The organism is Lactococcus garvieae (assembly GCF_016027715.1).
In the GTDB taxonomy this organism is placed as follows: Bacteria; Bacillota; Bacilli; order Lactobacillales; family Streptococcaceae; genus Lactococcus; species Lactococcus garvieae_A.
The window spans coordinates 403700-461370 of the sequence record NZ_CP065691.1 but is presented as its reverse complement, the minus strand read 5'-3'; the positions used below and the strand labels follow the sequence as shown (position 1 = coordinate 461370).

General features: G+C 37.8%; 59 protein-coding genes and 1 pseudogene (2 of these 60 running past the window's edge). 12 read left to right on the top strand and 48 right to left on the bottom strand.

Annotation, left to right across the window (positions count from 1 at the left end):
- Positions 1-490, bottom strand: partial view of a VOC family protein gene (locus I6G50_RS02455; RefSeq protein ID WP_197909052.1) — the start only. The gene continues 683 nt to the left of window position 1, outside the view; the window shows 490 of its 1173 coding nt (coding positions 1-490); the start codon lies at positions 488-490; the stop codon falls past the left edge of the window.
- Positions 491-567: 77 nt separating this feature from the next.
- Positions 568-1179, bottom strand: coding sequence for an alpha/beta hydrolase (locus tag I6G50_RS02450; RefSeq protein WP_197909051.1), 612 nt, complete (start codon positions 1177-1179; stop codon positions 568-570).
- A gap of 269 nt (positions 1180-1448) precedes the next feature.
- Between I6G50_RS02450 and I6G50_RS02445 the strand changes: the two genes are divergently transcribed.
- The gene (locus I6G50_RS02445) at positions 1449-1910 is read left to right on the top strand and encodes a DUF2798 domain-containing protein (protein ID WP_081167534.1); all 462 of its coding nucleotides are present in this window, start codon (positions 1449-1451) and stop codon (positions 1908-1910) included.
- Between the two features lie 236 nt (positions 1911-2146).
- Here I6G50_RS02445 and secG read toward each other — a convergent pair whose 3' ends face one another.
- From secG to I6G50_RS02340, 21 genes are all read right to left on the bottom strand, one after another.
- Positions 2147-2395 (bottom strand): preprotein translocase subunit SecG, encoded by a 249-nt coding sequence (gene secG, locus I6G50_RS02440; RefSeq protein ID WP_003136258.1) that lies wholly within the window; start codon positions 2393-2395, stop codon positions 2147-2149.
- Positions 2396-2577: 182 nt separating this feature from the next.
- Positions 2578-4212 (bottom strand): hypothetical protein, encoded by a 1635-nt coding sequence (locus I6G50_RS02435; protein WP_197909050.1) that lies wholly within the window; start codon positions 4210-4212, stop codon positions 2578-2580.
- Positions 4213-4828: 616 nt separating this feature from the next.
- Positions 4829-5749 carry a thioredoxin-disulfide reductase gene (trxB, locus tag I6G50_RS02430; protein ID WP_003135675.1) on the bottom strand — a complete coding sequence of 307 codons (921 nt, stop codon included), beginning with the start codon at positions 5747-5749 and terminating at the stop codon, positions 4829-4831.
- 70 nt (positions 5750-5819) lie between these two features.
- On the bottom strand, positions 5820-6047 hold the full coding sequence (locus I6G50_RS02425) for a DUF4059 family protein (protein ID WP_042753173.1): 228 nt from the start codon (positions 6045-6047) through the stop codon (positions 5820-5822).
- Complete coding sequence (locus tag I6G50_RS02420) at positions 6040-6801, bottom strand: amino acid ABC transporter ATP-binding protein (protein WP_081168147.1); 762 nt, start codon at positions 6799-6801, stop codon at positions 6040-6042. The genes I6G50_RS02425 and I6G50_RS02420 overlap by 8 nt, the downstream gene beginning before the upstream one ends.
- Positions 6798-7685, bottom strand: a complete 888-nt coding sequence (locus tag I6G50_RS02415; protein WP_003135677.1) for an amino acid ABC transporter permease — start codon at positions 7683-7685, stop codon at positions 6798-6800. The genes I6G50_RS02420 and I6G50_RS02415 overlap by 4 nt, the downstream gene beginning before the upstream one ends.
- A gap of 143 nt (positions 7686-7828) precedes the next feature.
- The gene (locus I6G50_RS02410; protein WP_003135678.1) at positions 7829-8686 is read right to left on the bottom strand and encodes an amino acid ABC transporter substrate-binding protein; all 858 of its coding nucleotides are present in this window, start codon (positions 8684-8686) and stop codon (positions 7829-7831) included.
- Positions 8687-8858: 172 nt separating this feature from the next.
- Positions 8859-9269, bottom strand: coding sequence for a VOC family protein (locus I6G50_RS02405; protein ID WP_081168150.1), 411 nt, complete (start codon positions 9267-9269; stop codon positions 8859-8861).
- Positions 9270-9283: 14 nt separating this feature from the next.
- Positions 9284-10954: a formate--tetrahydrofolate ligase gene (locus tag I6G50_RS02400; RefSeq protein WP_197909049.1), complete on the bottom strand. Its 1671-nt coding sequence runs from the start codon at positions 10952-10954 to the stop codon at positions 9284-9286.
- Positions 10955-11130: 176 nt separating this feature from the next.
- Entirely contained in the window at positions 11131-11829 is a 699-nt protein-coding gene (gene deoD, locus I6G50_RS02395; protein WP_197909048.1) for a purine-nucleoside phosphorylase, read from the bottom strand.
- Positions 11830-11917: 88 nt separating this feature from the next.
- The gene (locus I6G50_RS02390) at positions 11918-12733 is read right to left on the bottom strand and encodes a purine-nucleoside phosphorylase (protein ID WP_003135683.1); all 816 of its coding nucleotides are present in this window, start codon (positions 12731-12733) and stop codon (positions 11918-11920) included.
- 110 nt (positions 12734-12843) lie between these two features.
- A complete protein-coding gene (locus I6G50_RS02385) occupies positions 12844-14079 on the bottom strand; it encodes a phosphopentomutase (RefSeq protein ID WP_197909047.1) in 1236 nt (411 codons plus the stop codon).
- Positions 14080-14160: 81 nt separating this feature from the next.
- Positions 14161-15555, bottom strand: a complete 1395-nt coding sequence (locus I6G50_RS02380) for an MFS transporter (protein ID WP_197909046.1) — start codon at positions 15553-15555, stop codon at positions 14161-14163.
- A 165-nt stretch (positions 15556-15720) separates the two neighbouring features.
- Positions 15721-16479, bottom strand: coding sequence for a MurR/RpiR family transcriptional regulator (locus I6G50_RS02375; protein WP_081168163.1), 759 nt, complete (start codon positions 16477-16479; stop codon positions 15721-15723).
- A gap of 76 nt (positions 16480-16555) precedes the next feature.
- Positions 16556-17137, bottom strand: coding sequence for a hypothetical protein (locus tag I6G50_RS02370; protein ID WP_197909045.1), 582 nt, complete (start codon positions 17135-17137; stop codon positions 16556-16558).
- A 168-nt stretch (positions 17138-17305) separates the two neighbouring features.
- Positions 17306-18022, bottom strand: a complete 717-nt coding sequence (locus I6G50_RS02365; RefSeq protein ID WP_003135688.1) for a DUF4811 domain-containing protein — start codon at positions 18020-18022, stop codon at positions 17306-17308.
- Positions 18022-19548, bottom strand: coding sequence for an MDR family MFS transporter (locus tag I6G50_RS02360; protein ID WP_081168173.1), 1527 nt, complete (start codon positions 19546-19548; stop codon positions 18022-18024). The genes I6G50_RS02365 and I6G50_RS02360 overlap by 1 nt, the downstream gene beginning before the upstream one ends.
- Positions 19545-19994, bottom strand: a complete 450-nt coding sequence (locus I6G50_RS02355) for a MarR family winged helix-turn-helix transcriptional regulator (protein WP_003135690.1) — start codon at positions 19992-19994, stop codon at positions 19545-19547. The genes I6G50_RS02360 and I6G50_RS02355 overlap by 4 nt, the downstream gene beginning before the upstream one ends.
- Before the next feature lie 256 nt (positions 19995-20250).
- A complete protein-coding gene (locus I6G50_RS02350) occupies positions 20251-20676 on the bottom strand; it encodes a DUF1761 domain-containing protein (RefSeq protein WP_197909044.1) in 426 nt (141 codons plus the stop codon).
- 147 nt (positions 20677-20823) lie between these two features.
- A complete protein-coding gene (locus I6G50_RS02345) occupies positions 20824-21177 on the bottom strand; it encodes a YxeA family protein (RefSeq protein WP_003135692.1) in 354 nt (117 codons plus the stop codon).
- A gap of 355 nt (positions 21178-21532) precedes the next feature.
- Positions 21533-21874 carry a YxeA family protein gene (locus I6G50_RS02340; protein ID WP_232252368.1) on the bottom strand — a complete coding sequence of 114 codons (342 nt, stop codon included), beginning with the start codon at positions 21872-21874 and terminating at the stop codon, positions 21533-21535.
- Between the two features lie 264 nt (positions 21875-22138).
- Between I6G50_RS02340 and I6G50_RS02335 the strand changes: the two genes are divergently transcribed.
- The 3 genes from I6G50_RS02335 to I6G50_RS02325 all read left to right on the top strand — a co-directional run bounded on the left by I6G50_RS02335 (position 22139) and on the right by I6G50_RS02325 (position 25202).
- Positions 22139-23590, top strand: coding sequence for a Y-family DNA polymerase (locus I6G50_RS02335; protein WP_197909043.1), 1452 nt, complete (start codon positions 22139-22141; stop codon positions 23588-23590).
- Positions 23580-23771 carry a hypothetical protein gene (locus I6G50_RS02330; RefSeq protein ID WP_003135354.1) on the top strand — a complete coding sequence of 64 codons (192 nt, stop codon included), beginning with the start codon at positions 23580-23582 and terminating at the stop codon, positions 23769-23771. The genes I6G50_RS02335 and I6G50_RS02330 overlap by 11 nt, the downstream gene beginning before the upstream one ends.
- Before the next feature lie 807 nt (positions 23772-24578).
- The gene (locus tag I6G50_RS02325; RefSeq protein ID WP_197909042.1) at positions 24579-25202 is read left to right on the top strand and encodes a potassium channel family protein; all 624 of its coding nucleotides are present in this window, start codon (positions 24579-24581) and stop codon (positions 25200-25202) included.
- 467 nt (positions 25203-25669) lie between these two features.
- On the opposite strand, the gene I6G50_RS02320 is transcribed toward I6G50_RS02325, so the two are convergent.
- Positions 25670-26191: a hypothetical protein gene (locus I6G50_RS02320; RefSeq protein WP_197909041.1), complete on the bottom strand. Its 522-nt coding sequence runs from the start codon at positions 26189-26191 to the stop codon at positions 25670-25672.
- Between the two features lie 951 nt (positions 26192-27142).
- Positions 27143-28414, bottom strand: a complete 1272-nt coding sequence (locus I6G50_RS10475; protein WP_232252367.1) for a CHAP domain-containing protein — start codon at positions 28412-28414, stop codon at positions 27143-27145.
- 516 nt (positions 28415-28930) lie between these two features.
- Between I6G50_RS10475 and I6G50_RS02310 the strand changes: the two genes are divergently transcribed.
- From I6G50_RS02310 to I6G50_RS10580, 3 genes and pseudogenes are all read left to right on the top strand, one after another.
- A complete protein-coding gene (locus tag I6G50_RS02310; RefSeq protein WP_197909040.1) occupies positions 28931-29188 on the top strand; it encodes a hypothetical protein in 258 nt (85 codons plus the stop codon).
- A 167-nt stretch (positions 29189-29355) separates the two neighbouring features.
- A complete protein-coding gene (locus tag I6G50_RS02305) occupies positions 29356-29580 on the top strand; it encodes a hypothetical protein (protein WP_197909039.1) in 225 nt (74 codons plus the stop codon).
- Positions 29581-29781: 201 nt separating this feature from the next.
- A pseudogene (locus tag I6G50_RS10580) lies at positions 29782-29850 on the top strand (hypothetical protein); the annotation flags it as partial.
- 483 nt (positions 29851-30333) lie between these two features.
- Here the strand turns inward: I6G50_RS10580 and gyrB are convergent.
- From gyrB to I6G50_RS02280, 4 genes are all read right to left on the bottom strand, one after another.
- The gene (gene gyrB, locus I6G50_RS02295) at positions 30334-32292 is read right to left on the bottom strand and encodes a DNA topoisomerase (ATP-hydrolyzing) subunit B (protein WP_197909038.1); all 1959 of its coding nucleotides are present in this window, start codon (positions 32290-32292) and stop codon (positions 30334-30336) included.
- Between the two features lie 152 nt (positions 32293-32444).
- On the bottom strand, positions 32445-33179 hold the full coding sequence (locus I6G50_RS02290) for a YwaF family protein (RefSeq protein WP_197909037.1): 735 nt from the start codon (positions 33177-33179) through the stop codon (positions 32445-32447).
- Between the two features lie 11 nt (positions 33180-33190).
- Positions 33191-33790 (bottom strand): HAD family hydrolase, encoded by a 600-nt coding sequence (locus I6G50_RS02285; RefSeq protein WP_197909036.1) that lies wholly within the window; start codon positions 33788-33790, stop codon positions 33191-33193.
- Between the two features lie 54 nt (positions 33791-33844).
- Positions 33845-34828, bottom strand: coding sequence for a dimethylarginine dimethylaminohydrolase family protein (locus I6G50_RS02280; RefSeq protein WP_197909035.1), 984 nt, complete (start codon positions 34826-34828; stop codon positions 33845-33847).
- Between the two features lie 406 nt (positions 34829-35234).
- Here I6G50_RS02280 and I6G50_RS02275 point away from each other — a divergent pair, with 406 nt between their 5' ends.
- Positions 35235-35927, top strand: a complete 693-nt coding sequence (locus I6G50_RS02275; protein WP_003135698.1) for a YitT family protein — start codon at positions 35235-35237, stop codon at positions 35925-35927.
- 112 nt (positions 35928-36039) lie between these two features.
- A complete protein-coding gene (locus tag I6G50_RS02270; RefSeq protein WP_003135699.1) occupies positions 36040-36675 on the top strand; it encodes a glycoside hydrolase family 73 protein in 636 nt (211 codons plus the stop codon).
- A gap of 107 nt (positions 36676-36782) precedes the next feature.
- Here I6G50_RS02270 and I6G50_RS02265 read toward each other — a convergent pair whose 3' ends face one another.
- The 4 genes from I6G50_RS02265 to I6G50_RS02250 form a co-directional block, all read right to left on the bottom strand.
- Positions 36783-37676, bottom strand: coding sequence for a DNA/RNA non-specific endonuclease (locus I6G50_RS02265; RefSeq protein WP_197909034.1), 894 nt, complete (start codon positions 37674-37676; stop codon positions 36783-36785).
- A 117-nt stretch (positions 37677-37793) separates the two neighbouring features.
- Positions 37794-38606: a glycoside hydrolase family 25 protein gene (locus tag I6G50_RS02260; RefSeq protein ID WP_197909033.1), complete on the bottom strand. Its 813-nt coding sequence runs from the start codon at positions 38604-38606 to the stop codon at positions 37794-37796.
- Positions 38607-38676: 70 nt separating this feature from the next.
- Positions 38677-39801 carry a radical SAM family heme chaperone HemW gene (gene hemW / locus I6G50_RS02255; protein ID WP_197909032.1) on the bottom strand — a complete coding sequence of 375 codons (1125 nt, stop codon included), beginning with the start codon at positions 39799-39801 and terminating at the stop codon, positions 38677-38679.
- A 40-nt stretch (positions 39802-39841) separates the two neighbouring features.
- Positions 39842-40435: a hypothetical protein gene (locus I6G50_RS02250; RefSeq protein WP_197909031.1), complete on the bottom strand. Its 594-nt coding sequence runs from the start codon at positions 40433-40435 to the stop codon at positions 39842-39844.
- Positions 40436-40593: 158 nt separating this feature from the next.
- Here I6G50_RS02250 and I6G50_RS02245 point away from each other — a divergent pair, with 158 nt between their 5' ends.
- Positions 40594-42189 (top strand): bifunctional aspartate transaminase/aspartate 4-decarboxylase, encoded by a 1596-nt coding sequence (locus I6G50_RS02245; RefSeq protein WP_003135705.1) that lies wholly within the window; start codon positions 40594-40596, stop codon positions 42187-42189.
- Between the two features lie 51 nt (positions 42190-42240).
- Here the strand turns inward: I6G50_RS02245 and I6G50_RS02240 are convergent, their stop codons facing one another.
- The 12 genes from I6G50_RS02240 to pcrA form a co-directional block, all read right to left on the bottom strand.
- A complete protein-coding gene (locus I6G50_RS02240; protein WP_003135707.1) occupies positions 42241-43524 on the bottom strand; it encodes a glycosyltransferase family 2 protein in 1284 nt (427 codons plus the stop codon).
- Entirely contained in the window at positions 43517-44038 is a 522-nt protein-coding gene (locus I6G50_RS02235; RefSeq protein ID WP_197909030.1) for a hypothetical protein, read from the bottom strand. Before I6G50_RS02235 ends, I6G50_RS02240 begins: the two co-directional genes overlap by 8 nt.
- 11 nt (positions 44039-44049) lie before the next feature.
- Positions 44050-44715, bottom strand: a complete 666-nt coding sequence (locus I6G50_RS02230) for a hypothetical protein (protein WP_197909029.1) — start codon at positions 44713-44715, stop codon at positions 44050-44052.
- 106 nt (positions 44716-44821) lie between these two features.
- Entirely contained in the window at positions 44822-45580 is a 759-nt protein-coding gene (gene tpiA / locus I6G50_RS02225) for a triose-phosphate isomerase (RefSeq protein ID WP_081168227.1), read from the bottom strand.
- A gap of 163 nt (positions 45581-45743) precedes the next feature.
- A complete protein-coding gene (locus I6G50_RS02220; protein WP_197909028.1) occupies positions 45744-46649 on the bottom strand; it encodes a bifunctional riboflavin kinase/FAD synthetase in 906 nt (301 codons plus the stop codon).
- 1 nt (position 46650) lies between these two features.
- Positions 46651-47556, bottom strand: a complete 906-nt coding sequence (gene truB / locus I6G50_RS02215) for a tRNA pseudouridine(55) synthase TruB (RefSeq protein ID WP_197909027.1) — start codon at positions 47554-47556, stop codon at positions 46651-46653.
- 142 nt (positions 47557-47698) lie between these two features.
- Positions 47699-48151 (bottom strand): VOC family protein, encoded by a 453-nt coding sequence (locus I6G50_RS02210; protein WP_197909026.1) that lies wholly within the window; start codon positions 48149-48151, stop codon positions 47699-47701.
- A 174-nt stretch (positions 48152-48325) separates the two neighbouring features.
- The gene (locus I6G50_RS02205) at positions 48326-48775 is read right to left on the bottom strand and encodes a hypothetical protein (protein WP_197909025.1); all 450 of its coding nucleotides are present in this window, start codon (positions 48773-48775) and stop codon (positions 48326-48328) included.
- Between the two features lie 59 nt (positions 48776-48834).
- Complete coding sequence (locus tag I6G50_RS02200) at positions 48835-50097, bottom strand: MFS transporter (RefSeq protein WP_197909024.1); 1263 nt, start codon at positions 50095-50097, stop codon at positions 48835-48837.
- Positions 50098-50186: 89 nt separating this feature from the next.
- Positions 50187-50768, bottom strand: a complete 582-nt coding sequence (locus I6G50_RS02195) for a GNAT family N-acetyltransferase (protein ID WP_197909023.1) — start codon at positions 50766-50768, stop codon at positions 50187-50189.
- A gap of 180 nt (positions 50769-50948) precedes the next feature.
- Positions 50949-51515, bottom strand: coding sequence for a DNA-3-methyladenine glycosylase I (locus I6G50_RS02190; protein WP_081168247.1), 567 nt, complete (start codon positions 51513-51515; stop codon positions 50949-50951).
- Between the two features lies 1 nt (position 51516).
- Positions 51517-53811, bottom strand: a complete 2295-nt coding sequence (gene pcrA, locus I6G50_RS02185; protein WP_197909022.1) for a DNA helicase PcrA — start codon at positions 53809-53811, stop codon at positions 51517-51519.
- Positions 53812-54008: 197 nt separating this feature from the next.
- On the opposite strand from pcrA, the gene I6G50_RS02180 reads away from it, so the two are divergent.
- Both I6G50_RS02180 and I6G50_RS02175 read left to right on the top strand, forming a co-directional pair.
- On the top strand, positions 54009-54875 hold the full coding sequence (locus I6G50_RS02180) for an ABC transporter ATP-binding protein (RefSeq protein WP_197909400.1): 867 nt from the start codon (positions 54009-54011) through the stop codon (positions 54873-54875).
- A 12-nt stretch (positions 54876-54887) separates the two neighbouring features.
- Positions 54888-55655, top strand: coding sequence for a hypothetical protein (locus tag I6G50_RS02175; RefSeq protein WP_003135725.1), 768 nt, complete (start codon positions 54888-54890; stop codon positions 55653-55655).
- A gap of 47 nt (positions 55656-55702) precedes the next feature.
- Here the strand turns inward: I6G50_RS02175 and I6G50_RS02170 are convergent, their stop codons facing one another.
- The 3 genes in view from I6G50_RS02170 to gyrA are tightly spaced (at most 12 nt apart) and all read right to left on the bottom strand, a layout consistent with a single transcriptional unit that may run on beyond the window.
- Complete coding sequence (locus tag I6G50_RS02170; RefSeq protein WP_197909021.1) at positions 55703-56434, bottom strand: class A sortase; 732 nt, start codon at positions 56432-56434, stop codon at positions 55703-55705.
- A gap of 12 nt (positions 56435-56446) precedes the next feature.
- Positions 56447-57517 (bottom strand): FAD:protein FMN transferase, encoded by a 1071-nt coding sequence (locus I6G50_RS02165; protein WP_003135728.1) that lies wholly within the window; start codon positions 57515-57517, stop codon positions 56447-56449.
- 1 nt (position 57518) lies between these two features.
- A protein-coding gene (gene gyrA, locus I6G50_RS02160; RefSeq protein WP_081168259.1) for a DNA gyrase subunit A crosses the window boundary here: on the bottom strand, positions 57519-57671 show its 3' portion. The gene runs 2322 nt beyond the window's last position; the window shows 153 of its 2475 coding nt (coding positions 2323-2475); the start codon falls outside the window, past its right edge — the gene reads right to left on this strand; its stop codon occupies positions 57519-57521.

Sequence of the window (57671 nt, the reverse complement as noted above, 5' to 3'; positions counted from 1 at the left end):
CAATAATGCCATGTTCAGGCGCAACATTAGAGAGAACCCATGAACGGTCAAGTGCTTCATCCCCAGTATTTTCTTGATCAGAAATCAACTGATATTTTTGACCATCAAAATCTTCAAACTCCAAAGTCTTCTTGCCAAATTTTACATTAACCTCACCATGTTTGACATGTGCTTTTTCAAAACGTTCAGCCCAATAGGCGAGTGACTCATCAGAAGGCACTCGGAATGACGCACGTTCGATATTATTTGCTCCATGCATGCCTTTTGGAATATCTTTAAAGTCAAAGAAAGTCATATTTGGACTCTTCCCATCTTCCCCTGTGAAGTAAAGGTGATAAGTCTCATAATCATCTTGATTGACTGTTAATTTAGCCAAGCGAAGACCTAAGATATTCGTAAAGAAGTCATAATTCTTTTGAGCACTTGATGTGATTGCTGTAACGTGGTGGACACCGCCAAGGATGTTTTGTTTTTCGATTTCTGTATTCATTGGGTTTTCCTCTTTTTTCATTTTATCTATTATTTTTTTTATTGGAAAGACATATTCTTGGAAACTTATCTTTTTCTTCATACTGCTAACCATTTTTTTGCTGCCAAAAGTTCTTCATTGCTTAACTGGTGGCCAAAGTTGGCTTTAAAAATTTCAAGCTCACATTCGGTTTTTTCTAAGTCGGAAGAAAGCTCTTTAAGATTTTGGCGACTCACAAGAGGGTCATTGTCCGCATGTGTCAGAAAGACTTTACTGTCATCAGCAAGAGCAGGCTCATCTACTTCGGTCAGTTGCATGGCATGGAAAGCCAAAACTTTGTCAAACTGAATCAGACCCTTGAGCTGCATATAGAGCGCGACATTGGCACCGTTAGAATAACCTATCACAATAAGCTTTGAAAGATCGAGATGATGTTGTGCACCTAAGCGTTGAACTTCTTGCACTAACCACTGTGACTCTTTTTCCAAAGACTCCAAATCAAAGTTTTCTTTTGTAAAACCTTGTCCTTTGAGCCTAAAATAGCGATTTACCCCTTGCTCACTCACTCGCCCACGTATAGACAAAATAGGATGATGAGGAAATAAATCTTCTGCAAGTGGAACCAACTGATGTTCATCGCCACCTGTACTGTGCAAAACTAACACGGGAGCAAGACTTTCGTCTCCTGCCTTAAAAATATAGTTTGTCATTTTGTCTCCTTATTCTTTTGCTCACTATTCCGAGATAGCCCACATCAACATCGTTTTACTTGAACATTCAATTCAGTCATTTTATCCACTGCTTTCTCTCTTTTTCGTTTACGTTTGTAAACTATAATTGTATTATATAGTTTACAAACGTAAACGTCAAGTAAAAAACTTTATTTTTAAAAAAAATTTTTGAAACGCAATGTTTTCACTTACGAAGGCCCCCACTTTTATGGTATTATATAGTGCACTTAAAAGATTGGAGAAATAAGATGCCTAAAAATTTTAAAGAAGAACTTGTCTTTACAGGTTTAATCGCCGGAATGATGGTCTTTGTCATGACCATGTATAATGTTTTTAAAGCCGACGGAATAAATACCGAAAGTTGGCTCAACGTTGCCAAAGGCTTTCCTTTTGCCTTGCTGGTAGCTGTTTTGCTTGACTTGATTATCGTTGGCCCTGTGGCCAAAAAAATTGTTTTTTCTTACATCAAAAAAAATAACTTGCAGCCTTCACCCGCTCAAATCGGAATTTTTATTTCCATAGCCATGATTCTTGGTATGGTCACATTCATGTCTTTATTTGGTATCCTCATGGAAGGATTACCTGAAACGAATGGTTTGTTGATGCTTTATGGAAAAACATGGTTATTGAACATCCTGTTTGCCCTCCCACTACAACTCCTCTTGGTTGGACCAAGTTCACGGTTTATTTTTGCAAAGATTTATAATTAATTGTGGGTTATTCCTTTAACTAAAAAATCTCCTCAGAATACTGGGGAGATTTTTTTAGTGTTGATAGATTGAAAGCAAAAACTCTCCAAAGCTGAAGAGTAAATTGAAATTGTGTAGGTAAATTATATCAAAAAATTTTAAGCAGCTGTCAAAATTTGCCTATAATATTTCAAGCAAGAAAAAATGATAACTCACACAGGAGCTATCACTTTATAATAAGCTTTGCTATTTTTAATTTACTTTGTTGATAAAACAACTAAAATAAAGCCAAGAACTAACCAAATTCCGATAGTTATAGCTGTAAATCTTTGCATTACTGCTTCAAAACCACGGGCTTTACGTCGTTCAAAAAGTTCACCCGAACCACCTGAAAACGCGTCAGCTGCACCATCTTGTTTTGAAGGCTGCATCAAAATCGAAATAACTAAAATTGCAGAAATAACCAACATAGCGACGAGTAAAACGTCATAAATTACTTTATCCATATATATTTTTCTTCCTTAATCAGAATTACACTACTGCAATTATAACACAATTATTACTAGAATACGAATGTCATACCACAAAAAAGGAAGGATAGGACGAGTAGCTTTCAAATAAAGATAAAAGTGAGAGTTTTTCAGCAGGTGATCTATTTGGCTTCTTCTTTCTTTATTAGATTGTATTTTTAGTTTGTGGGTTGGTTGATGATGAGGGCGGGGCGGGCACCCCCATTGGAAGAGCTAAGGGACTTGCCATTACCGCCACCCAGCAGACCAACACCGCCGCTACCGTGCACGAGCCAAGCACTACTTGGGGTACTAGGGGTACGAAGCCACCACCAGCCTAGAGGTTGGGAGGCACGTTGTGTAGGATTTGAAAAAGCTAAGCCTTCTCCAGATAAACGGGTCACATCCGCAAGTGAAAGGGCAAAGGCGCGTGCGGTTCCGCTTGGGTCAACTTGAGTGATGTCATCCGCAACAGCGCCTGTTAAGTTATTGGGAATCCATCTCTCACCACCCGTAAAATTCACCGCACTATCTATAACTTCTCCTGTTGTAAAGCTATTGGCGACAGGCTGGACCATGGCTTGAACGGTGCCATCAAGAGTGCTATACCAAGCGGTAAGTTCCGCTTCTTGGTCATTCCAAGAGACATTACGGATGGCATTATTACGGATAATCATGTGGTTGCCATTGCCCATGTCTTCCAGATAACGGTACTGTTCCCCTGACATAGTAAAGACACGTCCCGGATGCATGGCCCCAAAGTTAAAATCGGAAGGTGGAGAATCAATATCTGGGCGTGGGTTGCCACTGTCAATCATCGAGTTATTTCGGATACCTGTGAGGAAGTCGGCTAAGCGTGAATCGCCATCAGGTAGGAAGTCGTCACTGTTGTCGGGACTGACCAGTCCACTCTCCACATGAATCCCATAGTAGTAAGAGCCATTGAAGACTGTATCTTCGATAGCCGCCGTCATCTCTGCCGCATCCAGCAGGTAAGAAGTCGCTTCACCAGGTTCTAGGAGTGAGGCCCAGTAAGCCCAGCCTGTTTGGTAATCCACCACCCAGAAGTCACCGATTTGTTGATTAGGTTGGAGTTGCGCCCACTGCTCGATGGTCATTGGGGCACGTTGCTGGTGGAGGTTTTGGGCCGCATCATTGGTGATGGCTTCGCCCGGCCAAGTGAGCGCACTGTTGTCAAAGCTGTCTGTTTCCGACCAATAATCGTCGGTTCCATCTCCGGGATGCGTCGCGCCATCAGTGGTCGCATCTGTTGCACCCCCTCCTGCGATGTAGTCCCGGGCATGGCCTGCGGCTGCTGTCATCTGATCCATGTTGTCATGGTTGAAGGTTGGCATGTACCATGGGGCATCTCGGCCTTCACGGCTCCAGCCAAAAGTCAGGCGGGCATAGCGGTCAAAAGCATTGGACGGGTCGGTGTTGAGTCGGTCATTGATATTGGTGGCATTAGGCATCCATGTGGTCCAGGAGTCCAAGTTGTTACGCTCTGTTCCCGCTACAAGCTGAGTCCAGCTGTCTTGACCTGTTTGGCGGGTTTCTAAAAACTCCGACAAGCGGATACGGGCCATGATGGGACGTTCGCCGTAGTTTTCGACAAAGACATCTTTGTTTTCGGTGTCACGGTTATAGTAGTCGTGGACACGGCCACCCACGTTAATCTCGATTTGGTTTTCTCGGTCATTGATGGCCCGCTGGTTAAAGGCGGTAAAAGCATAAGTGCCTCCGATGAGGAGCAATAAGAGGGAGAGGAGGACGTAGTTACGTAATCTCCGGTTTTTTTTCTTTTCTGGTGTCATAGTGATACCCTTTCTTTACAGTTATAGTTTTTCTATTTAACTCAATCTTTCGTGCTAACGCCTTATGGCGGGGCACGAAAAAAGCGCTCCAGAGGTCCCGAGCGTTTGGGTGCAAGTAAAAAGAGGCGGGTGTCTACCGCTTGTGCTGTGCTGTGCTGTGCTGTGCTGTGCTGTGCTGTGCTGTGCTGTGCTGTGCTGTGCTGTGCTGTGCTGTGCTGTGCTGTGCTGTGCTGTGCTGGCCGATTATAAGTCATCACGTTCACCCCGTCAAGTCTTTTAAAATAAACTAAAAATCTCTCTCATAATATTTTAACATTTATCTTTTTGATGACGAAATGATTTCTATATATTTCTGTTTTATATTGTACACATTACTTTTTGTTTTACTCAAACTACAGCAAAACCTTCTCTTTTTCTATAGATAGGTTTTAAAACAAAATAAAAACCCCTACTAAGTGAACATAGGAGTTGTTCCTATCTCCCTCTTAGTAGGAGTTTTTTATTTTAAAAATCTTTATACGTTATCTTTCCTGTGTATCTTTTCGAAAAAAAGTTGACACAAGCTCTGAGTATAATCCCTTTTCAGTTCGACTTAGAAGGGGCTCTTTCTCATCGGTTAGCCTTCCACGTACTTATAAGCCTCTTGTGCAGCTTGAGCTCCATCACCGACAGCTGTAGTGATTTGACGGAAATCTTTTTGGCGAACATCACCAACGGCAAAGATACCAGGAACAGTTGTCTTCATGCTGGCATCTGTAATGATCCAGCCTTCTTCATCGGTAATGCCTAAGTCACGTGCAAATTCAGATACTGCATCCAAACCAACATAGATAAAGAGACCACCAAATTCAGCTTCCGTTACTTCACCTGTTTTCACATTTTTGTAACGTACTGATCCGATTTTACGCTCGTCACCTTTGATTTCTTCAAGAACAGAATCCCAAATAAACTTGATTTTTTCGTTTGAAAAAGCACGTTCTTGAATGATTTTTTGGGCACGAAGTTCGTCACGACGGTGCATGATTGTTACTGTTTTACCAAAACGTGTCAAGAAGATTGCTTCTTCAACGGCGGAATCGCCCCCACCCACAACTAAGATATCTTGGTCTCGGAAGAAAGCACCGTCACAAACCGCACAGTATGACACACCACGCGCACCGTACTCTTCCTCACCAGGAACACCTAACTTACGGTGATTAGCTCCTGTAGCGATAATAATTGTTTTTGTTTCGAAAGCTTCTTCTTCAGTATTGATTGTTTTTGTGTCACCATTATCAACAATAGATGTTACAAAACCATAAGCATTTTCAACACCAAGCTCAGCCAAAGGTTCATACATTTTCATCGAAAGTTCTGGGCCCATGATTTGTCCATAACCTGGGTAATTTTCAATTTCTGCTGTATTATTCATTTGACCACCTGGAACACCACGTTCCAAGAGGAGTGTTTTCATCTCGCTTCTAGCGCTGTACATAGCCGCGGTCATTCCCGCAGGGCCTGCACCGATAACTACTACATCATATATTTGTTCTGTCATAATTCACCTCTTTAAGTATAGAACCATTATAGATTCTCTTTAGAATATTTGCCATTATTTTGATTGCACATCATCTTATCCTTAATATGATTAAGAAGCCAACAACTGCAAAGCTCAAAATAGGAATAGTCAAAATATCCACTAAGATAATGTCAAACAGACGGTTACGCCAAACATTCCGTGGCTTATGACGGTTCCGTGCCCAATAGATAAAACCATATAAAAGACTAAGCCCTCCTACTAGGAGAAAAGAAACTAATAAACCTTTAAGATAAAATTGCAAAACTAAATTAATCATTCGTACTTCCTATATCGATAGTTTTCACGTGGCGAGACAAAAATTCACTCGTACGTGGATTTTTTGGATGATGAAATACTTCTTCTGGACTACCTTCCTCAATAATTTTCCCTTTTTCAAGGAAAAGTACCTTGGTTGCTACATTATAGACAAAATCCATCTCATGACTGACAAGAACCATTGTTTGTTTGTTCTTCGCTGCATTCACAATCGTGTCTTGTACCTCACCCACGAGTTCAGGGTCCAAAGCAGATGTCGGTTCATCAAGCAAGAGCAAGGTGGGTTGCATAGCCATGGCTCTAGCAATTCCCACGCGCTGTTTTTGTCCACCTGATAAAAACTTAGGATAGTAATCCATACGATCTCCTAAGCCTACTTTGATCAAGTTTTCTTCCGCAAGCTTTTGAGCCTCAGCTTTCGGCATTTTTTTGACTTGAATTAAGCCTTCCATAACGTTTTGGAGCGCTGTCCGTCGTTCAAAAAGATTGAACTGCTGAAAGACCATTCCTGTTTTGCGACGAAGCTCAAGAATCTCTTGTTTACTGATTTTTTCAAAATCTACTTTAAAGTCGTCTATTTCTAACCGGCCACTGTCTGCTTCTTCCAAGTAATTAATCGAGCGGAGGAAGGTTGATTTACCCGCGCCTGATGCACCGATAAGTGCAATAACGTCGCCTTCATTGATTTCGAGATTAAGATTATCAAGGACAACATTTCCAGCGAAAGCTTTGCTTAAATTTGAAATTTTTATCATTTGTTAGTCACCCCGTTATCAAAAGGATTGCGCCCAAGGGAAATTTTGCGAGCGGCTTTAGGCATTTTGATTTCTAAATTACTTTCAATTTTGCGAATCAAGATTTCCAGAACAATACAGATAGGCCAGTATACTAAGGCTAAGGCCAAATAAGTTTCAAAGAGACGGAAAGTTGAGCCTCCGATAATTTGCGCTTGAGCTGTCATCTCAACCACTCCAGCAACAAAAGCAAGTGATGTGGATTTGAGCAAACCAATCAATGCATTACCTAAAGGTGCTGTAGCGACAGATGCAGCTTCGGGCAAGGTTACACGCCAGAAAACTTGAACATTTGTCATTCCTAAAGAACGAGCGGCTTCGATCTGTCCCTTATCTACTGACTGAATGGCTGAACGAATGGTTTCTGAATTATATGCCCCTTCATTGAGTGCAAAAGCAACGATAACAAAAAGCATCGCTGGCACCGAGTTCACGGTATAATTTGTACCATAGTTCATATTGATTGCTTTAAGAATCAAGGGAATACCTGTATAAGTCAGATAAAGCTGTACCAAGATAGGCGTTCCACGTGTGAACGAGACGAACAAGGCACGCAATTGATCCAAAATAGGAATTTTATTTATTCGTACCAGAGCCAACAAGAGACCAAGTATAAGACCAAAAAACATGGCGATTACCGTCATTTGCAAAGATATTGGGATCATCTTGATGATGGGCACGAAAGCTGCAGTGAAGTCCTTCCAACTAAAAATCTTAGTGAAAAACATTGTCCAAAAATCATTAAAACTATACTGCCCTTCCATTATTAAAAACGGAAGCATAGGCAAGATAATCAACAGGAGCAAAACTCCTAAGCCTAAAATTATTTTTTTATTTTTATTCATTTTATATCTCTTCATCAAAGAAAGCTGTCTGAATCCCTCACTCGTGCCACAAATAGTTTGTGTGTGAGAAACTCAGGGACAGCTTTTACACTACTCCTACTATTATACAAGAAACTAATGTTTTTTTCTTGTATGTGAAATATTTATTTAAACTTGCTTGCTTCAGGTACAAAGTCTCCATCGAAGAATTTTTCTGAAAGTTTTTTCAGTGTGCCATCTTTTTCAAGTTCGGCAAGTACTTTGTTGACTTTTGTTTGGAGCTCTTTACCAGCATCATCCTTGGCAAAGAGGAAGTATTCATAACCATCATGCTCAGGATCACCCGTTGAAGTATCGATGTCTTGAATCTTTAAGCTGTCAAAACCTTGATCTTTAATACTTGACTGCAAAGAAATTTTATCATAAAGCATAAAATCAATTTTTCCAGATTCGATTTGGTTAAAGCGGGTATTGATCGAAGTACTGTCGGCAGAGTAACTAATATTTATCTTTTTATCTGGATGAGCTTTGTTCCAGTCGTTGATAATTTTTGTATAGTTTGATGCTGGGTTACCAATCGTGCTTTTACCTGCAAGATCTTCGAGAGTTTTATAATCGCCTTCTTTTGTCAATACAGCATTGTTTGATTTAGAAATTGGTGATGAAAAGTTATATTTCTCTGCACGTTCTTTCGACCAACCGAAATCATTGGCTCCCATCTGGTAGCGCCCACTGTCAAGTCCTGGAACGATTCCAGAGAAGTCAACCGCTTGATAAGTCACTTTATACTCTGGCAACTTGTCAAAAACAGCCCGTGCCACTTCAATATCATAACCTGTCAAGTTCCCTTGACTGTCCGAATATGTAAATGGTTTTGTTGCACCATCTGTAGCTACAACAATTTCCGTTTGGTTTGTTTTTGCTTTTTCTTTACTTGATGAACCACCATTACTGCAAGCAGCTAAAGCTCCTGCGGCGATAAGCGAAACGAGCGCGAGCGAAAGCTTCAGTGACTTTTTCATAGTAATGTTCTCCTTAATTTTTTGATAACTAAAGTTTACCACGGTCAATATAGGTTTGTCATATCATTTGTTTATCAAGGGGTTAAAATTTTTTTATACCGGAATTTTGTTTATTTAATATCACCTTTTTCTATCAAAAAAAGTCGTTCTTAAGTAAGAACAACTTTTACTTTTACTCCCAGACTGGCTGCCACGTAATCCCAAATTTATCTGTAATCCAAGCACATTTCCGAATATTGCCTACTGCTTCTGGCCCCATCATTACTGTGCCTTCCACCGATAGAGCAGCAAAGATTTGGTCAAATTCAGTTTCAGAATCACATTCAAGATAGAGAGAGCTGGACCAGTTTGGCATTGGGGCAGCGTATTCTTTTTGCATATCTAAGAAAAAGACTTCTGCTCCCTTGACGGACAAGCACCCGTATAAAACAAGCTCTTCTTCTACTGCGGCAAAATCTGGACTGTCTCGGTAAAAATCCATCCGTGTAACTTTTGTATCTGGTAAAACTTCGGCATAAAAAGTCATGGCTTCCTTCGCTTTACCATTCAGAGTAATAAAAGGCGTAACTTTCGATTTAACCATCTTCTCTCCTTTGCTTAAAATAGACCTGTAATCTTACCTGCTTCATCAATATCCATGATCAGGGCTGCTGGTTTTTTTGGCAACCCTGGCATTGTCATGACGTCACCAAGTAGGGCGACGATAAAACCTGCACCAATCTTAGGTACTAACTCACGTACAGTGACTTCAAAACCTTCTGGCGCTGCAAGTAACTTCGGATCATCAGAAAATGAGTATTGTGTTTTGGCCATACAAACAGGTAATTTATCCCAACCATTTGCCTCAATTTCTTTTAATTGACGTGTCGCTTTTGCTGAAAAATTGACTGAGCTTCCACCATAAATTTCTGTCACAACAGTTTCTATCTTTTCCTTTACAGAGGCTTCTAAATCATAAAGGTAGTGGAATTCCTCGGTTTCTTGCGTAAACATTTCTGTTAGTTTTTCCGCTAAGTCAATACCGCCTGCTCCACCTTTTTCAAAGACTTGAGTCAAGCTTACTGCCACACCTTCGGCTTCTGTAAGTTTTGTGAGTTCGGCTATCTCAGCCTCTGTATCGCTTGCAAATTGGTTAATAGCAACGATGATTGGCACTCCATAGCTTGACATGTTTTTGATGTGGCGTTTCAGATTCGCAAAGCCTTGAGTTACAGCGGCTACATTTTCGTGTGTCAGATCTGTTTTAGCCACGCCACCGTGCATTTTCAAGGCACGAAGCGTCGCGACAATAACAATAGCATCGGGCGTTTTCCCAAGCTGACGCGTTTTGATATCGAGGAATTTTTCTCCCCCAAGATCAGCCCCAAAGCCGGCTTCGGTAATTGTGACATCTGCTAACTGTAAAGCGGTTTTTGTCGCCAAAACAGAGTTACAGCCATGCGCAATATTAGCAAAAGGGCCTCCATGTACAAGAACGGGCGTTCCTTCCATAGTTTGTGCTAGGTTTGGCTTAAGAGCATCTTTGAGCAATACTGTAATCGCACCCTCAATTTCCAAATCTCCCACGGTCACAGGTTGGCGATCATAAGTATAGGCTACAACAATGCGTGACAGGCGTTCTTTCAAGTCTGTTAATGAAGTAGCCAAGCAAAGGACAGCCATAATCTCACTGGCTACAGTAATATCGAAACCATCTTCACGTGGAATACCATTCACGACACTTCCCAAACCAGCCACAATATGACGCAGCTCACGGTCGTTCATGTCTAAAACACGTTTCCAAACTACACGACGGCTATCAATATTAAGGGCATTTCCTTGGAAAATATGATTGTCTAAAAGAGCTGCAATGGCATTATTGGCCGTTGTCATGGCATGAATATCACCCGTAAAATGAAGGTTGATATCTTCCATCGGAAGAACTTGGGCATAACCTCCGCCGGTCGCGCCACCTTTAATTCCCATCACAGGGCCTAATGACGGCTCGCGCAAAGCAACCATAACTTTCTGATTTAAACGAGAAAAAGCATCTGCTAAACCAACTGTAACTGTAGATTTTCCTTCCCCAGCTGGTGTTGGATTAATCGATGTAACCAGTACAAGTTTTCCCTCTTTGTTGCTTTCAAATTTGTTTAAGCTATCAAGTGGAACTTTGGCTTTGTATTTTCCATAAAGTTCGATATCATCAATACTTAATCCGATCTTTTCAGCGACTTCTGTTATTGGCAGCATGGTACATTCTTGTGCGATTTCGATATCTGTTTTCATTTTTTAGTAGCTCCCTTATTCTTCATAACTTTCCTTTTATTTTAGCAAAAACATTTGGAAATTTCTTCAATAAAAACAAATTTTAGTGCTTTTACTTGTTAAATGTTCGGCTTTATCTTTGGAGTCATTAGTAAAAAAACTTCTACTTGATGTGAAGTAGAAGCTTTGCTTTAACCTCAAATAATAAGCGTTTCTAAGCCCACTTTCATCATGTCAGTAAAGGTATTTTGACGTTCTTCCGCACTTGTTGACTCTCCTGTCACCAAACTATCGGAGACGGTCATAAGTCCCAAAGTCTGAACATTGTGTTTAGCGCCCAAATAATAAAGTGCCGCTGCCTCCATCTCCACAGCTTTAACACCGAGTTTACCAATAGCAAGTGTATCAATATCACTATAGAAAAGATCTGTAGAAAGTACATTTCCTACATGAGTGGGCAGACCCAAATTTTTAGCAATGTGGAAGGCTTTATCTAATAAGTCAAAATCAGCAATTTGTGGAAAGTCAAACTGCGGCCAGTCATTTCTTATGATGTTTGAGGTTGTAGCTGCGGCCTGTGCTATAACTAAATCTCTGACATGAACTTCTTCATTCAAGGCGCCAGCCGTGCCTACACGTATCAATTTTTTTACACCATATTCCGTGATTAATTCATTTGCATAGATTGAGATAGAAGGCATCCCCATGCCTGTTCCCATCACGGAGATACGGTGTCCTTTATAGACACCTGTATAGCCCAACATACCACGAATGCTGTTGAATTGTTGGGCATCTTTAAGAAAGTTTTCTGCAATAAACTTAGCGCGAAGTGGATCCCCTGGGAGAAGAATTTTATCGGCAATCTGCCCTTCTTTTGCTTCAATATGAACTGACATAATGGCTCCTTATTATTTGGTTTATTTTCATGATCCGCTTTTTCATTTCATTAAAAAAGAAAACGCTCACACGTTTTCTTTTATTTTATCACATTTTTACTAAAACATTCTTAACAAGTGTTTTAAAAGTTTCTTTTACACGTTCTGTTGTTTCTACAACTTCTGCGTGGTTAAGCTCGCTTTGCATACCCGCTGCTAAGTTAGTAATACATGAAATACCAAGAACACGCATACCTGAGTGTACGGCAACAATAACTTCTGGCACTGTGGACATACCTACAGCTGAAGCCCCCATCGTCCGCGCCATATGGATTTCTGCAGGCGTTTCATAGGTAGGACCTGTGAAGCCCATATAAACACCTTCTTGAACTTTTTCAGACATTTCTGCTGCTGTTTCTTTAGCAAGTTCTTGATAAGCTTTATCGTAAGCTTGTGACATATCGGGGAAACGAGGTCCAATTTCATCATTATTGGTTCCGATTAAAGGATTTGTTCCCGTGAAGTTGATGTGGTCTGTGATAATCATCAAGTCACCAGGTGCAAAGTTTTCATTTACTCCACCTGCAGCGTTAGTAACAATAATTGATGGCGTACCAAGAGCTGAGAAAACTCGGACAGGATAAGTCACTACATCCATTGTATTTCCTTCATAGAAGTGGAAACGTCCTTGCATGGCAATAACTTTTTTACCAGACAAATCACCATATACAAGCTGCCCAGCATGCCCCACAACTGTGGAAACAGGGAAGTGAGGGATTGTTTCATATTTAATCGTTACAGGGTTCTTAATTTCTCCTGCCAACTCTCCCAAACCAGAGCCTAATATCAGTGCCACATCAATAGCACCAACACCTTGCGCTTTGAGATAATCCGTCGTTTCCGCTAACATCATTTTCAAATCCATTTTTTTGTTCCTTTAATATTTATTTTTCCAGCGTTTCCCAGCCCTTCAGCTGTATAGGGTAAAAGTTTTAGTCCCTATTCTTTTTAATTTTTTAACGCCCTTATTTCTGTTTAAACGAGACTTTCTAAGAATGACTCCCCAATCTCAGCTTTGTCAACATTGAAGTTCTCTGCAATTGTCGCTGAAATATCAGAAAAGTGGCCTAGAGGTAAAACTTTTGGTTCTTTAAGTGATTTAGAGAAAATCACAAGTGGGATATATTCACGTGTGTGGTCTGTTCCCACATAACTTGGGTCATTACCATGGTCTGCGGTAATCATAAGCAAATCATCGTCTTTCATTGCCGCAAGAATTTCTGGTAAACGTCCGTCAAAATCTTCAATTGCTTGGCCGTAACCTTCAACATCACGACGGTGGCCATATTTGGCATCAAAGTCGACTAAGTTTGTAAAGCTAAAACCTTCTACGAATTCTTCTTTACGCATCGCTTTGAGAAGACGATCTACACCGTCCATGTCGTTTTTGTTATGTCCCATATCATATTTTACACCCACTGTATTGAAAATATCAGAAATCTTTCCGACAGAATAAGTATCAACACCAGCATTATAGAGTTTTTCCATAACTGTTTCGTCAAATGGACTTAGAGCATAATCACGACGGCCATCCGTACGTGTAAAGTCTCCTGGAATACCGATATAAGGACGAGCAATAATACGACCAATCATGATACCTGAACCTTCAAGTGTAATTGAACGTACGTATTCACAAATTTTGTAAAGCTCTTCACGAGAAATAATATCTTCATGTGCTGCGATTTGTAAAACAGGGTCAGCTGAAGTATAAATAATCAGCTCTCCAGTTTCCATTTGGCGTGACCCAAAATCATCGATTACCGCTGTACCCGAGTATGGTTTGTTCGCTTCACGAATGATTTTTCGTCCTGAAAATTCTTCAATTTTTTGTAGTAAATCTTCGGGATATCCTTCAGGGTAGGTTGGGAAAGGCGTTTGAATATTAAGACCCATGATTTCCCAGTGGCCAGTCATTGTGTCTTTACCTTTAGAAACTTCTTGAAGCTTTGTTACGTAGGCTTGAGGCGCGTCAACAGCAGGAATTGTTTTTAGGGGTGTTTCACGCGGAATATTTCCCCAGCCCATAGCTTGAAGGTTCGGAACATTCAAACCACGAATCTCTGAGATATGACCAATCGTATCTGAGTTAACATCATTTACTGCCTCATGTGTTTCCACATCATGGTTAAAAAACTTGTCTGCATCAGGTGCAGCACCAATACCAACTGAATCCATAACAACAAGATGGATGCGATTAAATTTCTTAGACATATATTTTCTCCTTACTTAATGTACTCTATATAATCTTATTATAAACTATTTAGCCGTGAATAGGTTTCCAGAGGGAAAATTTTAGTGCGAAAAATTTTTCTCGTTCGGAAGTTGACGCTTAATCAGCAAGGAAAAAACTGCTAAGGCTGCTAAAGCGACAAAAGAAATCATGAGTAACACTTCGCTATAATGACCTTTTACAGTAGATCCAAAAATATGGAGATTTAAACCATCAATAAAACGTGCAGAGTAGGTAAAACCTATCGACATGGCAATATTGATACAAAGATTATAAAAACCAATAGCCGTTCCCTTGTTTTCCTCAGGCATTTTTTCCAGGCTCGTATGCATAAGTGGTGCATACATCATCGCAAAGGCACATGAACTCAAAATCAACAAGCCAGTGAAAACAAGGACTGATGCTCCCATAAATAAAGCAGCCAGAAGGATAGTAGCAACTATCGTTACCATTGCTACAATAACTGCCCAAAAAGAATTAAGCTTAGAGGCGATGGCTCCAGATAAACTACCGACTAATGCTGCAGCAAGACAGGCGGGAATAAACATCAAGGAAACTGTGTCCAACTGCATATGATAAACGTCGGTTAAGAGAAATGAAAATGTGTTCAAGGTAAAGGCAGCTTGGGTTGAGTAAATCAATAAGGCTGCGATCAAAGTAAAAACAAATAGCTTATTTTTGAAAAAATCAATAGTGATAAAGGCGTTTTTCTTTTTTGAAATATACATTAAGAAAACAAAAGTCGCTAAGATAAAACCAATCAACACTGCCCAAGAGAAATTCGTTAAATAAACCATAGCAGTAACAGCAACCGCCGCCACAAGCATAATCCCAACCACATCAATATATTGCTTTTTACCCGTTTCTTTAGGCAAATATTTCAAAAGAAAGGGAATAACTAAAAGAGAAAGTAGTGGCACAAGGAAGAGGGTTTGCCAAGCCAGATGTGTGGTGATAAAACCACCTGTCAATGTTCCAATAACTGTGGCAATCTGGAAGCTTGATGTGGAAAAACCATAATATTTTTTCTGCTTATCGGGTGCAACATAGCGTGCAACAAATATAAGATAGAGAGTTTCCGTCGCTCCCAAGCCTGCAGCTTGAATAATACGCGCAAATACTACCAACCAATAATTATTATGTACCAAATAACCTAAAAAAGAACCTGCTGAGATTAAGATAATACCAAAAATAAGAAGTGTACGAATACTAATACTGTCAGATAAGGAAGCATAAACAACTGCACCCATACCGATTACTAAACCAGCCAAGGTAACTTGCCAAGCTACTGTACTGGCAGAAACCTGAAAATACTCAACCAGTTTTGGTGAAATGATTTTAAAAGAGTTATCAATGACGAGAGAAAAAATCATTAATAAAAGAATAACAGGAACAGCTTTACCTACTTGTACTTCTTTAGCCGCAGTTTGCTGTTTCGTAGAAAGTTGTGCTTCCACAGGGAAACCTCCGATATAATATATTTTGCGTTTATGAAAACGTTATCTTTAAAGAATAATGTTATTATAGCGTATTTGTTTATGAAAATGTATTCGCTTTCTTATGAACTCGTAGAAAAACTTTACAGAAAAAAGACAAGTCCTATTAGACTTGTCTTTTTCATTTTATCGAATTGTGCCTTTGGTTCTGTAGATTGTAAACATGTCTACCATGATTCGGCAAATAACTTCCAAGGGAAGGATACTGCCTGCATCACCGTATAATTCTTCTTTTTCAAGCTTACTCTGATAAGCTAAAAGATAATAGTCACTCAGCTGGGCTAACTGACTGCGGTAATTGCTGGTAAGTACTACAATCTTAGCTCCATTTTTTTTCGCTTTTTTTGCTGCTGAAATAATGATTTTCTCCTCACCTGTCGAAGAAACGATAAGCATCATGTCTTCTTCTGTGAGCTTTTCCGCATACATTTCCATATCATCATAGTAACGACTGATGGCATTTTTGCCTAAAGTTTGGAAACGATGAATCATATCATCAGCTACAGCTTCACTGGCCCCTCTTGCTACAGTCATAATCATATTGGTTTCAACCAAGGCTTTAGAAATAGCTTCTAGGTCAGCTGGATTAAGCAGACCGATAGTTCGTGAGACTTCAATCAGATTCTTAAAAACATACTGATTGGCTTCCTCAGACAAGCCCATGATTTTGTTTTCTTCTGTATTTGTCCCATTATTACTGCGTTTCAAAGAAGTTTTAAAATCAGCAAAGCCGTCAAATCCTCTTTTTTTAAGCGTTCTTACAATCGTTGCTGTACTGACATGTGCTTCTGCTGCAATTTGAGTAATTGACATCAGTTGGACTTTGGATTTGTTTTCTTCCAAAAATTCCCATGTGTACATTTCCGCATCTGATAATTTTTCCATAATTACCTTATTATATCATATCCATAGAACAAGCATATATAAAAAACGCTCATTTTGAGCGCTTTTACTGCTTTAATTATTCTGCCAAAGATTTTAATTTTGCATTTTTAAAGACATCTATAGAATAAATTTTATTGAGAACTTTGCATAAACCAAAGGCAAGGTTGAAATCAACAAAGCTATGAACAATCCCACCAAAGAATACGAGCATCAGTAGGTTATTTAGAGCTTGTGGTTCAAGATCCGCAAAGCCGATACGGTAGAAGGCTAGCACAACGAGTGCTTCTAATCCGGCATGGAAAACTCCTAAGATTAGGTTAAATACTTGCAGTCTAACTTTTTGATCAACGAGAGCCGGATTCTTTTTCAAGAACCAAGCACCAATAGTCATGACCACGATGTGGGTCGCTGCACGCATCCAAATAAGTGGAACAGGGACACTCATAAAGAAACCAAGTGTAGTTCCAACAGCTACAAGAGCTGCTAAATAAGGGCTAAAAAACATTGCTGCCATAACTGGCACATGTGAAGCAAGAGTAAATGAGGCTGGGCCAATAACAATTTTTGCTGGCATAATCAAGGGAATCAAAATTCCTAAAGCCGTGAGTAAGGCACCAATCACCAAGTTCCTGATTCTTTGTCTACTATCAGAGTTCACTTTTATAAAACCAACCTTTCTATGTTCACTATTTTACAATATTTCTCAGCGTATGACATTACATTTTCATTACATTTTTGCTTATGTTTTGTATAAAAATAGAATTCTACAACTTTTCCTCATTTAAATACAAAAAAAGACTGAATAAATTCAGACTCTTTTGTTTTTTTATTCTTTAATGTTAAGAGCTTCTTTTATTTGACTGACTTGCAGTTTCGTAAACTCTTCAGGGTTATTCTTTTGCATTTCCAGCATCGCTTTTGCTTGTTCTGGATTAGCTTTTAATGCTGCTTCTTGCTTTGCTTGCATAGCGGGCACTTCTTTTTGAAGTTGTTTCGCTTGCTCTTGTGTCAAAACCAACCAAGTATCTTTGGGAACATAAGCGCGTGCATGCTCAGAAACAAGTTTACCTTCTTCATCACCAATCCCAAAAAGGAATTTCATGAAGTTGTCTTTGAACTTCCATCTTACAGTAGTCGTTACAAGTTTAGCATTTGATTCATCTGTGAGCTTATAGTCTGCTGTCTTTTTCAGCGTTTCTACTATATGCTTTTGATCCGGTTGAAAGTGAGCAGTGGGTGCTTTATCTTCTTTGTTTGTACGATAAACCAGTACATAATTATTTGTATTCTTGCCGACTTCCGCTTTTAAAAGTACTCCAAAAGCCGCACTTGTATCACCAGCTGTGTAGATTTGTTTTGTTTCTGTTGTTGTTACTTTTTCCATACCCCAGTTCTCTTTGATATGCATCGTCAAAGATAGAACGGAAGCTGTAAGTAGAATCAAAGACAGACCACCCACAACACCTCGCAAAATTCCTTTGTTAATATACATAAAGCCAAAGAAAGTTAAAAGGGTAAATATCGCAATAAGTATGATAATCATTATTTATTACCTCCTACTTCTTTTTGTCCTTTTTTAACATGTCCTTGAAGGAAAAATGAAAGGGCAAGTCCGATAATAGCAAAGGCCAAACCGATTGCAAAGGAAGCGTGGTAACCTTTTAGCATTGCATCAAGCATATCTCCAGCATAGGCCAAAGGATTAGTATCTTTCAAACCTGCAGCAGGTTGTGAATTTGTAATAATATTTTGTGTAACAGAACTCAAGAGTGCCACTACAACCGCTGAGGCTACTTGGCGTGCTGTACTGTTAGCAGCTGTTCCGTGCGCAGATTGTTCACGAGGCAGTGCATTCATGGCCGACGCAGTCAAAGGCATCATAACCATGGCAATCCCAAACATACGTAATCCATAAAGGACTGTGATGAAGTGCTCAGGTGTCGTTGTTGTTAAGAACATAAACGGAATAGTACCAATCGCTAAGATTGTAAAACCGACACGTGCCAAACGTTTAGCACCTACTTTATCATAAGCAGCACCTGCAAGTGGACTCACAATCCCCATCATCAAGGCACCAGGTAAAAGTGTCAAACCAGAGCTAAGCGGAGAGAGTCCGTGTACTTGTTGCATATACAAAGGAAGCATCATCTCAACACCCATCATGGCCATCATAGAAAGAGCCATAACTACTGTTGTCAAAGCAAACTGTTTGTTCTTGAAGACGGAAACATTCAAGAATGGTATGTCCATATGCAGTTGACGACGAACAAAGATTGCAATTATTGCAACCCCCGCGACAATCGGTAAAATAACGGTTTGTAGATCACCCCAACCATCGCTGGCAACATTCGTGAATCCCCAAAGGAAGAGACCAAAACCTACAATAGATTCCACCAATGAAAGAAAATCCAGTTTCATGTGGCGGTTTGGAACAATATCACGCATAAAGATAAGCATGAGTACCCAACAGATTGCAATCACAACCATAGGAATTAAGAAAATTGTACGCCATGATTGTTCTAGAGTAAGTCCTAAAATAACATGATCTTTATCTAAAATCCATCCCGCATAGGTTGGACCTATAGCTGGTGCTAAACCAATGACAAGCCCCATGGCTCCCATGACTGCTCCCATTTGTTTTGGTGAAAACATGTTTACCATCACAACTTGCATCAAGGGCATTGAAATCCCAACAGCAATAGCCTGCATAATACGTGCGCCTAAGAAAACAGTCCAGCTTGATGTTGGAGCAGAATAAGCCACAAGCATCCCTGCAAGCAAGATTGCATAGGAAATCAAATACAACCATCGTGTGGGGAATTTTGTTGTCAAATAAGCAGATACGGGAATCATGATACCATTGGCTAACAAGAACCAAGTGGTCGCTTGTTGCCCCGTAGCTAAAGAGATATTAAAATCATTCATCAATGTGGGCATTGCTGTACCCAGTGAGGTTTGCATGAGCATCCCTCCAAAAGTAGCAATCAAAATAAGTGCAAGAACAACTCCTCGATTAAATGGTTTACCATGAATATCGAGTGGCCGAGCTTTTGTTAATTCTTCAGTCATACTTTTTTATTTTCCTCCTCAAATATTTCTATTGCTAAATCAAAAAATAGTTGAACGTTTTCGACAAAACTTTTGGTGCGTTCTTCGCCCATCCGTTCCAAGATTTTCACAATGCGGCTGATGGCTTCTTTTCTTGCCTGTTCCGCTTCATCGCGTCCTTTAGACGTAATTGCCACCAAAATTTTACGACGATCCGTACGAGAAATCTCACGAGTAACAAGCCCTTTTTCCTCAAGATTATTGAGGATGGTTGCCACACGTGCAGTACTCATATTGGTTTGCTTCGCAATATCGCTAGGTAAAATTGGTGAGCCAGTATTTTTATATAAACCCACTAAAACTAGTTTTTCCCCATGAGCATATTTACTAAAACGGCTCATCACTTCAGTTTTACTACGACTTTTCACACAAGATAAAAAAGCCTCCGCTGCTTGATTGTAATCCATCTTTCTCATTCCTAACACTATTAATTATCTAACACTGTTAGTATTATATTCTCTTTATTATAAATTGTCAATAATTTACTATGGAAGAGGGAAGCTTGTTCTCACACTTTGTCTCTGTTTTTATCCTTTTCTTCTTTCTTGAAAAATTTTCATATAAAAAGAGACCTACACGATGTGGTCATCTTTAAGAGTTCATTTGATCCTTCCTTAGGAGTAAGGAAAAGCTTTTTATATTTTTCTCATCTCTGTATTTGGCTTATCCGAGAAGTCCAATCACTAGACCAATCGCTAAAAGGCCTAATCCACCATTTACAAGATGTAACCCAACGAGTTTCCGTGATTGTCCTGAATATACTGCCATTACAAAAGTAGCTACTCCGTATACTCCTATCCAAAGTAAGAATGCAACTTGAAGTGCAGTCATCATCCAACTGTCGTTATCAAGTTGAGCAAACCAATAAACTACCTGGTAAGCCGCTGAAGAGAGCAATATGCCACCCAAAATTGTGCCACCAAAAGTAAATATCATCTCGCCTGTGGTCATTTTTGTCCCAGACATTTTTTCATCCATACCTGATTCTTTTGCCCAAAACCTTCCCCAAGCATGAATAGGATTATAGAGTAAACTTTCAACTAAGACCCAGGCTACCGTTCCAAGTAAGGTAGCTAATAAATTAAACATTTGTTCTCCTTATATTTTAATAAACCAGAATACTTTCAAAAACAAATATTCTCGATCGATTAACCTAATAGTTAGGTATGAATATTATAACAAAAAATCCCTCACTTAAAGTAAGGAATACAATGATAGTAACCAGCGAGCTTATTTTTACTCCAACTGCTCCAAGGGTTGTCTTGGGATTTCGTCTCTGCTGCGTTCTACCCAGCTGGTAACTTTTTTCTTTTTATTAGAAAATGCTTCTAAATAGGTGTTCGGGATTAATTTGTAAAAAGTTTTCAACTCTAACTCTTGACTCTCCCCCTTTTCGTTATAACCTTTCAACAAGTAAGTATATTGAGTCGTTTTTCTCCCTTTATGCTTGACTTCTTTCTCGGTAGGTTCGCAATCTTCACTGATGAAGACATAATAATTAGCTCCTTGATAGTTTGAAATATACCAAGAATAACCACTCCCACCAATAAACAAAATCACCGCAGCAAACACCAGAAGCACTTTTTTCATATTTTCAACCCTTCACACTTATTTTAAAATAGTAAGTAATATTATAACATGAATATACTCCTTTATTTACTAAAGTGAAATATTTTTTATAAAAAAATCCATAAAAGAAGATTTGTATGGAAGAAAGTGAGGAAATTTATCTTCTTCAGGACGCATATAGCGATAAAAAAGTAAAAATATAACAAATGTATTCTAAAGGGGACCCCATTCGACTCGTTTGGAAATGAGAGAAATAGCTACGTGCGAATCCATGTACGATTAAATGGCTTAGGTGAGAGTTTTCTCGATATTGGCAAAATGGTACGTATACGATTTTTAAAAATAAAAAAACCGATTAATTGATCGTGTGGTTTTTTTATTTTTCTTCAATTTTACCAAGAGCTTTTTCAGGAATATCTTTTTTATAAACTTCTTCCCAATTCATCACACCTTTTTTCTTATTATTCAATACTTTCAAATAAGCATCATGTCTCAAGTTACGTGAATCACTCAATTTAATTTTTTGAGATTGTCCTCCTTTATCATATCCATTTAATGAATAGTTATATCTTTTGATATTTCTTCCATCATCTGATTTTACTTTTTCTAACTTTCCATCTTCTTGAATTTTCACATAAACTATTTTGCCACCGTATTCAGAACTATACCATGTATAAGCCCCACCAACTATTACAAGTAGAGCAGCTAACCCCAACAATATTTTTTCATTTTCCGATTTCCTATTTTTAATTTATAAAGATAATTATACTCTCTTTTTGAGCACTTTAACTTACACTTTTGTAATAATAAAACTCCCCTAACCATTATAGCTAGGGATAATATTATTTTTCTCCATGTAAAAGAATATTAGTATTTAAAAAACTAAAACAATTAAATTTTATTGAATAATCCAATTTTTATTCTTGTTTTTAAGCTTATTTTGATATATAATATTGATTAATTCAATATTTAGGGGTTTAACATGCTTATCGATTATACTTATGAACCTCGGAGGGCTATTTTCTTTGAAGACGTAAAATCAAATTACGCTTCTATTGAATGTGTTCAACGAGGGTTACATCCATTAACCACTTCTTTATGTGTGATGAGCCGCTCTGATCATTCTTATGGTCTTATATTAGCATCGAGTCCCAAGTTTAAAGAGGTCTTTGGTAAGTCAAACGTGAGCCGAGCGGCCGATTTACCATTTTTAATTGAATCTCGAAAGTTTAACTATAGACGATGGTACGCGAAGCACACAGATATCCATGGACAGCATACTGAACCTTCAGTTGAGTATATAGCATTTATAGAGAGCTGGGCAAAACGAACACATATTGTTCCCCCGCAAATGGCTCTCTATATAGAAAAAAATCTCTATATGCAGACAATATTGTCAGGCTATACTTCATATGAAGAAATACATTCTTATTCTATAGATGAATCCTTCTTAGATGTTACAGAATCTCTTAACTTCTTCTATCCAAATATAAAAGATAAATATATACAAATGGACTGCCTTGCCCAAAAACTGCAACGCGAGGTTTTAGAACGTATGGGCTTATATGTCACTATAGGTATGGGGGATAATCCACTTCTTGCTAAACTTGCGATGGATAACTACGCAAAGCACAGTAAAAACATGAGAGCACTTATTCGTTATGAAGATGTTCCAGAAAAAGTTTGGACTTTACCTAAAATGACTGACTTTTGGGGGATTGGAAGACGTACAGAAAAGAATTTAAATAAGCTGGGAATCTATTCCATTAAAGAACTAGCTAATGCGGACCCAGACCTCATCAAAAGAGAGTTGGGTATTGTTGGATTGCAACAATTCTTTCATGCAAATGGCGTTGATGAAACCAACGTGCGAGAGAAGCATACTAAGAAATCCGAAAGCTATAGTAATAGCCAAATACTCCCCAGAGACTACGAAATGCAAGAAGAAATAGAACTTGTTATTAAAGAAATGGCTGAACATCTTGCCATTAGACTTAGAAAAGGAAGAAAGCTTGCAGGAGGTTTGGCATTATTTGTGAGTCCTTCCTATAAAACTCATATTTCAGCCATTAAAACTTCATGTAAAATTGATCCCACACAGAATACTTCAGAAATTCAAGGTGAGTTTTTACGCTTATTTAGAGAAAGATACCAAGGCGGGGCAATTAGAGAAATTGGGGTGAGTGGCTTTAACTTATCCAATGAATCAATAAAGCAACTCAACCTTTTTGAAACCATGCTTTCTGATGCGCCTAAAATATTACAAATCAAAAAACAGGAAGCCTTGCAAGATGCGGTCGATGCTATTCGTGAAAAATTTGATTTTACATCTATACAAAAAGCAAGCGCCCTCTCCTCGGGTTCAAGAGTATTAGAAAGAAACAAAATGATTGGGGGCCATGCGGCCGCAGGAGGTATAAAAAATGACAGTTGATCGTTCTTATAGTCCATATGAATCTATTCGTACATATTATGATAGAGGTATGATGAAGTGGGGAGCATTTGCGACAGGAGAGTTAACAGAGGCACAAAAACACTTTGCAGAAGAACAAATGATTGAAGATTCAATAGATAGAAGGTACCGTGAGTCTTATGATGAGGAATGGGAAGAGTAAAAAGGACTTGATATTCTTTTTTGCATAGTATATTTTTCTAACCAGGCTGATATTATAACTCCTTCATCAACGGTAACTTTTTTCAAAGTTGTAACTTTTCCGTCATTCATTTGAAATATTCTTTTCCCCACCGGCTGCCGGTGGCTTTTCTTTTTTTACATACGACACCGTCAAAACCACTATTATAGGCAGAGAGTGCTTGCATATCTACAAGGTTCTCAATATTTTATTCGTAGGAGATGAAATTTCCATACGCTATACTTGCAACCCTACCTTTATGACCTGTGGGATAATCAAATCTTTATCTGAGTAATTGCTCCATATTCCCACTCATGCAAAAGTTAATGTTTTGATTGAAATATCTGATTCTCCATGCTACATATTAACAACTGTTCGCCTTTTTTCAAGTGAAATTTTTATCATTTTTTGCTTCTCACAAGTAATTGTGAAATTTTTCATACGTTATCATTGACGCACTATATAAAATTACGTACAATGAAAGCATAGTTAAAGAGCCCAGAAAACACTTTCTAAAAGCTGCTTAGCGGTGGTGCTCATTTAGTATTTATTTAGGTTTTCTTTAAATATTTGTTGAATTTTTCACCGTGTGATGTTATTGAGCACATAAATTCCTATCCATTTCTTGATACAGATACTTCACCATACGATAATTACGACAAGGCAGTAGAATTTTCCATGATAATTTTAAAATTAAATGAGGAATGCAAACACTCCGTAAAAAGAGCATTAAGGCTCGTGCCACTGGAAATACAAAAAGACAACTTTTTCTTTTTGGAGGTTATTTAAATGATTAGAAAATTACACAAACTCTACAATAATGATTTTTACACTTTATTTATCGTCTTAATTGCTGTTGTTTCACTTTTTGCTCCCATTTCAAATAGGTTAGATCTTTTAATAAATGGTTTGTTCGTTGTGGATTTAATCATTTCTACCTTAATCTTCACAAAGTCATCATCACAAAAAAATATTCCAAACTATTTAAAGCACCATGCAGCTGATATTTTATCATGTATTCCAATCCAATTTTTAAGTATTTTTAAAACTTTTAGATTATTGCGTTTGGTAAGAGTTTCACGTTTGTTCAAATTAACACGTACAATGAAAGTCTCTAATGATATATCATTTTCAAATTTATTTAAAATAGAAACTTTTAAAGAATTATTAGTTTATTTTTCTATTTATCTTCTAGCAAATGTGTATATTTTTAGAGAAATTGAGCATGTTTCTGATTTGGATGCTATCTACTGGGTTATTGTTACTATTACCACAGTAGGGTACGGTGACATATCACCGAGCCATCCTTTAACTAAGATAATGGCTATCTTTCTTATAATGTTAGGAGTAGCTACCACAAGTTACATCAATGGCGCTATCATATCGACAATAATAAAACAGCACCTAAAATAAAAAGTACACTCATGTGTGGCAAGCCAAAACGGATTTAAATTAAATGTGGGTAGAAGAACTAGATACTGGTAAATATAAAATTATTGAGCAATACACAGAACCATATACTGTGAAATCTAAAAACACCTAAGAAGTAAACAAAACCCTTGCAAACACAAGGGTTTTTTATTTATTAATCGTCAATAGTTTAATGTTCCTTTTATATAGTAGATTATCATGGAAAAAACTATCTTACTTTTTATAAGTCAGTGCTTTAGCTTCTTTATCAAATATAAAAATGGATAAAAAAATACAGTTTTCTATAAATTTGTCCCTTCTTTGCTCCCTAAAATAAAAATCCCCATCGAAGAGGGGATTTTCCTATAAAAATAGATTTTATTGTAGCATAGTACTATTCTATCTAGTTGATATAACACAACAGTTAAAACAAAACCACTACTACATCAGCCCCAAAAATTTTTGGAAGTTTACCCCTCTGCTATAACTATTTTTAAAGCCTTTTCAATAATCTCCGTTTCCTTAGGGTTTTCAATTTGTAAACGAGTTGCTTCTCCTACTGCTGCACTATCAGCCGTTTGTACAGACTGTTTTATCTTAGGATCATTAATAGAATTTATATAAGCCTTCTGTTTTTCTTTAGCATTCCGAATTAATGTTTTATAATGCTTTAGTTTATTTACTTTTTCTTTGCTTGGTGTATCTTCTGTGGTTGACTTCTGCTCACTGTTACTAGAGTTTTGTTTATTTGATTCATCTTCTTTTAAACTATTATCATTTATAATAGTACTACTAGAGGATGAGGATTTTGCTTCAGGAGTGCTACTTTCTTTACTAAGCTCCGATGAAGTAACTTTATTAGAATTTACTTCTTTACTTGCTTCCGAAGTTTTTGATCCAGACTTTAACTCATTTTCTTGTTTGTTTGACGAACAAGCTACAAGTGAAAATAAAGCTAAAGCCATTATTGATAATAGTGTTATTTTTTTCATAAATTACTCCCCTCTTATTTTATTACAAAATCAAATAAATTGAAACTGGTAATTGTTCCTCACATTCAAATTTTTTAATAACAAAAAAATACCACACTGGCAAGGTGTGGCTAGATAGATAAATGTGATCTGAAATATTTTTGCCACATTAAATATAGCATAGGTCGCTAGACCTCTTGTTAACTTTTGTTAACTAGAAAATTCCTATAAAAGTAAAGACTTTTCTACTTGACATTTTTTAAAGAAAAAGGCAAAACAGTTGCCTAAGGGCTATGATGTTAAATGATTACCTTTTTACGAAAAAAAAGATAACAATAGTGAAGCCATGACCACCGATAACTCTTTGATTTTAGTTTAGAAAATTGCTGTGTAAGAAACGCTGGACGAATAATTAGATAAACAGAGCCTTTTATGCAATATTTACGGACGTTTAGGTTTAATTGATAGAATAAAAAACACCCCTCACCATATTGATTAGAAGTGTTTTACTTTTATTTCTTCAAATAATCCATACTGATGTAGCGTTTGTCACTACTGTAAGATTTATATGTTCCCCAGCTTCTTCCTTCATTTGCAAATACCTCTTAAATAATTACGCTTTGCCCCAGGCTGTAAGAAGCAACCACTTTACCCGTCTTGGTTGATGGATAATCACGTACATTAAGTGCCGATGCAGTAACTTTATAAGTGCCTGCATCTTCTCCACTGGGAGACGATGTGCTGGCATCAGGAATACGTAAGATTGCATAAGGTGTCAGATAAGCACGAGTGCGGCATTCTACACCTTTGGCACTGGCTGTTTGAACTGAGCTGTCATAGTTTTGCTCATAGGTACAAAAAAAGCCGTCTTTTATGACAACTTTTTAGCATTAAGTACTCCCTGTAAGTACCTGATATAACTAATCAAGGAATCGAACCTTGACTACGAGACCAGCTTTAGTTACTTATTATTTATTTAATGATTTTATCTTGAGGAAACTCCGCATACAGCTCGGTGCTGTACATCTGATCTACTGGAAGATTAAACTTACAAAAATCATTTTGGTAGTTTTTAAGAAAACGTTGGCTTCTAATCCATTTACATTGTACGCCATTTGATACGTACCAGTTTTTTGTGTCAATTGTCATAATTAAATACATTTCAATTTCTCCTTTATTTGGTGTTGGTTTAGTTGAGGATAATTCCCCCCCCATTTGTTTAATTACGTCGATACATCCTTGTATCGGATTTCCATAATCCTGGACTCCATTTACACTTCCAGATAAGCCAGCAGGATACCAAATTGCCCACGCTGCTGCTGCCGTGGATTGAGCATATCCTACTCCAATAGTACCCAAAGGCCAACTGTTAAAATCAGATTGTCCCTTGTTTCTCACACTTTGCGGAACCATTCCTACTGTTCCTCCGCCAGGATCATCCCAAGCAATACCATGTGATTTATTATTACAGCTATTTATAATATCTTTTGCTGTTAATGAAGCATCTGTGAGATAGTCTCCTCTTACAACTGTGTGGTTTAACCATCCCCAGCTAGAATTATACCCTTCCTGAATTTCATAAGCCGCAAACCAGGCATAACTCATCCCCGCGGAAGAAACAGTATTTAAAACTGCTTTAATTTTTCCTTTATCATTGCCGCACCAAACTCCGAAGCGATTAGTACGCGGATCATTATAGATAAAATTTACAACTTGATCTATACTTAATCCAAAATTAGCATTGACTTTGGAAGTTAGAAAGGCATTTAGGTCATCAGTTCCTCCTGATGAATTGCCTTTTTTACGAACAATACCATCAAATCCACTATAGACAGACCATGAATTTTGACCTGGCATTTTTTGAACTACTTTTATGTCTGCATAGTTTTGTTCAAATGTTGTAATATTATTGTTGTAAGTATTAGCTACAATACCCGTATGACCTGTTGATTTCCCTGTTGTGGCGGGAGAAAGGAAGAATATATCTCCTTCCATCACTTGAGAAAACGAAGGGTTGTCAATTTTTTCAAAACCTATCGCACCCCAATTTGTCGTCGTGTATACGTTCCATGCAGTATCAGCAACTGTCCCAGGTGGCAACTCCCCTCCTCCTGACTCCCCTGCCCATTGGTATTTACCGCCAGTCATACGAAGCATGTAGTCACTAGTCAATGCACCACATTCTCCACTACCAACCGTGTGTCCTACTAAGGGATCATAAATTTTTTCAACTTCTGTTGTCATATCTCCTTCTTTCTCATAGGTTATTTATGTTTCCTTATACTCGCAAGTGTTCTCGTCAGCACACTTACATTTCCTAAATAAATATACAGCTGTGATTCCATTAGGAATGACTTCAAGTTGGAATCGAACCAACGACTTTTTATCATCTTACCAATTTTGAAGTCATTAGATAATAGATAGATATTCGTTTATTATCATAATTTCATTATACCCTCCAATTTTTAATTGGTTTAGGCATAAAAAAAGCTTAATCAATTTGATTAAACTTCTTAATATTTATGAAACAATTTCAGTACTTTTTATTCGGCGGAACATGTTATTTGTGTTTTACCGAGTTGTCCATATTACCATTATCGCATCAAAATCTAAGCTAAAAATTAAAAAAATTGTAAGTCGTACAAACATTTTAACTGAAATTTATTTTGGGAAAAAACCGTTTCCATGATAAACTATGAGGGTAAATGAGTACTTTATGTAAAGACATTATTTTTCTCATTTATAAACAAGGAGAAATTTATGAAAACAACTGTAAGAAAGCGTATGGAAATATCTGATTTTCTAATTTTAGGATTAATTACAACTTCACTTATTATACAACTTAATACTGTATCTGCTGATGCAGTTACTTTAGATGACAAAGATACAAAAATTGATTTTGGCGGTGGTGGTCAAGTAAGAGTTCCACTCAGTATTTATGTCAAAGATATAGAGATTAATATTGGTGAAGCCTTTACCCCCTATGACATGATTATTGATGTAGTTGTTTCAATGTAGATCCTAGTAATCCAAATTTTGATCCTAATAATCCTGGATTTATACCTAACCCTACTGCAATAGAAGGGGTAGATTATACTCTTATTACTGATGGTTCCTTTGATATAATCCAAGAAGGTAGTTATGAGATTACATTTTTATTAACTACACTTTTTCCTGATGGCACAGTGAGTAATACCCCATATATTGCAAAGGCCACTCTTCACGTTCTACTTGCATTAATAACTCCTGAAGATCCAATCGATGCCCCAGGTAATGAAGATACGCCAGAAACTCCGGATGAAGAACCAGCTCCTCTTCCTAACCCAGATAATGGGAACGAAGACAAAGTGGAAACACCAGTTCAAGAACCAGATAATACTCCAGCTCCTGAAGTTGAGGTGAAGCCATAACAAAAACCAAATCCGGTCCTCCCCCCTTCAGTTCCTAATGAAAAAATGAGGATGCTAATACTCCGATAGAATTAAACAACAATTCAAAAAAATCTCCTCTTTCAGATGAAACAAAAAATATACCTACTAATAACTTACTAACTACACCTATAGGAAGATGAAACTAGTACAACCGAAAAGCTTCCAGAAACTGGGGAAGCAGATGCTCCACTTTTAAGTATTTCAGGCCTTATTATATTGTTTATTGGTTTATGGAAGATTAAGAGATAATATATAAAACCCTCTATTATTAAAATACGAGGGTTTCATAGTTTACCAAATAATATAGGGAAAAATCCTTTCTTTCAATTCATCTATCCTTCTAAAGTATAGTAGAGCGGTCTGCGCAAAGCTCTGTTGCTACTCCCAACCAAGTTCATCTTCTGAAAGCTACCGTTAGGGATTCAATCTTTTAATCGTATACTCAAAAAGGCAGAAAAAAAAATAATATAAATAAGTCACTCTCTAGCCCTATATTTCGTCACTCTCACGTTACACTTCTTGGAGAGTTAAATCTCCCCCTCTGAAATCTATAATGGAACGTGTAGGACATTCTAATACTAATACAATATTCAAGATTTACAATCATGTCACGAAAAAAACTCATGCAGAAGTTATTGAAGTTCTTAATAATATTTGATTCCTTGCCCCCTTTTCTCTAACATAAGAAAAAAGACACAACAAAACCCTTGCAAACACAAGGGTTTTATTTTATTAAACGTCAATAGTTGAATACTGTGCATTCGCTTCAATAAACTCACGGCGTGGTTCTACACGATCACCCATCAGCATATCAAAAATTTTATCTGCTTCTGCTGCATCTTCTACAGAAACACGCGCCATCAAGCGGGCCTCAGGATCCATAGTGGTCTCCCAAAGTTGATGATCATCCATTTCTCCTAAACCTTTGTAACGCTGTACAGTTGGTTTGGCACGGCCTTGTGACCATTTTTCAAGAGCAAGTTTAAGTTCACGCTCTTGGTTTTCGCCTGGTTGGATGTACTCTTTTGTTTCTGATCCAACTTTAATCCCATAAATTGGTGGTTGTGCAATGTACACATAGCCTGCTTCAACAACGGGACGCATATAGCGGTAGAAGAGTGTCAGCAAGAGGGTACGAATGTGCGCACCGTCGACATCGGCATCGGTCATGATAACAAGCTTGTGGTAGCGCGCTTTCGATAAATCATAATCCGCACCGAAACCTGTACCCATCGCTGTAAACAATGAACGAATTTCTTCATTTGCTAAGATTTTATCCATTGTGGCTTTCTCGACATTCAAGATTTTACCACGAATTGGTAAGATGGCTTGGAATTCACGGTTACGCCCTGATTTAGCAGAACCACCAGCTGAATCCCCTTCGACGATGAAGAGTTCAGTTTGCTTCGGATCATTAGATGAACAGTCCGCCAGTTTGCCCGGTAAGTTAGAAATCTCTAAGCCTGATTTTTTACGTGTGACCTCACGCGCACGCTTCGCAGCGATACGCGCTTTGCTAGCTAGAATACCTTTTTCTACGATTTTCTTAGCTACCTGAGGATTTTCGAGCATAAAGGTTTGCAAAGCCTCAGAGAAAAGTTTGTTGACGATACCTGTCACTTCACTATTTCCCAGTTTTGTTTTTGTTTGACCTTCAAATTGTGGGTTCGGGTGTTTAACTGAAATTACTGCAGTCAATCCCTCACGCACATCATCCCCTGTGAGATTTTCTTCATTATCTTTAAGAAGTTTCTGTGCTTTCGCATAGTTATTAATAGCACGGGTTAGGGCTGTACGGAAGCCTTGTTCGTGCGTTCCACCTTCATGTGTATTAATATTATTTGCAAAAGACATGATAGTGGAGTGGTAAGTACCTGTATATTGCATAGCAACTTCTACAGTAATACCATCTAACTCCCCTTCAGTATAGATAGGTGTGTCAAAAATGACCTCTTTGTTTTCATTGATAAATGAAACATAAGATTGAATCCCACCTTCATAGTGGAACATGGCATGATTTTCTTCTTGCCCTTCACGTTTGTCAGTGATAGAGATACGTAGTCCACGATTCAAAAAGGCCAACTCACGCACACGTGTGACTAATTTTTCATAGTCAAAAACTTGTGTTTCAGTGAAAATCGTTGGATCTGGCGTAAAGTGCACCATTGTTCCACGGATATCTGATTCACCAATGATTGCTAAATCTTCTCCGACAACACCACGATGATATTCTTGATAATATTTTTGACCATCTTTATGGACTGTTACATCCAACTGTGTTGACAAGGCGTTAACAACTGAAGATCCGACACCATGCAGTCCCCCAGAAACTTTGTATCCGCCTCCGCCGAATTTTCCTCCAGCATGAAGTATAGTAAAGACAGTTTCCACGGCTGGACGTCCTGTTTTTTCTTGAATATCAACAGGAATACCACGCCCATCATCAATAACTGTAATGGAGTTATCAGGCTCAATAAAAACTTCAATATGGCTCGCAAAACCAGCAAGAGCTTCGTCGATTGAGTTATCAACAATCTCCCACACGAGGTGATGTAATCCTTCTTTTGAAGTTGAACCGATATACATCCCTGGACGCATACGGACAGCTTCCAGTCCTTCTAAAACTTGAATCTGACTGGCATCATATTCTTCTACCAATTTTTCAATTTGTTCCTTATTTTCTTCGTTCAAAATAATCTCATTTCTTTGAAATACTTACTTATAATTATAGCACAATCTACCTTTTTTTACTATATAGTGAGATATATAAAAGTTTATATAATTGTAGGATAATAAGTAAAAAAAGCAACCATAAGTTACTTTTTGTTTTCTGTTATTTTCACTCAATTCATTCGCATTCTCGGGGTTTTACGGCCCACCCATGGCAGATAAATAATTGTCCAAAAGATCAACACAATCAAAATCATACCCAAAATGTAGTAAGATCCAAATAGATTATACAATGGTTCAAGGGGACTTCCGGGAACAGGTGTTCTCAAGAAGAAAAAGTTTTGATTCCATATTTGGTTAAGGAAGGCAGAGATCGGTACGACAATCAGTAGAAAGGCTGCTGAACGCCAAAGTTCTCGCCAGTTTGGAATAAAATCACCAGCGATTAATCGCATTAAGACATAAGATACTAGTAGACAATGAATCATGAAGCTTTGCCAAACAAAAACGTTAACAAAACTATTCGTTACCCAGTTTGGAGTTAAAAGTGCAAATAATGCCCCAGGTAAAGTTAAGCTGTACAATACTTCTCTGCTGCTTTTATTTGAGTGGACCGCATCATAGAAAACTATAAAAATTCCGAGACCACAGAGTTGAAAGGGAAGGTCAGCATATTCAAATTGGTTTGTCACCACTAAGATAATGTCTCTGATAATTTCAAGCAACACAGTAAAGGTAGCAACAGACAATCGGAGTACTTTTCGCTTCTTCTCATCTCCTCTGACATAAAGACGAATCAATACAAAGCTAATAAGAGCTAGCACGGCCAAGGCAAAAAGATGATGGGCACTAAATAGGCCAAATCCTGGTCCTATTGCTTTTTCATTAGAAATAAGAAAGGTATTCATTATAGTTCAAATTACTCCATAAGATCTGATAATTTTTTGATGTTTTGTGTCGCGTTCGGGTATTCTTGATGGCTGTCAAAGAAAATTGTATGGACTCCAGCAGCTCTTCCCGCTTCAATATCTAAAGGTCGGTCACCAATCATAACTGTTTTTTGGGGATTTAAGTTATATTTTTGTAATAGATAATTGATTGAATCGGGAGCAGGCTTGCGTGGAAATCCATTATCTGCTGTGACTACTTCCGTAAAATACTGGTCAATATGTGCTGTCCGTAATATATCAAGCACTTGCTTGTCTCGATGAGAAATCATAAAGTTTTTACGCCCTTGATGCTTGATATTTTTTAAAAGGGGCTCAGCCCCCTCGAAGAGTATCGGCTTTTCTAATAGCTCTGCTTCTAGTTTTTTATAAGTAGACAAAAATTGGGGGATATGGCCAGCATATTGTTCCACCGCATGTGCTGTTGACACTTTAAGTGCAGCATAAACATCGTCGTGTAAGACTACCTTTTCTTCCTCTTGCCAAAGAGCGGCAGCAAAAGCATGGCTGGAACTTTCATAATTGTTCAGTAAAGTTCCACCCAAATCCCAGATGTAGTTTTCGTAGTTCATTTGATAATTATATCACAGCTTAAGGCTGTCTTTCTGTTTTAAACTTAAGGATTGTTATTTTCTAAGTAAGGGTTGGGTACTGCATCTGAAGGAACCGCCCAAGCTTCGAGATATCTTGAAGTCAAGATATTCTGTTTTGATCCCTCTAGCCTCGAGCGCTCCTCCAATACTCTTAAATTCTTTATCTAAGATATAAACTTCCTCATTTATTGGCAGTCCATTAATTGCTAGTTTTGCAATATCTTCAAAAGGAACATCTATCCTGTCCCATGCTTTAAGAGCTTCTGGTAAACCAGTGAGCAAGGCTTCCTCACAGACAATCATGAGGCCCTCTCTCACCAAGCTAAGGGCACAATCTAAGTGGAGCACATCTGGATGGAGCTTCACCTCTACAACCTCGTAATCCCAGTGTGCCAGATAAGCCTTAAGCCACAAATAACCATTGTGATTACTAGCTTTTCCTGAATTACCAACAAATACAGTTTTATTTAGAATTAAGATATCGCCACCTTCAAGAAAAGGTCCATTTTCATCATTTTCTCCTAAAGAAGTATCTGCAACAGGAAGAGAAACATACAAGGCCTCACTATTATATCCTTGTGTGGTGAGTAATTCCCTTACGGGTAAAACCTCATGTCTACGATGAAAGAAACGCATAGATCCTTCAATAAGAGAATCACCAATCGTAAAGAAAGGATCACGCACAAAAAAGTTTGAAGCACCATAAATTTTGCCATTTTCTTTTTCATAGTCCGTCAAAAGTCGAGGTCGTGAAACCTCTACACCATATTTTTCCAAGAGGGCTTGAAGATTACGACGCTCTTCTTCCCATTGTTTCTGTCTCTCAGGGAAAACTTCTGCATAATTTTTACCGCTTGTATCTTGATTGTTAAACATGTCCAATACATCATCCTCTAAAAACGAGCCGTCATCATTGGTATGTTCTTCATTGGGCAAAATAAATTCTGATTGAGCTAAAACAACACGTTTTAAAGGTGCAAATTCACTCTCAACATATACCATTTCTTTATTATTCATCTTCCCTCCTCTAGCAGCATTTTCTATTTTTGGTTAATTCTTACATTATATCACTTTTGGTTTATTAAAAAAGCCTTCACAGGAGTGAAAGCTTTGGAAGTTACAAAAAAGAGTATGATTTGGAATAAGTTTATTATACAAACCACTTCTTAAGTTAGACTAAAATAGAAAAGACTATGGAATAATTTCTTCATTATTTTATAGAATTGTCTGAATTTGTAGTTATTTACTATAAAATCGTAGCTATTTTCTCATATTACAAGGTCTGCTTAAGTTTTAAATGTAATAATATTAGTTACAACACTAAAACATAAGGAACTTGTATCGAATCATAACAAAGATATGAAATTATTTTATTCAAAGATTCACAGGAACCTTAATAATGACGATCTGTTAAGGAGAATATATGACACTTTTAGGCGTAAAAATTGATAAGCATTTTATGCGTGATTTAATGATATTACTTATCGGAGTGGGGCTTTATGTCCTCTCTGTTCAACTTTTTGTAATTCCAAACCGTTTGGCCAGTAATGGCGTAGCTGGATTTTCAGTATTGATGGATTTTGTTTTTGGCGTGAATCCTGCCTTAACTTTCTTTCTTGTTAACGTTCCACTCTTTGCTTTTGGACGTAAGTATCTCTCTTCACGAGAACTCTTGCTGAGCATCCCAGGTGCTGCAGCTATGAGCGTTTGGATGATTATTTTCGAAAGCATCGGAATCTCTGGCATACAATTTTCAAATATTATCTTTGCTGGTATTTTTGATGGTATCTTATCTGGTACAGCTGCTGGCTTAGTTATTATATCCGAAGGAACTTTTGGAGGGACTTTGCTTCTAGGACGTATCTTAGAAGAAAAATGGAGTTTCAAAGTTGATAAGGTCTTGTTTGGCGGAGATGTTATCGTACTTTCCCTCTCACTTCTGACCTACCTTACGCTTCCGAACTTTGCGGTGACGCTTCTGTCTTGTTACCTCTTCAGCAAGGTGACATTGATTGTAGGAAGAGCTGACTATCGTCAAAAACTTCTTCAACGTCTTTCTACACTTCGTGTTCCTCAGTTTGGGGCGCAAATTATCAAAGAAAGAAACAGAAAATAAATAATAAAAAACTTCAGTTACTGGGAGTTTTTTTATTATTTCAAACTTTGATAGATTACAAATCCTTTGCATCTTTGCCCACAGATTATTACTTTTTTGTTATACTAGTTGCATGACATATGTTAAAAATCGCCGAAAAACTTCTATGATTCGTAATATCTTTCGTTTCATTGTGCAACTTTTGATTCTTTTATTTGTTGCAGCGAATCTCTTGAATTTCAGAAGTATCCATACCAGTGATAATCGTAATGCTACCGAACTTGCTACCCAAGTGGAAACTATTACAGAATACAACTTTATTCGAACAATAGCCCCTTATGCTCAAGAATCACAAAGAAAATATAATGTTCTTTCTTCATTGACACTCGCTCAAGCAGCTTTGGAAAGTAATTTTGGCCAAAGTGGTTTAGCAGCTAAGTATTATAATATTTTTGGAATAAAAGCTTACGGAGATGTTCCAACCGTTACTCTCGAAACAAAAGAATTTGAAAATAATAAGTGGATTACAATTCAAGCAAAATTCCGTGTATATGACAGCTGGAAAGAGTCTGTAGAAGGACATGCTTATCTTTTTACTAAAGGAACGACTTGGAATCCTAAACAATACGCCAGCGTCCTTGCTGCCCAAAATTACAAAGAGGCTGCTCAAGCTGTCCAAACCTCAGGTTATGCTACTGATCCAGCTTATACTGAAAAGCTTATCCAGATGATAGAAAGTTATGGCTTAGACCAGTACGACAAAATATAACACACTTAACAATAAAAACAAAAAACGTAGAGAGAAAGCTTATCCCTCTGCGTTTTTTGTTTCCCATTTGCATAATAAAAAAAGGAAAGTTCTTCCTCTTTTATAATTTATTGCATCATAGTGCCCTTGCCCGTAGCATAATTAATTTGTATTCCAGGCTGTACATTAGGAATAAAAACATTAAATTCTAAGCTGCCATCCTTTGATTTAGCTTCCATATGTGTGCCAGAAGGTACTAAATCATCATCTTCATACAGGGGTTCGACACGATAACGCACTGTTTTATTCTTATCAAGTGCTTTACGTACCAGTCCTTCATAGTAGTTTTGACCCGTGTTCTCATCATTTCCATTGCTTGATTGATTGGCCCAAGCTGTTTGGGTACTGATATTTTGAGGATTTGCTTCAGAAGCATCAAAGCCTTTAATATTTCCAGCCAAAGCATAGCCGATTGAATGCCCACGATTATAGAGAGTACTGTATGAGCCTTCTGGAATCATCAACTGCTGCCAACCTACGGGATTAATTTTTGCTGAATTTGATTTTCCATTTGAACCTGTCGTTTCCGAACGATTTTTATACTGACGGCTGCTCTTATTGAGCAGAGCATTTGCTACTCTCGGACGACCTAAGCTGTCTTGCTGGGCCAGTTGTACATAAGGAGCGCTGTTAACCTTTGCATTAAGATCAGTTTTATTATCGTTTACGATAAATGCCCCTGTACCATTATAAGTAATAGATTCTTTTAAATTCTTTTTAATTGACGGAGTCAAAACAGATTGAGCTAAAGACTGTGTTGGAACTTTGTCTTTAATACTCCCAAAGTCAACTTTGCTAAAGCTTTTAAGTTGCTGACTTTGTGCAGGTGTGTTCTGAGAATAAGAACCTGTAACTGTAGATAAAATCTCGGGATTTGCTTTAAGTATTCCTAATCCAAGGACCACGATTGTACCAAGGATACCAGCACTGGCTTTGATTCTTGTTTGTTTTTTCTTTGGCATTTCTTCTCCTGCTCTTGTCTTATTTCTTATGTATCATTATTTGCGCTTTGTACCTCAAAAATTTCATAAAGAAAAGAGACTCTCGTCTGCATTTTCTTCCACGGTATATTTTATTCTTTATTGAGGATTTCTAAAAATTTTATCGTATTGCTCTTGGGTGCGAATCATATTTAAATCCAAGTGTCCTCCGTAACTAGTAAGTTGGCCACGGTCTGTAAACTGATGCATATCATAGGGAAGCGTCGTTTTAGGGGAAGTATCCCACATCCCAGTGTTTCTGCCATAATCCGCCATCCAAATGGAAGTAAAGTTGCTCGTATCAATTTGATGGTCATTCAAAAACCAATCCTGAGCATATATACCTATATTTTTTACACCCAAGCTTTCAAGCTCTGTTCGAAAAGCCTCTACACCTTTACTCATATCGTCCATGCTCACTTCTTCAATGTCCAGCCAATAATAAGTTGGTTTAAAAGTATGTGCTCGCTCATAAAAAGAACGCGCTTGTTCTTTCATTTCCTCAACACTTTTACCATTAACATACGCATACACAGCTACAGGCACACCACGTTTTTTTAGTTCTGTAATGTGTGTTTTAAACTGACGGTCTTCGCCACTCTTGAGGGCTGCTGCATTGTCTTTGCTTGATTTTCCTGTCTGGACACGGACAATCGCTCCGATAATTTCTTGACTCATCATGTTATAGTCAATATCTTCAGGTCGCTGCCAAGCTGATATGTCTACCGCAAACTTATTTAAATCCACAGCATTATTTTCTAATGATTTATTTACAACTACTGTTTCTTGTTTTTCTTCCTTTGTTTCTGCCATGTTTGGCACTTGGTAACGCAGACTTCCAAAAACAAAAACCAAAGCAGTAAAAATTCCAGCCACAATAACTGTTGCTAGCGGGGTAAGTTTCTTTCTCATATTACTTTTTCCAATTTTCATTCACACTATTGTAACATAGATTTCATGGATATCTTTCTGAAATGCACACTTAATTTAGTAAAAAGCGTTCAAATACTTCATTTCCTAATTCAAAACCTTTTTCAGTCATCTGAATACGTCCGTCAGCTTCAAATAAGAGTTGTTGTTTTGCCAAATCTGGAATCACTCTTCCATAGACTTCTTCTAAGCTTTGACCAAATTTTTTCTGAAATCTCTCTATGGAAACTCCTGATTTCTTACGCAAACCAAGGAACATTTCTTCTTCAATCATTTCTTTTCGTGTCAATACTTCTTCATTTATACGTTTATTTTTTTCACGCAAATAGTGGTGAACAGGGCCATGATTTTTATAACGAATCCCATCTAAATAGCCCGACGCTCCTGCTCCAATACCATAGTATTCCGCATTATCCCAGTAAGTCAAGTTATGTTTGCTCTCGTAACCTTTTTTCCCAAAATTAGAAACTTCATAATGAATATAGCCATGAGAGGTAAGAGTGTCAATAATATACTCATACATATCTGCATTGCGATCATCAGAGGGCAAACGTAAACGTCCCCGGCGTTGACGATTCATAAACACCGTATGATCTTCTAAAATCAAGCTATACAAGGCAACGTGAGGAAGATTCAAGTCCAATAGTTTTTTTACGTCACTCTCAACCATCTCCATTGTCTGGTTAGGCAAGCCATAAATCAAATCAATAGTAATATTCTCAAAACCAGCTTTTCTCAAGCGTTCTATGGATGTGTAAACTTGAGCTTCTGTATGTGTTCGCCCAATTCTTTTTAATAATTTATCATCAAAAGATTGCACACCCAGCGAAATACGACTAACGGGTGAATTCGCTAAAACGGCAATAACCTCGTCTGTCAAATCCGAGGGATTAGCCTCTACCGTAAATTCTTCAAGTTTATCTAAATCAAGATTTTTAGTAAGATGGGTCAATAACTTTTCAAGCTGGTCAGCCGGTAAAACACTGGGTGTACCTCCACCAATGTAAAGTGTTTTTAAAGAACGAATCTGATAACTGTCATATTCTTTGAGCAACTCATCAATGTAAGCTTCAACAGGCTGTCCTGTCATCAACACTTTAGCAAAATCACAGTAATAACAAATATGGGAGCAAAAGGGGATATGTATATAGGCTGCTTCTGGTTTATTTTTATTCACTCTTTTTCCTCTTTACTGTCTAATTTATTATTTTTTTATACTAAGTTCTAGTGATTTTACTTATTGTTTTTTTATTTCGTATGGCTAATATTATTGTCATTACGATATTAAGCAAGACAAGGTAAACGGGAAAAGCCAAGTGCGCAAAATTCCAAGTGTTTATTGCTATAAAAGCAACTCCCGTTGTAAATATACCCGCAGCAAATGGCCTTATACTCTCTGTTTCTGGATATCTCCATGCCTTGATGAGTGTTGGCAAAGCAGCTAAGGCGTCGCTTACTATCGCTAAAAAGATAGCTAAGTCAGGATTTTTTGTGATATACCAAATTAATAAAGTCGTCAAAGAAAGTAAAGCACATGAGACATCAAACCTTGTAATTCTCCAGAAAGATTTTTTATTGATAAATGAAGCTCCAAACACCAGTAATGGTGTAAAACCTGCCATAAAAACGGGGATTTGTCCATAACTGAAGCCTGAGGAGGAAAGTGTAGCAAAAAAGGCAATCATGGGCGCGAGTCCCCAAAGGAACCACGTCACTTTATTAGGCAGCACCCACCCTTTAATCGTTGCTTTCACATAGCCTAAAGCAAAGTATAGGGTTACTGCAGCACTGAAAATTAACACGTACTCCATTTACTTCTTCTTTCTTCTCGTTTTAAAAACTCACATCATTCTATTGTAACAAAAAACAAGCGTAAATTTTATCATTTGATACTCTTCTAGTCAATTTGTTTTTCTTTAATATGATATAATAAATAGCAAAAGTTCAATAAATTTAATTGGGGGAAGACATGGAAAAAGAAGTCACCATTAATGATTATACCGGTTTAGGGGCATTTGAAGTTAGTTTTGAAATGCTAAAACTAGCAGAAAAAAATAAAAAAGATAATATCTTTTTAAATGCTGGTCGTGGAAATCCTAACTGGATTAACACAAAAGCACGTTTGGCTTTCAATCGTTTGATTGAATTCGGGATCAAAGACTCTCTCCGTACGATCGAAAAAGCCGACATGGCTGGTTATACAACTTTAAAAGGTATCGGACAAAGGTTTGAAGCTTTCTTAGAGCCTGATGACGACGAAATTGATAAATTTTTGATCGATGTCATGGACTATGTCGAAATTGATTTAAAACTTAATATTGATGATGTTATCAAAGAGTTTATCGACGGTGCTATTGGTAATAACTATCCGGTGCCTAGCCGTTGCTTGAAAAATACAGAAATTGTTTTGAACCGCTTTATGGAAAAAATACTCTATAACGGGGTTCACCTTGAAGATAAAACACAAATTTTCCCTACAGAAGGTGGCACAGCTGCTATCGTCTATATCTTTAACTCACTTAAACGTAACAAGCTAGTGGTTCCCGGTGATAAGATTGCTATTAATACACCAATTTTCACACCTTACTTGCAGCTTCCAGGATTAAGTGAATTCAATCTTGTGGAAACATTGATAAGTTCAGACGAAAGTGATAGCTGGAGTATTCCTGAAACAGAAATTGAAAAATTATCTGATCCTGATATCAAAGCTTTCTTTCTTGTTAACCCATCAAATCCCGGTTCTAAAGCCTTCAGCCAAGAAACACTCCAAGCTTTGAAACGTGCTGTTGAAAAAAATCCAGATCTGATTATCATTACAGATGATGTCTATGGCACGTTCGTTCAAGACTTCCAAACTGTTTATAGTGTGGTACCATACAACACTATTCTGGTTTACTCTTTCTCAAAACTTTTCGGAGCAACTGGATGGCGTTTAGGACTCATTGCTATGCAGGAAGAAAATGTCTTTGATCGTCTCATTTCTGAGCTTGATCCTGAAGATATTGAAAAACTCGATAAACGTTATGATATCGTCACTCATATTACCAAAGAGTTGCCTTTTATTGAACGGATCGTAGCTGATTCTCGCTCAGTGGGCCTTTATCATACTGCGGGCCTTTCTACACCCCAACAAATCATGGAGGTTCTCTTTGCCTTCACCCACTTGATTCATCGTAAAGAGGCTGATCCATATTTTGAAGCTTGCGATGCACTGATCGATGAGCGATATCAAGACTTGCTTAAAGCAATGAAGTTGGAGCCAGATAACTCTAAAGAAAATGCTAAGTATTATACTCTTGTTGATATTTATCATTTAGCGGAAATTCGTTTTGGTCGTAAATTCCGTGTTTATTTGGAGGAAAACTTTGACTACTTAGAGTTCTTGCTTAATCTGGCCGATAAAAACGGTGTTGTGCTCATGGACGGTACAGGATTTGGTGCCTCTAGTGGTACACTTCGGATTTCGCAGGCGAACTTACCGACTGAGGATTATTACTTGATTGGTAAACAGATTATTAACCTTCTTAAGGAATACTATTCTGATTACTTGAAAAAACGAGGCTAATATTTCTTTCTAGAATAAATAAAAAACGCTTAACCTTGAGGCTAAGCGTTTTTACTCTTTCATTTTAGTACGTGTCGGACTGACCCAGGTCCCTTCACCCTGTAAGCCAAGGACGGCTTTGATAGCTGGAACAAATGTGGTGATAATCGTCAGGGTATTTACCTGCCAATACCATAGCATATAAATGGGCGCAAAGAAAAGATATTTGAGTTTCTTTGCATGATTATCCATGATGAGCGCTGCAAAAAGTTGCCACGATCCTACAATTGCCATGAAAGAATAAAAGACAAAAATCATATCTACATAATGCAAGAGGGCTAAATGCTGCTGGGTAAGCGTCAGCCAAAAAAAGCGGAAAAGCATATAAAAGAGGCCGAAGAAATAGAGGAAACTCCATAGGATAGAACCAGTCTGATCAATCATCATTATAACCTGACTTATATGTCTTATCGGATGTTTGAAAACCTTCCTAAAGTTCGTAAAGTAAACCTCAATCCCGCCTTTTGCCCAACGTTTTCGCTGCTTATAAAGCATCTCTAACGTACTGGGTACATTCATATAAAACATAATATCAGGATCAAAAAGTGCTTGCCAACCATTAAGTTGATGGTCCCAAGCAATAGATATATCCTCTGTTGCTCTATCTTGACGGAAAAGGCCCGCATCATAGATAGCAGCTTTGCGGTACATGGTATTGGCCCCAGAATAAGCATACATTGCGCCTAGAAATCCCAACTGGCTGCGTTTGATAATCCCTACAATTGATGAAAATTCAACCGTTTGTGACTTTTCCAGTAGAAATGAGCGATTTTGCACATCCATATTGGCCGTCACAGCAGCACAGTTTTGATAGGCAGGATCCATAAAATAGCTCATGTATTTCATCAAAGCATCAGGCTCAGGAACAGTATCTGCATCATTTGAAAGCACAAATTCCCCTTTACAAAATGAGATTCCGATATTAAAGGCGTGAGCTTTTCCTTTATTTTTCTCAACATGGAGTACGCGGAGATTAGGATAGCGGAAAGCCAGTGAAGCCAAAATTTCCGAAGTCATATCATAAGAGCCATCGTCGCAAACTAATACTTCATAGTTCTCATAATTCATATCATTCATCAAATATTCAACTGTTTCTTCAATCATCACTTCTTCATTATGCGCTGGAATCATGATTGAAATCATAGGCTGATCTTGTACGGCAATAGGCTCGAACTTACGGTTACGTCCTCTATAAAAATAACGATAATAAACACCGCCTACCGTCCACCCTACTGCTCCAATCAACGGATAGCAAACAAGGAGCCAAAAGAAGATTTGCAAAAAATTTTCATTCATAAGGATAACCTCCGCTATTAAAAAGTTGGTGAGCGAATCCTGTATCCATATTCTTTTCTGGAATAACCGAATAATAATCTATATTTTCACGAAATTCGCGTGAACCAAATCGCTCAGTATAAGCAGCTTCCAAAAGGGCACATCGTGCTGCAGCTCGTTCAACATCATAGGTCTTTTTTTCAGGATAGACTTTTTTTAAATTATGGTTATTACGCATCAAAAATAAACCGCCAATAAAGATAAATACAAGAAGAGAAAGCACAATCATAATCGAGAGGTCTCGCGCTAAAGGCACTCCATCGGTCCAATCCCAACGGTAAACATTTTTCCATATTTGGTACTCGGAAACAGAATTAATCAAAGTTAATAAAGGCAGGATAATCATTACCCAAAATACTAGAGTAACTAAGGTTTGACGTAATTTAAGTAAAAAATTTCCTCTACCAAAAAATTTATCTTGAACAAAATCACTGGTCACATCTACTTGGGGGTCTTTTTCATTGTCTTTTTTCATAACTTAACCTCTCACTCCAAAATTTCTGCCAAGAAATTAAGATAGCGCTTTTGACGTTCTCTTTCAATCATTGGTGTTTCATTTTCTTTAAAGAGGACATGGGCGCTGTCTTTATTTTGAATGTCTTCTTCCAGCTTATTAAGTGTGTCTGCTAACTGCATTTTGGGATTGCTTTCTTGGTAACGAATTAAGAAAGTTACCGAACGTACAGACAAAAATTTATCAGGAATCCGTGAATCCATAAGTAAGTTGGATTCTAAAATACCTTTTAGTTCCAAACCAATCTCATTTTTTTGATCGTTCATCGCTTTATATAATCTTCGCTTCACTCGTTTTGCGCCAAATTTAATCCATCCCTGCCTCCAGCAGTGCATCACAAAGAGATAAGTATACACAGCAAAAGAGGAGCATAATAGCAATATGCTGATAAGTACAATATAAGGGTTATCTAGGACTTCTCCAAGAGTATTGACAGCTAATAAGTCTGTCATTTCAATAATCACAAATAATGCAAAAAATAGGGCTGATAAAACAAGAGAAATCAGCATTGAGGTCCTCGAAGCTTCCTCTGTTAACTTTTTTCTTGCTTCACGTTTTAAATCATCTCGCTTCCGAATGTTGTCCTGAAGTTGTTCTAAGATGTCTAAAGTTGCATATAAATATTCTTTGTCTGTCATTTTTACAACCACCTTTACATTATTGTAACATTTTTGTCGTGTAAGTAAAAATGAATTTCGTTAATATAAAAAAAAGAAACCCGTAGGTTTCTTTTCAAATAAAATCTTATTTGTACATTTCAAGCAATCCGAGGAATGAATCTGCTTCAAGTGAAGCTCCACCAACCAAGGCACCGTCAATATTTTCTTTAGACATAAGTTCAGCAACTGTTTCAGGTTTTACAGAACCACCGTATTGGATACGTACTGCGTCTGAAACTTCTTTACCGTAAAGTTTTTCAACTGTTGAACGAACAACACCACAAGTTTCATCAGCGATTTCAGCTGTAGCAGTTTTACCTGTTCCGATAGCCCAGATTGGTTCGTAAGCGATAACCATGTTAGCAACATCTTTACCGTCGATACCTGAGAGACCAGCTTCGATTTGACCAGAAACCCATTCAGCTGTTTTACCAGCTTCAAAAGTTTCAAGAGTTTCGCCACAACAAAGGATTGGTGTTACACCAGCAGCGATAAGCGCTTTAGCTTTTTTGTTGATGTCTTCATCTGTTTCGTGGAAGTATTCACGGCGTTCGCTGTGACCGATTACTGAGTATTCGATACCTTCAGCTGCAAGCATAGCTGGAGCGATTTCACCAGTGAAAGCACCAGCATTTTCAAAGTAAACATTTTCAGCTGCAACTTTAAGTGGGTTATTTCCACGTTCTTGTACCATTGATACAAGGTAAAGTGCAGGAGCTGCGATAGCAACTTCTACTTTGTCTTCTGATGGTAATTTACCGTCAATGTTAGCGATAAATTCTTTAACCTCTTTGAGGTTTTTATTCAATTTCCAGTTACCAGCGATAATAGGTTTACGTGACATTATTAATGTTCTCCTTAAAATTGTTCTTATTAAGTATATCACAATCTAGGGGTTTCTGCTTGAATTAACGTTTGGGATAAGTAGACAATTTTCAAAAAGTTATACTTTCTCTCTACACAATATTAACCCAGTTTCAAACTAAAAAAACCAACACATGTAGGTTTTATTTTTCTTGATATTGACGAGCTTTTTCCTCATCATCCTTCATTTGGGTGATTAACGCTTCGATACCATCAAACTTGATCATATCTCGTATTTTATCTAACCAAAGAACAGTTAGGTTCTCCCCATACAAATCTAAATCCATATCGAAAATATGGATTTCAACTGTTTTTTCCTTTCCATTGAAGGTTTCATTGTATCCGATCGAAGCGAAGCCACGTTGCCGTTTTCCTTGCAAGAGGACGTCAACAGTGTAGACACCAGGTGAAGGGATATGGATAAAGTCCTTGATAGCAAGATTAGCAGTGGGATAACCAATCGTCCGACCACGTGCAAAGCCATGCACTACAATGCCCGTTGTTTCGTAAGGATAGCCTAAAAGTTCATTTGCTGCTGCAATATCCCCTGTTTTTACGCTTTCACGTATACGAGTAGACGATATTTTTCCTTTTTCATCGGATACTTCTGGAACGACAACGACTTTGTATTGATCATTTCCTTTAAGCTGTGTCATATCTGAACCCGTTTTATGATCAAATCCCGTAATAATAATTTTAGGTAAAAACTTTTCAACGATGTTTTTGGTAAATTCCTCTGCTGTCTGCTTAGCAAAGCTAGAAGTAAAATCTTTGAAAATGAGATAATCTACCCCATTTTCTGCAAAAAGTGCTTCACGCTTTTTATCACTGGTCAGTTTAAGAAGCATTTCCGGCTCAAACTTTTGAAAAGTTAAGGTTGGTTTCTCTGGGAAAGTCAAAACGGCAATTTTCAAATTTAGAACCGCTGCTAGTTTTTTGGCCTCAGCAAATAGTGCCTGATGGCCTCGGTGAAGGCCATCAAAATAACCCAATACAAGAACAGTAGGTTCACTCCAAGTTTCAATTTCGTCAAAATACAAAGTTTTCATTTTAATTTATTACCTTATTTGGTTTTAATATTCCTGGTTTTTCGGGATGCTTCATGTATACAGCAAGGAGCTTATTTTCATAGAAGAAAGCCAGCTTCTTATCCGTTTCTGGAGAGTTAAACTCACTCTCTTCAAATTTTTTCCCAACGCGTACTGCTTCAGCCTGCTCTAAAGTCAAATCTACCCGAGGCAAATCAGATACAGCAACTTCATTTGGTTGTAATATTTCTTCAAGCTTTTCTGCTTTTACATATTCTTCAATCTGCTCTAAAGTCAAAGATTCAGTAATCTTTAGACCGTTTGCTGCTGTGCGTTGTAATTTGGACATATGGCCCGCATATCCTAAAGCTGCAGATAAATCTACTGCCAAAGTGCGCACATAGGTACCTTTACTGCAAGCTACACGAAAAGTAAAACGCGCACAGTCATTTTCAAAGATAACCGGACTGGTTCGAGTAAATTCCTTAATTGTTACTTTACGTATGGGACGCTCTACAGTCTGCCCAGCTCGCGCATACTCATAAAGGCGCTTGCCCTTGACCTTCACAGCTGAATACATGGGTGGTACTTGCTGAATTTCACCCAAAAAATTACGCATATACGCATCAATCTCTGATTCCGAAAGGGTGAGGGGAACTTGTGTCCTTTCTATGACTGCCCCTTCAGCATCTTCTGTTTCGGTGGAAAAGCCAATCGTTACTTCTCCTTCATAGACCTTGCCTGCTTCTTCCATATATTCTAAAAGACGTGTCGCCTTACCCACAGCTACCGGAAGCACCCCTGTCACTTGTGGATCAAGAGTTCCTCCATGTCCAATTTTTTTTGTTTTTAATATTCCACGAAGCTTTGCCACAACATCAAAGGAAGTCCAGCCTGCCTCTTTATATACATTCAAAATTCCATTCATAGATAAATAATTATAGCACTTTTTTAGACTTATTTCAGATAAATCAGCACAAAAGCTATAAATATTTTCTACAATTGATTAACAAAAACGCAGCAGAATTCTGCTACGTTTAGAGAGTTTATTTTTTAAGTGAGTAGTCTTTTTACATTTCTGCTAGTTTAGAATAAGGTTGTGCGTGGAGCATCCAACGGACACCATATCTATCGGTAAAGTCCCCCATCGCTCCGCCCCAGAATTGTTCTTCAAATGGCATATTAATAGTCACTTCTCCTGATTCAGACAAAAGTTTCCAAAAATCTAATGCTTCTGCCATTGCTTCCTTGTCTTCTGAATTAAGATCAATTAAGATTGAAATGCCACTGTATTTTAAATCTTCTTTTTGAAAATTATCAGCAGCCATAATTGTGGTACCCAGGATATCAAACTGACTATGCATGGTCATTTCTGCTGCTTGTTCCTCTGAAAGACCGAACTCTTCTGCTTGTTCAGCTCCCACTGGGACACGACGGATATTTTTTGCACCCAAAACTTCCTCATAGTAATGAAGTGCTTCTTTAGTATTATCAAGTGCAATATAAGGATGTACATTTGCCATAGGCGCCTCTTTCTTTTTATCGTAATTATTGATTTTGTAACACTTTTATTTTAACACAAGAAAGGGTTTTCAACTATCGTTATGAAAGTGAAAATAGATATAGTTGACGCAGGTATGTCTTCGACATCCGTAATGGTGAAACTTGCTGAAAAATTCTTTTAATTTATTTTAACATTATCTTTCTGAGACTTCTTTCACCTTATTAAGAAAATCAGCTATAATATTCTCAACGCTCGATTTACTTGATATTTTCAACATTGTTTTTCCAATAAGATTGATACCTTTATTTAAGCCTGAGTAACAGAACATTGTGGTTATTTCATCAACCTTTTTGAGAGAAAAATTCCCTGTGCATTCAATTGTATTTGCAACGATAAAATTAAAAGATTGTTTTTTTAAGTCTTCACTATCTTCATTGGTTATAAGTGTTAGTTCGTATGTTTCCTGACGTTTACCTTCCTGATAAGTTTCTTGATAAACTTTAACATTTCCTTGAGACTTTTCTGGAATTAAGATAGATTGAACGACTTGAGGCTTGATTTCCTTCAGATAGGTTTCATCATTAAGTATCAGCCATACTCTGTTGATATTAGCTTTGATTACAATGGTATCTTTCCATTCCATATAAAATATCTCTTTCTAAATATTCTTCGAAATAAACTAAGAGGTGTGAGGTAATTCCGTTAGTCCGCTTTATCTTTTAATTTTTCCTGTAAAAGCTTGTCATAGTTTCGGACGGATGGGATGAAATAAATTAATAAACCTGAGAGTATTCCACCAAATCCAGCAATGACAAGCATGTTTTGCACACCGATAGTGTCTGCTACAGGTGCTGCAAACATCAAACCAACCGGCCCAGCAAAGTTCATCAAGGCAGAAACAATCCCCATAACCCGTCCTAAATATTGGGAATCAAAGGATTGCTGCGTAATAGCCATATTCATCGTATTATAAATTTGACCAACCACTCCAGCAAAAACATTGAGCACTAAGAAAATCCAGAAGCCGTTCATATTTCCCGGAAGAAATCCTGAGCCACCGATACTGAGACCCACGACAAGATAAGCAGCGATAATCCAAGGCATGCGATTTTTCGTCTTACCAAAGATACCGACGGCAAAGGAGCCAACTAACATGGCGGCCGCAAAAAGTACTTCTACCCAACCAGCATGAACAATAGTACCGCCAAAATACTTAGTAGTCACTAAAGGATAAAGACTCATGGCTGGCATAAAGAGGAGCATGAAGAGGGCGCCAATAAGTGTCATTTTCCACATTGGTTTATTTTCACGCAGAATGTTAAATCCTTCCACCGTATCTTTAATCACAGAAATCTTTTCACCCTGTGATACAACTTCTGGAATTTTGACCAAAAGCAACATCCCTGCACCCAAAACGAAGCCAATGACGTCGAGTAAAATAACCCAATGAATGGGCATTGAAGCAACCATAAAAGCACCAATACCAGGCGAAACAATAAAAACAAGCGATTGAATTATCCCAAACTGACCATTGACCCGCGTGATTTCAGCCCGTGGCACCATTGTAGGCATAATCGATTGCACGGTAGGCATTTGAGCAGTTTGAGCTACAGCACGTATACCAATAGTAATAAAGACCATCCATAGAGGATACACATCATTACTAATACCATAGAAAAAGAGGCCCAAAGCAATGACTGCCACGACAGCATCATAGGACATCAGTAAAAATTTCTTGTTGATTCGGTCGATAAAAGGTCCCACAAAAGGACTTAAAATAGCCATTGGCAACATCCCAACCAGAGTTGCGATAGCAAGAACTGACTCCTCACCCGTTTCAAGGGTTAAGTACCAGATAATTGCATATTGAACAATCATCGAAGTCACACCCGTTAAGAGTTGCCCGATAAGAAATAAATAAAAGTTTTTTCGCCAATTGTCAGGCTTGTGTATTGTTGTATTCATAATGTGTTTTTCCTTGTTTATACTAAATTCTTAGAGTACTTGAGAGAAAGATTGGTCTCAGTGCATAATGCAGATATGTGAGAAAACCCTTAATTGCTCCTCAATTTCATGTATATCCTTGCTGTTATACCACTTCGTTTGCCACTCGAAAAGGGCTTGCGATCCACTTCACGAAATCCTAAATTCTCATAAGATCTTCTGGCAGCGATATTATTATCCATAACATCCAGCAGAAATTCTTTATATTGCTTATTCTGACAGATGACTTCACGTAAAAGTACTTGAGAAATTCCACGACCTCGAGCAGAATCAATCACTCCTACAAACTCAATATAGCCTGTGGTCTCAGGATAAGTCAATTGTTTTGCAAATTCCCTTTTAAAAATGGTGTAAGAAATAAGGCCACGCACTATACCAAAATTTTTGATGCACTTTTTTCTATTAGGCGTAAACGCTCGCCCAGTATGATCAGAGCAGGCTACAATACCTAATATCTGATTGCTTTCCTCCCAGACCCAGAAGCGCTCTGTATGAACACCTTCCTCAAAAACATTTGTAAGTCGCTCTTGGTTTTTTGATAAAGCACTCAATTCCGCACCATAACAGTTTACTATTGCTTCGGCAATTTTTCTTTTTTCTCCGGGGAGTGAACGTCTAAGTATATGTTCCAACTTTTATCCTCATCTGTTTTAAAAAGCTTTCATTTCATGTAAGTTTCTTTCCTTACAAAAGAATATCAAAAAAATGTCGACTTTCAAAGCATTTCATGCTTCAAGTCAAATGAAAACAAGCTTTTACAACAATGAGGGTATCAAAAAAAGAACTTGGATACTTCCAAATTCTTTTTTCTCTTAAAGTAATTCCTTATTTCGAAAACAATACTCCGCATGGTCATTAATCACACCAATCGCTTGGAGATAAGCATAAATAATGGTTGGACCAACAAATTTCATTCCCCGCTTTTTCATGTCCTTAGACACGCTTTCCGCTAAGTCGTTGGTCACTGGGACTTGACTTTCATCAGAGATTTGATGCTGTAACACCTGTCCCCCACTAAAAGACCAGATGTAGTTCTCAAAAGAGCCAAATTCTTCTTGGATTTTTAAAACTTTCTGAGCATTATTGACTGCGGCAGCTATTTTTAGCTTATTTCGAATGATTCCGGGATTTTCCCTTAGTTTTTCTTCTTTTTCTTTGCTATAGCTTGCCACTTTAGCGATATCAAAATGGTCGTATGCTTCATAAAAACTTTCCTGTTTATTCAGAATAGTTGACCATGATAAGCCGGCTTGATTCATATCCAAAATAAGTTTGGCAAAAAGCTCTTGATCATCATGAACAGGTGTTCCCCAGTAAGTGTCATGATAGTGAATCATCTTATCTGAGGAAAGACACCATTTACACCGTTGCTTTTCCATCTTACTCCTTCTTCTCAATAGGCGCCATTGCTGCCAAGAGACGTTTCATCCCCACCTCTGGGAATTTGATTTTCAGCTCCATGCTCTTACCAGTTCCAGTTACAGCTAAAACGATACCTTCACCCCATTTGCGATGGACTGCAGTGTCACCAATCGTCCAGTCTTCCGTCGCCACGTCCGCTTTTTCGATTACTCGTGAAGCAGCTGGATTGACGGATGCTTTACGCTGATGAATCGCATCTGACATTGACATGCCTGTACCAAAACGTGTGGCTCCATCAGACAGTTTATAGCTGGCATTGAAACTCGAATTAGCTTTACGGGCAATCCCTCCGTAATCAAGTAATTCATCATCAATTTCTGAGATAAAACGGCTTGGACGATTATAGCTGGTTTTACCGTAGAGAACACGCTGATTCGCATTTGTCATATATAGAAATTCTTCTGCTCGTGTAATACCCACATAAGCCAAGCGTCGCTCTTCTTCCAGTTCGTCCGGGTCATCATTCACACGTGACAAGGGGAAAATATTTTCTTCCAGTCCGATAAGGAAAACAACTGGAAACTCTAACCCTTTGGCCGCATGCAAAGTCATCATTGTTACAGCATCACTTGCCTCTTCATATTCATCGACTTCCGAAAGTAAACTCACTTCATTAAGAAAACGACTTAAACGGTCTAATCCGGTTTCTTGAATTGGCTCCCCTGTCATCTCATCCAATGGAACTTCTGATTTTTCGTCAAAGTTTTTTGTTACGGATAGAAACTCTTCAATATTTTCAATTCGAGTTTGTGCCTCCAAACTCGATTGCATACGTAAGAACTTCATATAGCCCGTACGATCGAGCATTTCTTCAACTAATTCTGTAATCGTAGAATTTTCGATATAAGTTCTGAGGAAATCAAATATTAAGCCGAGATTGTAAATTTCACCAGCAGCTTTACCCCGAATATCCGATAAAGTGATATCTAATGTAGACTCTGCCAAGGATTTGCCTTGCATCTCTGCAAAGTGGCGTAATTTTTCCAAAGCACCTGGTCCCACACCACGTTTAGGCTCATTTACAATACGCTCAAAGCTCATATTGTCACGGGGATTTGCTATAACATTCAGATAAGAAATCACATCTCGAATTTCTTTACGTGAATAAAACTTCGTTCCAGCTACCATACTATAGGGAATATTTGACTTCAAGAAAGCTTCTTCAATCGTACGTGATTGCGCATTTGTGCGGTAAAGTACTGCGAAGTCAGCGTACTTACGTCCTGCTTGTACTTGTTCATTAATGGTTGAAGCTGCAAAAATGGCTTCATCACGCTCATCATTTGCACGATAGTAAAGGATATTCTCCCCATCATTATTTTGGGTCCATAATTTTTTAGGACGACGATTAACGTTATTGTTGATGACATTGTTCGCTGCTTGCAAAATAGTTTTTGTTGAACGATAGTTTTCCTCAAGTAAAACTACTTTTGCATCAGGATAATCTTTTTCAAAATCAAGGATATTTTGCATGTCTGCACCACGCCAGCCGTAAATGGATTGGTCTGCGTCACCCACCACACAAATATTTTTAAAGCGCTGAGCCATCAACTTCACTAGCTGATATTGCGCGTGGTTTGTATCTTGGTACTCGTCCACATGAATATATTGAAATTTTCCTTGATAATAAGCCAAAACATCAGGATTTTTATCAAAAAGACGTAACGTTTGCATGATTAAGTCATCAAAGTCCATCGACTCTGCTTTACGAAGTTCTGATTGATATGTCTTATAAACTCGTGCTGTAAGCAATTCATACGGGTTACGTGTGTTAATTTGCCCCTCGTAAGCTTCTGAATCTAGCAAATCATTTTTGGCGTTAGAAATGGTATTAAGAAGTGTTTTTGGATCCCATTTTTTGGGATCCAAATTCGCCTCTTTTAAAATACGCTTCATCAACGTTTTTTGCTCTCCGGGATCAATGATTGTGAAGTTACGGTTATAACCGATGTGGTCCGCATCCCGACGCAGGATGCGCACACACATAGAGTGGAAAGTCGCAATCAAAGTGTCTTGAGCTGCGGGCGTCAAGTTCAGTGCCCGCTCTCTCATTTCTCGTGCTGCTTTATTGGTAAAGGTAATGGCCAAGATATTCCATGGGTTCACCATTTTTTCTTCGATAAGGTAGGCGATACGGTGCGTCAAGACACGTGTCTTACCCGATCCAGCACCTGCCATAATCAACAGTGGCCCTTCTGTAGTTTGTACTGCTTCCGCTTGTTTTTCATTCATTCCGTTTAATAAAGGATTCATTTTTTTCTCTCAATTCCAGTCTAGTATTGCTCTCCTATTATAACAAAAGAGTCCCCATCCTGCACACCTCTCTTTTCCAAACTTTTTATTGTATTCGTAATAATTCTCATAATAAACAATTCCTACATTTTCCCAACAAAGCTTGTAAAAGCTGAATACCCATGGTAGAATTGTTCATAATGAAAGAGGGAAAAACGATGACACTGACAGTCCAAAATTTAAAATTTTCATACCGTGCCAACCAAGTCCTAGATATCTCCGAGGCTATTTTTGAAGAAGGAAAGATCTATGGTATTGTGGGGAGAAATGGTGTGGGAAAAACAACATTTTTCAAAACTTTAACGAATATTATTACCAACTATTCGGGTGCTATTGAAATCAAGGGGAACAATGTTAAAGAAAATCCCAAAATGCTCACATCCGTAGGAATTGTGCTTGATGATATGGAACTCTATAAAAATTACACTGGCCTTTTTAATATGCGCTATTTTGGAGGTCTGCGTGGTGAGTTTAATGAAGATAAGGCCATTTCTTTAGCTCAAGAACTCGACATTTATAAAAGCCTTCAGCAAAAAGTAAGCAGCTATTCTCTTGGGATGAATAAAAAATTAATCCTCCTTATCTCATTGATGAGTCAAGCTCAAATTCTTATTTTTGATGAACCTTTTCGTGGGTTAGATAAAAAAACTGTCGAATGGTTTAAAAAATACCTTCTTGATTTGAAAAAAGAAGGACGAATGATTCTTATCTCAAGCCATGTTCAAGAAGATATTGAAACACTTGCTGATGAAGTTCTCGTTCTCGAAAATGGAAACTTTACAGAAAAATTTGATTTGAGAGAAAAAAATCAGGCATTCATTTACCGTGTACAAACAAATAATTCAGAAAAAATCGTTAAGCTCCTTTTAGAATCAGGGGTAAAAGTTACAAGTCAATCTGACAATTGGACTGCTTTTGAAATGACTGAAAGTGATTATCGCTCCATGTTCAAACAAGCGGTAGCTCAAGACATTGAATTTTATCAGATAAAAAAAGAAAGTAAGTTCGTTGAACTTGTCAAATAGGAGTGATTATTTATGAATGCTAAAAATATTTTTAAGATGGAAATGTACAAAAATATACAAGACAAGACTTATATGATTGTTCTTGCAGTTTTTATTTCTTTAAGTCTAGTACTTAATTTTTCATGGCTAGCTGTGAGTTTAAGTCAAGCTAGCTTCCGAGACTTTCCTATTTTACTTACGCTACTCTCTGTCACAACTGTTCTGTCTTTGATTGCTCTTGCCATATTTTCTCTACTTTATCCTTTTCATCTGCTCAATGTTGACTATAAAAATAAGGTTATGAGTCTCATGATTGCTAGCGGTGTCTCTCGAATTAAATACTATTTCGTTAAAATTGGCTCAACAATCCTGACACAATTGATTGCTATCTTCCTGATTTTGGTAGTTCCTTTTGTCACCTTCTTTATCTTCAACCAAGAAACTATTTTCGATTTCTTTAGATCATTAGATTTATTCGTGCACTCTTCAGATATCTTTACTGGGCTCCTCTCCTATACGTTAGGTCTCATCGCAATGATGGTAACAATGGCACTTGCGGTTATCCTCACACGAGGCAAGACAGCTGGACTCTTTGTTTATATTGGCTTTAATTTCGCCTCACGTATTGTACAGACATTTTTGATGAGTACTTTCTTCCTCTTCCTCTCTCAAGCTGGAAACAACGATTTTAGTAATAGTTTTGTAAGTAGTAATAGCCTTTTCAATATTTGCTATCACCTCTTAGAAATTTTGATTTTTGGGGCAATTGGTATCTATTGCCTACGTAAGCAAGACCTATAATATTCTAGATTAAAAAAACCTTCCTAAAGTTCAGGAAGGTTTTTTATTTATAGTATTTGGTTGTAATTACGGTCAAATGCTGCTTTCATATCTGCGTCCGCATCATTAAAGGGGACTTTCTTTTCAAAGAGGCCGTGTACAATGATTCGATTTACAGCTCCTGGATCAGCACAAGTTACCAAGGTAATCTCCGTTTTTCCTGGAGTATCATCAATCACTTCAGAATGATCTGGTGAAACAACGGATACTTCATTAATTCGATATTGATAGACATTGTTCTTATCTGTAATATAAATGACCATCCCTTTTTTCGCACGCTCCAAGGGTGTAAACAGTAGACTGACATCACTACTAAAACCTGTAACATTATGACTGGCTAAGGCATAATTTCCTTGACCCATTACTTGGTTTTCTTTCATCGTCCCCGCACCAAAAGCCAAGTTTTCATTTGCTAGACCTCTAAATATAGGAAGATTAATCCCCACTTCTGGAATGGCAATGCCACCAATCACTGGCATGGATTGGCGATTCATCTGATTCCGAAGTACTTGTTCAAAACTGATGGATTCGACACTGTCAAAGTCAAAAGTCGCTTCTGCTTCTTTGTTTTTCTTGATGGTCTCTCGAGTCACATTATTAATTTGGTAATGACTCGAATTCATCCCGATAAGCCAATTGCGAATAGGCTTGTTGAAAACTAAAATCAAGCCAACAAGAAAAAGAAGCACAATGAGGACATTCGTCACTCTTCGTTTCCAATTTTTCTTCTTTTTTGCCATTCAGTACTCCTTCTATTTTAAATCAGCTATTTTACCCAGTTTATAATGTTTATTCGTCAGTTCAAACTTATCTTTTAGTCCGTCAGTAATATAAACTTTATCATCCTTATCTACAAAGACAGCTTGTACATTTTTTAATGTCTGAACGTATTCATAACCTTTTTTTGTACCCAAGGCATAAATCATTGTGGATAAGCCATCACCATTGCTGGCGTCGTCTCCAGAAATCAAAAGGGTGATACTGGCAATGTCATTATCAAAAGGAAATCCCGTTTTTGGATTAAGAATATGCGAGTAACGATGGCCGTCAAGTTCGAGATAACGCTCATAGATTCCTGAAGTATTAACATGCTGTTCGCTCGCTTGTAAAATACCCAGCTGTGATTTTTCGGGATCATTAGGATCCTTTATCCCAATGGTCCAAGGGTCACCATCATTACGAGGAGATTGGCCAATCACATAGATAGAACTGGAGCCTAAGTCAACAATACCTGTTGTGACACCATTTTCTTTTAGCTCTTCCACCATTTTCATCGCAGTATAGCCTTTGGCAATTGAGCCTAAATCAAGTCGAGCGCCTTTTTTACTTAAATAAATTGTACTGTTTTGGTCATCAAATTTAATAAATTGATAATTAATTAAGGGCAGTACTTTATCTATTTCAGCTTGTTCTGGTTTTCGTGCATCCGGAAAGCCAATATTCCAAAGTTTGCTTAAGGGTCCGATAGTGATGTCGTATCCCATCCCTTTTGAAGAGTAATTATAGCCAAGTTTGATCAGTTGATATATTTCTGAGTTAACTTTGACAGGCTTAATCCCTGCATTATCATTTATCTCATCAACTACTGAGTCTGCCTTGTCTACAGAGACCCATTCATTGAACTTTTCAGCAATTTTAAGAGAATTCTCGACAGCTTTTTCTTTACCGGGATCATAAACAGTCACTTGAATGTAAGTTCCCATTGTTGTGGCATCTTTTTTTATGGGCTCTTCCAAAAGTTGGCGAGTGTCCTTATTTGAACTACAAGCTGCCAGTAAAAAGATACTGACAGCTGTCGTTAAGAATATAAATATTTTTTTCATTTTACTCTTCGGTATTTGAAACAGTTTCTGCTTCATTTAATTCTTCATCATCTTCTGCCTCAGGTTCAACAAGCGCAAAGGTTACAATCTGTGCTTCATCATCTAAACGCATAATCTTCACACCTTGTGCTGCACGGCCTGTTTGTGAAATATT

Bases quoted from the DNA above. Each gene is read 5' to 3' on its own strand.
- I6G50_RS02240 (WP_003135707.1), bottom strand. From the start codon at position 43,524: ATGAATGAAAATTTTTTGCAAATCTTCTTTTGGCTCCTTGTTTGCTAT.
- I6G50_RS02280 (WP_197909035.1), bottom strand. From the start codon at position 34,828: ATGAATAATAAAGAAATGGTATATGTTGAGAGTGAATTTGCACCTTTA.
- I6G50_RS02335 (WP_197909043.1), top strand. From the start codon at position 22,139: ATGCTTATCGATTATACTTATGAACCTCGGAGGGCTATTTTCTTTGAA.
- I6G50_RS02420 (WP_081168147.1), bottom strand. From the start codon at position 6,801: ATGATAAAAATTTCAAATTTAAGCAAAGCTTTCGCTGGAAATGTTGTC.
- I6G50_RS02260 (WP_197909033.1), bottom strand. From the start codon at position 38,606: ATGAGAAAGAAACTTACCCCGCTAGCAACAGTTATTGTGGCTGGAATT.
- I6G50_RS02360 (WP_081168173.1), bottom strand. From the start codon at position 19,548: ATGACTGAAGAATTAACAAAAGCTCGGCCACTCGATATTCATGGTAAA.
- I6G50_RS02250 (WP_197909031.1), bottom strand. From the start codon at position 40,435: ATGGAGTACGTGTTAATTTTCAGTGCTGCAGTAACCCTATACTTTGCT.
- pcrA (WP_197909022.1), bottom strand. From the start codon at position 53,811: ATGAATCCTTTATTAAACGGAATGAATGAAAAACAAGCGGAAGCAGTA.
- I6G50_RS02320 (WP_197909041.1), bottom strand. From the start codon at position 26,191: ATGAAAAAAATAACACTATTATCAATAATGGCTTTAGCTTTATTTTCA.
- tpiA (WP_081168227.1), bottom strand. From the start codon at position 45,580: ATGTCACGTAAACCTATTATCGCTGGTAACTGGAAATTGAATAAAAAC.
- I6G50_RS02285 (WP_197909036.1), bottom strand. From the start codon at position 33,790: ATGAACTACGAAAACTACATCTGGGATTTGGGTGGAACTTTACTGAAC.
- I6G50_RS02290 (WP_197909037.1), bottom strand. From the start codon at position 33,179: ATGAATACCTTTCTTATTTCTAATGAAAAAGCAATAGGACCAGGATTT.
- I6G50_RS02400 (WP_197909049.1), bottom strand. From the start codon at position 10,954: ATGAAAACAGATATCGAAATCGCACAAGAATGTACCATGCTGCCAATA.
- I6G50_RS02200 (WP_197909024.1), bottom strand. From the start codon at position 50,097: ATGAATACAACAATACACAAGCCTGACAATTGGCGAAAAAACTTTTAT.
- I6G50_RS02180 (WP_197909400.1), top strand. From the start codon at position 54,009: ATGACACTGACAGTCCAAAATTTAAAATTTTCATACCGTGCCAACCAA.
- I6G50_RS02390 (WP_003135683.1), bottom strand. From the start codon at position 12,733: ATGGATTTGAAAATGATGTTAGCGGAAACGACGGATTATCTCAAAGCG.
- secG (WP_003136258.1), bottom strand. From the start codon at position 2,395: ATGGATAAAGTAATTTATGACGTTTTACTCGTCGCTATGTTGGTTATT.
- I6G50_RS02205 (WP_197909025.1), bottom strand. From the start codon at position 48,775: ATGGAATGGAAAGATACCATTGTAATCAAAGCTAATATCAACAGAGTA.
- I6G50_RS02365 (WP_003135688.1), bottom strand. From the start codon at position 18,022: ATGATTATCATACTTATTGCGATATTTACCCTTTTAACTTTCTTTGGC.
- I6G50_RS02325 (WP_197909042.1), top strand. From the start codon at position 24,579: ATGATTAGAAAATTACACAAACTCTACAATAATGATTTTTACACTTTA.
- deoD (WP_197909048.1), bottom strand. From the start codon at position 11,829: ATGTCAGTTCATATTGAAGCAAAAGAAGGGCAGATTGCCGATAAAATT.
- I6G50_RS02270 (WP_003135699.1), top strand. From the start codon at position 36,040: ATGACATATGTTAAAAATCGCCGAAAAACTTCTATGATTCGTAATATC.
- I6G50_RS02425 (WP_042753173.1), bottom strand. From the start codon at position 6,047: ATGATTAATTTAGTTTTGCAATTTTATCTTAAAGGTTTATTAGTTTCT.
- I6G50_RS02175 (WP_003135725.1), top strand. From the start codon at position 54,888: ATGAATGCTAAAAATATTTTTAAGATGGAAATGTACAAAAATATACAA.
- I6G50_RS02435 (WP_197909050.1), bottom strand. From the start codon at position 4,212: ATGACACCAGAAAAGAAAAAAAACCGGAGATTACGTAACTACGTCCTC.
- I6G50_RS02230 (WP_197909029.1), bottom strand. From the start codon at position 44,715: ATGACAGACAAAGAATATTTATATGCAACTTTAGACATCTTAGAACAA.
- I6G50_RS02445 (WP_081167534.1), top strand. From the start codon at position 1,449: ATGCCTAAAAATTTTAAAGAAGAACTTGTCTTTACAGGTTTAATCGCC.
- I6G50_RS02355 (WP_003135690.1), bottom strand. From the start codon at position 19,994: ATGGATTACAATCAAGCAGCGGAGGCTTTTTTATCTTGTGTGAAAAGT.
- I6G50_RS02385 (WP_197909047.1), bottom strand. From the start codon at position 14,079: ATGTCTAAGAAATTTAATCGCATCCATCTTGTTGTTATGGATTCAGTT.
- I6G50_RS02345 (WP_003135692.1), bottom strand. From the start codon at position 21,177: ATGAAAAAAGTGCTTCTGGTGTTTGCTGCGGTGATTTTGTTTATTGGT.
- I6G50_RS02330 (WP_003135354.1), top strand. From the start codon at position 23,580: ATGACAGTTGATCGTTCTTATAGTCCATATGAATCTATTCGTACATAT.
- I6G50_RS02405 (WP_081168150.1), bottom strand. From the start codon at position 9,269: ATGGTTAAATCGAAAGTTACGCCTTTTATTACTCTGAATGGTAAAGCG.
- I6G50_RS02235 (WP_197909030.1), bottom strand. From the start codon at position 44,038: ATGAAAAAAGACAATGAAAAAGACCCCCAAGTAGATGTGACCAGTGAT.
- I6G50_RS02165 (WP_003135728.1), bottom strand. From the start codon at position 57,517: ATGAAAAAAATATTTATATTCTTAACGACAGCTGTCAGTATCTTTTTA.
- I6G50_RS02450 (WP_197909051.1), bottom strand. From the start codon at position 1,179: ATGACAAACTATATTTTTAAGGCAGGAGACGAAAGTCTTGCTCCCGTG.
- truB (WP_197909027.1), bottom strand. From the start codon at position 47,556: ATGAATGGAATTTTGAATGTATATAAAGAGGCAGGCTGGACTTCCTTT.
- I6G50_RS02190 (WP_081168247.1), bottom strand. From the start codon at position 51,515: ATGGAAAAGCAACGGTGTAAATGGTGTCTTTCCTCAGATAAGATGATT.
- I6G50_RS02375 (WP_081168163.1), bottom strand. From the start codon at position 16,479: ATGGAAAAATTATCAGATGCGGAAATGTACACATGGGAATTTTTGGAA.
- I6G50_RS02410 (WP_003135678.1), bottom strand. From the start codon at position 8,686: ATGAAAAAGTCACTGAAGCTTTCGCTCGCGCTCGTTTCGCTTATCGCC.
- I6G50_RS02310 (WP_197909040.1), top strand. From the start codon at position 28,931: ATGAAAACAACTGTAAGAAAGCGTATGGAAATATCTGATTTTCTAATT.
- I6G50_RS02415 (WP_003135677.1), bottom strand. From the start codon at position 7,685: ATGAATAAAAATAAAAAAATAATTTTAGGCTTAGGAGTTTTGCTCCTG.
- I6G50_RS10475 (WP_232252367.1), bottom strand. From the start codon at position 28,414: ATGACAACAGAAGTTGAAAAAATTTATGATCCCTTAGTAGGACACACG.
- I6G50_RS02350 (WP_197909044.1), bottom strand. From the start codon at position 20,676: ATGTTTAATTTATTAGCTACCTTACTTGGAACGGTAGCCTGGGTCTTA.
- I6G50_RS02170 (WP_197909021.1), bottom strand. From the start codon at position 56,434: ATGGCAAAAAAGAAGAAAAATTGGAAACGAAGAGTGACGAATGTCCTC.
- I6G50_RS02210 (WP_197909026.1), bottom strand. From the start codon at position 48,151: ATGGCAAATGTACATCCTTATATTGCACTTGATAATACTAAAGAAGCA.
- I6G50_RS02245 (WP_003135705.1), top strand. From the start codon at position 40,594: ATGGAAAAAGAAGTCACCATTAATGATTATACCGGTTTAGGGGCATTT.
- trxB (WP_003135675.1), bottom strand. From the start codon at position 5,749: ATGACAGAACAAATATATGATGTAGTAGTTATCGGTGCAGGCCCTGCG.
- I6G50_RS02265 (WP_197909034.1), bottom strand. From the start codon at position 37,676: ATGCCAAAGAAAAAACAAACAAGAATCAAAGCCAGTGCTGGTATCCTT.
- I6G50_RS02275 (WP_003135698.1), top strand. From the start codon at position 35,235: ATGACACTTTTAGGCGTAAAAATTGATAAGCATTTTATGCGTGATTTA.
- I6G50_RS02220 (WP_197909028.1), bottom strand. From the start codon at position 46,649: ATGAAAACTTTGTATTTTGACGAAATTGAAACTTGGAGTGAACCTACT.